General features: G+C 68.6%; 50 protein-coding genes and 3 pseudogenes (1 of these 53 running past the window's edge). 16 read left to right on the top strand and 37 right to left on the bottom strand.

The genetic code is table 11. The features are described 5' to 3' along the window. Together OC490_RS24380 and OC490_RS49585 are read right to left on the bottom strand one after the other, a co-directional pair. On the bottom strand, positions 1-1,002 hold the 5' portion of the coding sequence (locus tag OC490_RS24380; protein ID WP_262060294.1) for a glycoside hydrolase family 19 protein. 75 nt of this gene lie to the left of the window's left edge; 1,002 of the gene's 1,077 nt are visible here — the first part of the coding sequence; it begins with the start codon at positions 1,000-1,002; its stop codon lies beyond the left edge, outside the window. A 154-nt stretch (positions 1,003-1,156) separates the two neighbouring features. After that, positions 1,157-1,975 carry a lectin gene (locus OC490_RS49585; RefSeq protein WP_410098917.1) on the bottom strand — a complete coding sequence of 273 codons (819 nt, stop codon included), beginning with the start codon at positions 1,973-1,975 and terminating at the stop codon, positions 1,157-1,159. Positions 1,976-2,498: 523 nt separating this feature from the next. On the opposite strand from OC490_RS49585, the gene OC490_RS24365 reads away from it, so the two are divergent. After that, positions 2,499-4,538 carry a hypothetical protein gene (locus OC490_RS24365; RefSeq protein WP_262060114.1) on the top strand — a complete coding sequence of 680 codons (2,040 nt, stop codon included), beginning with the start codon at positions 2,499-2,501 and terminating at the stop codon, positions 4,536-4,538. 220 nt (positions 4,539-4,758) lie between these two features. Beyond that, complete coding sequence (locus OC490_RS24360) at positions 4,759-6,222, top strand: DUF6351 family protein (RefSeq protein WP_262060113.1); 1,464 nt, start codon at positions 4,759-4,761, stop codon at positions 6,220-6,222. Between the two features lie 119 nt (positions 6,223-6,341). Here OC490_RS24360 and OC490_RS24355 read toward each other — a convergent pair whose 3' ends face one another. The 6 genes from OC490_RS24355 to OC490_RS24330 all read right to left on the bottom strand — a co-directional run bounded on the left by OC490_RS24355 (position 6,342) and on the right by OC490_RS24330 (position 11,376). Next, a complete protein-coding gene (locus OC490_RS24355; protein ID WP_262060112.1) occupies positions 6,342-6,659 on the bottom strand; it encodes an SDR family NAD(P)-dependent oxidoreductase in 318 nt (105 codons plus the stop codon). A 104-nt stretch (positions 6,660-6,763) separates the two neighbouring features. After that, on the bottom strand, positions 6,764-7,291 hold the full coding sequence (locus tag OC490_RS24350) for an STM3941 family protein (RefSeq protein WP_262060111.1): 528 nt from the start codon (positions 7,289-7,291) through the stop codon (positions 6,764-6,766). 643 nt (positions 7,292-7,934) lie between these two features. Further along, positions 7,935-8,630 (bottom strand): IMP cyclohydrolase, encoded by a 696-nt coding sequence (locus OC490_RS24345; RefSeq protein ID WP_262060110.1) that lies wholly within the window; start codon positions 8,628-8,630, stop codon positions 7,935-7,937. A gap of 23 nt (positions 8,631-8,653) precedes the next feature. After that, the gene (locus OC490_RS24340; RefSeq protein ID WP_262060109.1) at positions 8,654-9,958 is read right to left on the bottom strand and encodes a DUF6348 family protein; all 1,305 of its coding nucleotides are present in this window, start codon (positions 9,956-9,958) and stop codon (positions 8,654-8,656) included. 123 nt (positions 9,959-10,081) lie between these two features. Further along, complete coding sequence (locus OC490_RS24335) at positions 10,082-10,528, bottom strand: RICIN domain-containing protein (RefSeq protein WP_262060108.1); 447 nt, start codon at positions 10,526-10,528, stop codon at positions 10,082-10,084. 83 nt (positions 10,529-10,611) lie between these two features. Next, positions 10,612-11,376: a M23 family metallopeptidase gene (locus OC490_RS24330; RefSeq protein WP_262060107.1), complete on the bottom strand. Its 765-nt coding sequence runs from the start codon at positions 11,374-11,376 to the stop codon at positions 10,612-10,614. A 163-nt stretch (positions 11,377-11,539) separates the two neighbouring features. Between OC490_RS24330 and OC490_RS24325 the strand changes: the two genes are divergently transcribed. Beyond that, on the top strand, positions 11,540-12,817 hold the full coding sequence (locus tag OC490_RS24325) for an SH3 domain-containing protein (RefSeq protein ID WP_262060106.1): 1,278 nt from the start codon (positions 11,540-11,542) through the stop codon (positions 12,815-12,817). A gap of 105 nt (positions 12,818-12,922) precedes the next feature. Continuing rightward, positions 12,923-13,822: a M23 family metallopeptidase gene (locus OC490_RS24320; RefSeq protein WP_262060105.1), complete on the top strand. Its 900-nt coding sequence runs from the start codon at positions 12,923-12,925 to the stop codon at positions 13,820-13,822. A 26-nt stretch (positions 13,823-13,848) separates the two neighbouring features. Here OC490_RS24320 and OC490_RS24315 read toward each other — a convergent pair whose 3' ends face one another. Continuing rightward, a complete protein-coding gene (locus OC490_RS24315) occupies positions 13,849-15,279 on the bottom strand; it encodes a serine/threonine-protein kinase (RefSeq protein WP_262060104.1) in 1,431 nt (476 codons plus the stop codon). Next, positions 15,276-16,055, bottom strand: coding sequence for a serine/threonine protein kinase (locus OC490_RS24310; RefSeq protein ID WP_262060103.1), 780 nt, complete (start codon positions 16,053-16,055; stop codon positions 15,276-15,278). The genes OC490_RS24315 and OC490_RS24310 overlap by 4 nt, the downstream gene beginning before the upstream one ends. Positions 16,056-16,375: 320 nt before the next feature. On the opposite strand from OC490_RS24310, the gene OC490_RS24305 reads away from it, so the two are divergent. Together OC490_RS24305 and OC490_RS24300 are read left to right on the top strand one after the other, a co-directional pair. Next, entirely contained in the window at positions 16,376-16,510 is a 135-nt protein-coding gene (locus OC490_RS24305) for a hypothetical protein (RefSeq protein WP_262060102.1), read from the top strand. A 214-nt stretch (positions 16,511-16,724) separates the two neighbouring features. Continuing rightward, on the top strand, positions 16,725-17,483 hold the full coding sequence (locus OC490_RS24300; protein ID WP_262060101.1) for a hypothetical protein: 759 nt from the start codon (positions 16,725-16,727) through the stop codon (positions 17,481-17,483). 944 nt (positions 17,484-18,427) lie between these two features. Here the strand turns inward: OC490_RS24300 and OC490_RS24295 are convergent. From OC490_RS24295 to OC490_RS24260, 8 genes and pseudogenes are all read right to left on the bottom strand, one after another. Continuing rightward, positions 18,428-19,291, bottom strand: coding sequence for an acyl-CoA thioester hydrolase/BAAT C-terminal domain-containing protein (locus OC490_RS24295; protein ID WP_262060100.1), 864 nt, complete (start codon positions 19,289-19,291; stop codon positions 18,428-18,430). 314 nt (positions 19,292-19,605) lie between these two features. After that, a complete protein-coding gene (locus tag OC490_RS24290) occupies positions 19,606-21,045 on the bottom strand; it encodes a transposase (RefSeq protein WP_262060099.1) in 1,440 nt (479 codons plus the stop codon). An 83-nt stretch (positions 21,046-21,128) separates the two neighbouring features. Continuing rightward, on the bottom strand, positions 21,129-21,842 hold the full coding sequence (locus OC490_RS24285) for an SDR family oxidoreductase (RefSeq protein WP_262060098.1): 714 nt from the start codon (positions 21,840-21,842) through the stop codon (positions 21,129-21,131). A gap of 43 nt (positions 21,843-21,885) precedes the next feature. Beyond that, positions 21,886-22,788, bottom strand: a complete 903-nt coding sequence (locus tag OC490_RS24280) for a LysR family transcriptional regulator (RefSeq protein ID WP_262060097.1) — start codon at positions 22,786-22,788, stop codon at positions 21,886-21,888. Positions 22,789-22,946: 158 nt separating this feature from the next. Beyond that, positions 22,947-23,087: pseudogene (locus OC490_RS24275) on the bottom strand (IS5/IS1182 family transposase); the annotation flags it as partial. Positions 23,088-23,112: 25 nt separating this feature from the next. After that, positions 23,113-23,868 (bottom strand): transposase, encoded by a 756-nt coding sequence (locus tag OC490_RS24270; RefSeq protein ID WP_410098912.1) that lies wholly within the window; start codon positions 23,866-23,868, stop codon positions 23,113-23,115. 51 nt (positions 23,869-23,919) lie between these two features. Continuing rightward, positions 23,920-24,354 (bottom strand): DUF6262 family protein, encoded by a 435-nt coding sequence (locus OC490_RS24265; RefSeq protein ID WP_262060096.1) that lies wholly within the window; start codon positions 24,352-24,354, stop codon positions 23,920-23,922. Further along, positions 24,351-25,025, bottom strand: coding sequence for a tyrosine-type recombinase/integrase (locus OC490_RS24260; protein ID WP_262060095.1), 675 nt, complete (start codon positions 25,023-25,025; stop codon positions 24,351-24,353). Before OC490_RS24260 ends, OC490_RS24265 begins: the two co-directional genes overlap by 4 nt. Between OC490_RS24260 and OC490_RS24255 the strand changes: the two are divergent. Further along, positions 25,021-25,368: pseudogene (locus OC490_RS24255) on the top strand (transposase); the annotation flags it as partial. The gene OC490_RS24260 and the pseudogene OC490_RS24255 sit on opposite strands and share 5 nt — an antisense overlap. Positions 25,369-25,397: 29 nt before the next feature. Further along, complete coding sequence (locus OC490_RS24250; RefSeq protein WP_262060094.1) at positions 25,398-25,913, top strand: hypothetical protein; 516 nt, start codon at positions 25,398-25,400, stop codon at positions 25,911-25,913. Between the two features lie 174 nt (positions 25,914-26,087). On the opposite strand, the gene OC490_RS24245 is transcribed toward OC490_RS24250, so the two are convergent. The 3 genes from OC490_RS24245 to OC490_RS24235 form a co-directional block, all read right to left on the bottom strand. Beyond that, on the bottom strand, positions 26,088-26,858 hold the full coding sequence (locus tag OC490_RS24245; RefSeq protein WP_262060093.1) for a class I SAM-dependent methyltransferase: 771 nt from the start codon (positions 26,856-26,858) through the stop codon (positions 26,088-26,090). Between the two features lie 50 nt (positions 26,859-26,908). Further along, positions 26,909-27,112 (bottom strand): hypothetical protein, encoded by a 204-nt coding sequence (locus OC490_RS24240; protein WP_262060092.1) that lies wholly within the window; start codon positions 27,110-27,112, stop codon positions 26,909-26,911. Positions 27,113-27,227: 115 nt separating this feature from the next. Next, complete coding sequence (locus OC490_RS24235; protein WP_262060091.1) at positions 27,228-27,749, bottom strand: cytochrome c biogenesis CcdA family protein; 522 nt, start codon at positions 27,747-27,749, stop codon at positions 27,228-27,230. 1,259 nt (positions 27,750-29,008) lie between these two features. On the opposite strand from OC490_RS24235, the gene OC490_RS24225 reads away from it, so the two are divergent. Both OC490_RS24225 and OC490_RS24220 read left to right on the top strand, forming a co-directional pair. Next, positions 29,009-29,419 carry a metal-sensitive transcriptional regulator gene (locus OC490_RS24225; protein ID WP_262060090.1) on the top strand — a complete coding sequence of 137 codons (411 nt, stop codon included), beginning with the start codon at positions 29,009-29,011 and terminating at the stop codon, positions 29,417-29,419. 1,145 nt (positions 29,420-30,564) lie between these two features. Continuing rightward, positions 30,565-31,443: a class I SAM-dependent methyltransferase gene (locus OC490_RS24220; protein WP_262060089.1), complete on the top strand. Its 879-nt coding sequence runs from the start codon at positions 30,565-30,567 to the stop codon at positions 31,441-31,443. 450 nt (positions 31,444-31,893) lie between these two features. Here OC490_RS24220 and OC490_RS24215 read toward each other — a convergent pair whose 3' ends face one another. The 4 genes from OC490_RS24215 to OC490_RS24200 all read right to left on the bottom strand — a co-directional run bounded on the left by OC490_RS24215 (position 31,894) and on the right by OC490_RS24200 (position 36,885). Beyond that, the gene (locus OC490_RS24215; RefSeq protein ID WP_262060088.1) at positions 31,894-34,170 is read right to left on the bottom strand and encodes a heavy metal translocating P-type ATPase; all 2,277 of its coding nucleotides are present in this window, start codon (positions 34,168-34,170) and stop codon (positions 31,894-31,896) included. 108 nt (positions 34,171-34,278) lie between these two features. Next, positions 34,279-34,572 (bottom strand): heavy-metal-associated domain-containing protein, encoded by a 294-nt coding sequence (locus tag OC490_RS24210; RefSeq protein WP_262060087.1) that lies wholly within the window; start codon positions 34,570-34,572, stop codon positions 34,279-34,281. Between the two features lie 843 nt (positions 34,573-35,415). Further along, a complete protein-coding gene (locus OC490_RS24205) occupies positions 35,416-35,538 on the bottom strand; it encodes a hypothetical protein (RefSeq protein WP_262060086.1) in 123 nt (40 codons plus the stop codon). 129 nt (positions 35,539-35,667) lie between these two features. Next, entirely contained in the window at positions 35,668-36,885 is a 1,218-nt protein-coding gene (locus OC490_RS24200) for an Ig-like domain-containing protein (protein ID WP_262060085.1), read from the bottom strand. A 288-nt stretch (positions 36,886-37,173) separates the two neighbouring features. Between OC490_RS24200 and OC490_RS24195 the strand changes: the two genes are divergently transcribed. Both OC490_RS24195 and OC490_RS24190 read left to right on the top strand, forming a co-directional pair. Further along, positions 37,174-37,611: a DUF6153 family protein gene (locus OC490_RS24195; RefSeq protein WP_262060084.1), complete on the top strand. Its 438-nt coding sequence runs from the start codon at positions 37,174-37,176 to the stop codon at positions 37,609-37,611. A 75-nt stretch (positions 37,612-37,686) separates the two neighbouring features. Next, the gene (locus OC490_RS24190; RefSeq protein ID WP_262060083.1) at positions 37,687-39,318 is read left to right on the top strand and encodes a multicopper oxidase family protein; all 1,632 of its coding nucleotides are present in this window, start codon (positions 37,687-37,689) and stop codon (positions 39,316-39,318) included. A gap of 280 nt (positions 39,319-39,598) precedes the next feature. Here the strand turns inward: OC490_RS24190 and OC490_RS24185 are convergent, their stop codons facing one another. The 4 genes from OC490_RS24185 to OC490_RS49360 all read right to left on the bottom strand — a co-directional run bounded on the left by OC490_RS24185 (position 39,599) and on the right by OC490_RS49360 (position 42,531). Next, a complete protein-coding gene (locus tag OC490_RS24185; protein WP_315986696.1) occupies positions 39,599-40,408 on the bottom strand; it encodes a C40 family peptidase in 810 nt (269 codons plus the stop codon). 986 nt (positions 40,409-41,394) lie between these two features. Continuing rightward, the gene (locus tag OC490_RS49370) at positions 41,395-41,901 is read right to left on the bottom strand and encodes an IS30 family transposase (RefSeq protein ID WP_315986703.1); all 507 of its coding nucleotides are present in this window, start codon (positions 41,899-41,901) and stop codon (positions 41,395-41,397) included. Continuing rightward, positions 41,901-42,266: a hypothetical protein gene (locus OC490_RS49365; protein ID WP_315986704.1), complete on the bottom strand. Its 366-nt coding sequence runs from the start codon at positions 42,264-42,266 to the stop codon at positions 41,901-41,903. Before OC490_RS49365 ends, OC490_RS49370 begins: the two co-directional genes overlap by 1 nt. After that, the gene (locus OC490_RS49360) at positions 42,235-42,531 is read right to left on the bottom strand and encodes a hypothetical protein (protein ID WP_410098907.1); all 297 of its coding nucleotides are present in this window, start codon (positions 42,529-42,531) and stop codon (positions 42,235-42,237) included. The genes OC490_RS49365 and OC490_RS49360 overlap by 32 nt, the downstream gene beginning before the upstream one ends. A 220-nt stretch (positions 42,532-42,751) precedes the next feature. Here OC490_RS49360 and OC490_RS24175 point away from each other — a divergent pair, with 220 nt between their 5' ends. Together OC490_RS24175 and OC490_RS24170 are read left to right on the top strand one after the other, a co-directional pair. Continuing rightward, positions 42,752-43,369, top strand: coding sequence for a TOPRIM nucleotidyl transferase/hydrolase domain-containing protein (locus OC490_RS24175; RefSeq protein ID WP_262060081.1), 618 nt, complete (start codon positions 42,752-42,754; stop codon positions 43,367-43,369). A gap of 53 nt (positions 43,370-43,422) precedes the next feature. Continuing rightward, a pseudogene (locus tag OC490_RS24170) lies at positions 43,423-43,971 on the top strand (VOC family protein); the annotation flags it as partial. Between the two features lie 111 nt (positions 43,972-44,082). On the opposite strand, the gene OC490_RS24165 reads toward OC490_RS24170, so the two are convergent. The 5 genes from OC490_RS24165 to OC490_RS24145 all read right to left on the bottom strand — a co-directional run bounded on the left by OC490_RS24165 (position 44,083) and on the right by OC490_RS24145 (position 50,404). Then, entirely contained in the window at positions 44,083-45,273 is a 1,191-nt protein-coding gene (locus OC490_RS24165; protein WP_262060080.1) for an XdhC family protein, read from the bottom strand. Between the two features lie 121 nt (positions 45,274-45,394). Then, positions 45,395-47,578, bottom strand: coding sequence for a xanthine dehydrogenase family protein molybdopterin-binding subunit (locus OC490_RS24160; protein WP_262060079.1), 2,184 nt, complete (start codon positions 47,576-47,578; stop codon positions 45,395-45,397). Between the two features lie 115 nt (positions 47,579-47,693). Continuing rightward, on the bottom strand, positions 47,694-48,689 hold the full coding sequence (locus tag OC490_RS24155) for an FAD binding domain-containing protein (protein ID WP_262060078.1): 996 nt from the start codon (positions 48,687-48,689) through the stop codon (positions 47,694-47,696). Beyond that, positions 48,686-49,180: a (2Fe-2S)-binding protein gene (locus tag OC490_RS24150; RefSeq protein WP_262060077.1), complete on the bottom strand. Its 495-nt coding sequence runs from the start codon at positions 49,178-49,180 to the stop codon at positions 48,686-48,688. The genes OC490_RS24155 and OC490_RS24150 overlap by 4 nt, the downstream gene beginning before the upstream one ends. A gap of 135 nt (positions 49,181-49,315) precedes the next feature. After that, positions 49,316-50,404: an alkene reductase gene (locus OC490_RS24145; protein WP_262060076.1), complete on the bottom strand. Its 1,089-nt coding sequence runs from the start codon at positions 50,402-50,404 to the stop codon at positions 49,316-49,318. A 160-nt stretch (positions 50,405-50,564) separates the two neighbouring features. Here OC490_RS24145 and OC490_RS24140 point away from each other — a divergent pair, with 160 nt between their 5' ends. After that, a complete protein-coding gene (locus tag OC490_RS24140; RefSeq protein ID WP_262060075.1) occupies positions 50,565-51,188 on the top strand; it encodes a TetR/AcrR family transcriptional regulator in 624 nt (207 codons plus the stop codon). Between the two features lie 689 nt (positions 51,189-51,877). Here the strand turns inward: OC490_RS24140 and OC490_RS24135 are convergent. Beyond that, positions 51,878-54,187, bottom strand: coding sequence for an MMPL family transporter (locus tag OC490_RS24135; RefSeq protein ID WP_262060074.1), 2,310 nt, complete (start codon positions 54,185-54,187; stop codon positions 51,878-51,880). A 397-nt stretch (positions 54,188-54,584) separates the two neighbouring features. Here OC490_RS24135 and OC490_RS24130 point away from each other — a divergent pair, with 397 nt between their 5' ends. Continuing rightward, positions 54,585-56,231 (top strand): MFS transporter, encoded by a 1,647-nt coding sequence (locus OC490_RS24130; protein WP_262060073.1) that lies wholly within the window; start codon positions 54,585-54,587, stop codon positions 56,229-56,231. 92 nt (positions 56,232-56,323) lie between these two features. On the opposite strand, the gene OC490_RS24125 is transcribed toward OC490_RS24130, so the two are convergent. After that, positions 56,324-56,944, bottom strand: a complete 621-nt coding sequence (locus OC490_RS24125) for a hypothetical protein (RefSeq protein ID WP_262060072.1) — start codon at positions 56,942-56,944, stop codon at positions 56,324-56,326. A 143-nt stretch (positions 56,945-57,087) separates the two neighbouring features. Then, positions 57,088-57,291, bottom strand: a complete 204-nt coding sequence (locus OC490_RS24120; RefSeq protein ID WP_410098903.1) for a CBS domain-containing protein — start codon at positions 57,289-57,291, stop codon at positions 57,088-57,090. Positions 57,292-57,671: the final 380 nt, after the last annotated feature.

The raw sequence follows: 57,671 nt of genomic DNA, 5'->3' as shown, positions 1-57,671 counted from the left end.
GACCTGCGCGGGGTTGCGTCCGTCGCATTCCAGGGAGCCGTTGATGGAGCGGATGGTCTGGCCGAAGCCGGCGCCGTTGACCATGGCGTTGTGCGGGGTCATCGTGCCCGGGCCGGACTGGGTGTTCCAGTACCACAGGCCGGTCTTCCAGGCGACGGCCGAGTCGTTCTGGACCAGCCAGGGGTTGTTGAGGAGGTCGATGCCCAACGCGTCGCCCGCGGCCTTGTAGTTGAAGTTCCAGGACAGCTGGATGGGGCCGCGCCCGTAGTAGGCGGCCTGTCCGGCCGGGCAGCCGTAGGGCTGGCTCGCGTCGCAGTAGTGGGGGTAGTTGGCGGTGTTCTGCTCAACGACGTAGACCAGTCCGCCGGTCTCGTGGCTGACGTTGGCGAGGAAGGCGGCGGCCTCCTGCTTCTTGACCGTGTCGGAGCCGGTGTTGGCGAAACCGGGGTACGCGGACAGGGCGGCGGTCAGGCCCTGGTACGTGTAGAAGCCGTTCCGGCTCGGGAACATCTGGTTGAACTGGGCCTCACTGACGACGAAGCCGGACGGGGTGGTGCCGCCGCCGCTCGCGGGGGCGTTCCACTTCTGGTTGGCGCCGCCCGAGCAGGTCCAGATCTGGAGGCGGGTGCCGTTGGCCGAGTTGTTGCCGGTGACGTCCAGACACTTGTTGGCCTGCGGGTTGACGATGTCGTTGGCGGAGCTGACCGCCCACTTCTGGGCGGCGCTGCCGTTGCAGTCGTAGAGCTGGACCGTCGTGCCGTCCGCCGTGCCGCCGGAGGTCACGTCCAGACACTTGCCGAGCGCGCGCAGTGTTCCGTCACCGGGGTTGGACCAGGTCTGGGCGCTGGTGCCGTTGCAGTCGTAGAGCTGTACGGCGGTGCCGTTGGCGGAGTTCGCCCCGGCGACGTCGACGCACTTGCCGGCCAGACCGGTGATCCGGCCGTCCGCCGCGCGGGCGGGGGAGACGGTGAACAGAGCGGACAGAGCCGCGGCGAGCAGCATGACGAGGGTCAGTCTGCTCAGAGCCGTAAGTCTGCGGAGACTTGGTGCGGAGTGGGGGGTGACCATGGGTCTTTGCTCCTGTGGTTGAGAGGCGGACGAGAGCGGTCGGTCGGCCTGCGTCGGCCGGTACGGCGAGCCGGGCGTGCCGCAGTCGTCAGCCCAGAACCGTCTGGGTGACGACGATGTGACCGGCGTCCGGGTCGAGGACGCCTCCGAGTCGGCTGAAGGCGCCGTCGGTCAGATCGAGGCACTTCGGTTCCTGCGGGGTCTGGGCGAACGTCCCGCGGTCATTGATCCGTACGGTCAGGGAGCGGCCGTTGGCCACATTGGTGACCTGGACCCGTGTACCGAACGGCAGTTGGGGCTGGCGCGAGAGCGAAGTGGCCGCCGTGTCCGCGTTGTTGTCGAAGACCTCGCCGCTGGCCGTGAGGGCACCGGCGGGCTGGGGACCGTAGTGCGTGGCCCAGCACTGCTCTCCCGACTGCTGCGCGGGGGCGTTCCACTTCTGGTTGGCTCCTCCGGTGCAGCTCCAGATCTGGATGCGTGCCCCGTTGGCGGAGGAGTTGTCGGAGACGTCCAGGCACTTGTTCGAGGCCGGGTTGACGATGCCGTTGGCGGCGGTGACGGTCCAGTGCTGGTTCGCGCCGCCGGTGCAGGTCCACAGTTGGACCTTGGCGCCGTCGGCGGTCGAATTGCCGGTGACGTCAAGGCACTTGCCCAGCGCGCGGACGGTGTTGTCCGTACCGACCGTCCACTGCTGGGCGCCGGTGCCGTTGCAGTCGTAGAGCTGGACCGGTGTGCCGTCGGCGGTGCCGGCTCCGGCGACGTCGAGGCACTTGCCGGCGAGGCCGGTGATCGCCCCGGTCGCCGCGGCTGCCGGTGCTGCGGCGAGGAGGCCGAGCAGCAGTGTCAGCAGGGCGACGACGGGGGTGCCGCGTAACGCGCTGCGGGGGAGAGGGGAACGAGTGGTCATGGGGGTGTCGGGGCCCTTTCGAGCGGTTCGGCGCACGCGGAAGAGAGCGCACGTCTCAACTGGGCGCGAGCCGAAGGGAGTTGACCACTCGAAGGTAAAAGTCTAGACCAATTTGGTCAAGATGTGTGCATGACAGCATTCGGACATCAGGAGCGCCAAGAAGGAAAGTCGGCGCCTCAATACAGCTGGACACGGCGGAAGTTGATGGTCCTGGGCGGGGACCTGGCAGCAGTCGGAACCGTGGCACGCCGATCGGCACCTGCACCCTGCGGCTGGTCTTCAGGAACGGGGCCTTCGGGATGGAGGTCGTCAGGAGGGAGAGGGGCGCGAGGAGCATGTAGGCGGTGGTTGCCTCAGTGGGTCGTGGCCTTCGGCGCGCCACTGTCGACCAAGCCCGATCCGGTTAACTGGAAGTGAATTATCCATAGCCATCAGGCGTACAACCCTTCACTCCTTCCTCGCGTCGAACTGGCGTGCAACGGCGCCGCCGTCGCGGGAAGTCCTGTGGGGGGATCCCTTGTCCATGATGGTCCGTTGGTTGTGTGCTGCCCTGCGCGTGCGGGCGAAGGCCGACCTTCTGCTGGTGTTCCTGTTCGCTGCCGGCTTCGCCGCGCTGCCCGTCTTCGCGCTGCTGCCGTCCCTGTGGGGCTTCGCCGTCGCGTCCGCCGTGAGCTACATCGTGGACGAGGCCTTGCATGTCCGCGCACCCCAGTTCGTCCGCCGGCTCGCGGCACTGCAACTCGACCGCACCCTGCGGTTCGCCTTCAGAACGCTGATGCTGCTCGCCCTGGCCGACCGGACGGGGGCCCCGGACCGGGTGCTGGTCGCCGGACTCGCCGTCTTCGGCGCCCACTTCGCGCTGGTGATGCTGTACTCGGCGGTGCATCACGCGATCAGTCGTCGACGAACGCTGCCGGTGGCCGTGCGCAACCTCGACATGAGCGGGTCCGGCATCGAGAAGCCCCCGCCCACGTATCTCTACCGGCGTTTCCTGCGCAAGCTGCTGCACCTGGACCTGCCCGCACACGCGGGGCTGCTCGTGGCGCTCGCGGCCGGGACCTGGTACCCCGCCGTCATCGGCTACGCGCTGACGGCCGGGTCCGCGGTGACGGCCGTAGTGGCACTGCTGATGGCGTTCCGCCGGGCCCGCCGGATGCCCGCGAAGGACGAGGTGATCGCCGAGGTCAACCGGCAACTGGCCGGCTACCGACCCGAGGTGGCCCTGTACTTCAGCTTCGCGGCGGTCTCCCGGGACTTCATGTACCAGGTCAACATGTGGATCGAGACGCTGGAGCAGCTCGATCGGCGCCCACTGATCATCCTGCGTGAGCAGGCCTCGTTCCGATACCTCAGCCGCACCTGGATCCCGGTCCTGTGCGTGCCCAAGGCCGACGACCTGGCCGAGCTGGAACTGCCCGACGTCCGAGTCGTCCTGTACCCGGGCAACGCCGGCAAGAACGTCCACATGCTGCGCGTCGCCGAGGCCAAGCACGTCTTCATCGGCCACGGAGACAGCGACAAGCTCGCCAGCAGCAACCGTGTCAGCAAGGTGTACGACGAGATCTGGGTGGCCGGACGGGCCGGGCGCGACCGTTACCAGCGGGTGCGGCACGCCATCAGCGACGAGGCGATCGTCGAGGTCGGGCGCCCGCAACTGTCGTCGATACGGCTCCACGCCGACCACACGCCGGGCCCACTGCCGGTCGTGCTGTACGCCCCCACCTGGGAGGGCTGGAGCGACGACGACTGCCACACCTCCCTCATTCCGATGGGCGTGCCCCTGATCGAGAAGCTCCTCGCTCAGAACGTACGGATCATCTACAAGCCGCACCCGCTCACAGGCCGCCGCTCTCCCGAAGCGGCTGCCTCCGACCAGGCCGTCCGTGAACTGCTGAGCAACGACAACGAGCGACGCGAATCCATGCAGGCGCAGGCGCAGGCGCAGGCCGCGCTCAGCGTCGGACCGAGGCTGCGGCAAATCCGGGCCCGGATCGACGAATTGGCCGGACGGCACAGCGGCGACTACACCCAACAGACCCGTGACTCAAGGGTCCCCGACCGCGGCGACACGGCCGAGTGGCACGCCCTGCACAGCGAGTGGCACCGGCTCTTCTGGGAGAGCCACGAGCCGGTCCGGCACCATGTCATCCTCGGACAACTGCCCACGCTCTACGAGTGCTTCAACCAGGCGGACATACTCATCAGCGACGTCTCCTCGGTGGTCGCCGACTTCGTCGCCAGCCTCAAACCCTATGTCCTGACCAACGCACACGACCTGCCCGACGACGACTTCCGCGCCGCCTACACCACCGCCGGCGGCGCCTACCTCCTCGACCGCGACTGCACCCGGCTGCCGGACATCCTTCGCTCGGTCCGCGAGCCGCGCCACGATCCGATGGCACCGCTCCGTCACGACTTCAAGGAATACGTCCTGGGCGCGGACCGCCCCAGCTCCATGGAGCGCTTCAACACCGCCGTCAACACCCTGGCCGACACGTCCGCCGCGGAACGGGGTGAATACCAGGCGGACGGAGATCAGCACACCGTCAGGGAGTTGGCGTAGTCGTATGACGTCCGGTTCGTGATGCCGGGGAGCCCGTCAAGGAGGGGCCGGCTCCCCGCCATCACCGGCCTGTGGGACATCAACAGCGTCGGAGAGGTCGCGGGCGGGGCGGGCGAACACTATGAACGCAATGATCAACGGCTGGTCCCTGCATGCGGCGCTTCCTAACATCACGGATCGCAGGGCAACTTCGCACAGCGAATTCATAGGAGCCGCTCCCGTGACGACATTTGACGCGCCCGTGCCGGTACGCCGACGGCTCTCGGCCTCTCGTCACCGGCGGGCGGTGCTGGCCGTCGGCGTGGCCGCGACGCTCTTCGGCACACTCGGCAACGCACCCGCACCCACGGCAGGGAGCGCGCGGCCGACGGTGGCCACCTGCCCGTCCGACCTGGTCGGGAAGGCGACGTGTTACACCGGCCAGGACAGCAACGGGGCGTACTACGCGATGGCCGTTCCGACGCACTGGAACGGATCCCTCGTGGTACACGCGCACGGCGGACCCGATCTCGGCGACTCCTCGGACCCGGCACGCAGCACCGACGACCTGGGGCGTTGGGCGGTGATGGTCAAGGAGGGGTACGCCTGGGCCGGCTCGTCCTACCGGCGCGGTGGGTACGGAACCCGGATGGCCGCCGCCGACACCGAGAACGTGCGCAAGCTGTTCGTCTCGGAGTTCGGCAAGCCGAGGCGGACCTACGTGCACGGCCAGTCCTGGGGCGGCGACGTCGCCGCCAAGGTCGCGGAGACCTACGGCAGACGCCCCGGCGCCTACGACGGCGCGCTGCTGACGAGCGGCGTCCTCGGCGGCGGTTCGCGCGGCTACGACTACCGGGTCGACCTACGGGTGGTCTACCAGTACTACTGCCACAACCACCCCCGCCCGACGGAGCCGCAGTACCCGCTGTGGCAGGGGCTGCGCGCGGACTCCACCATGACGAGCAGCGGACTCCGCGCCCGCCTGCAGGAGTGCACCGGCTTCTCCTCCGCCCCCGCGGACCGGACCGCGCTGCAGCAGCGCAACCTCGACGACATCCTCGCCGTCACCCGCATCCCGGAGCGCGCGCTGGAGTCACATCTGCGGTTCGCGACCTTCACGTTCCGGGACATCGTGTCGAACCGACTCGGCGGCCGCAATCCCTTCAGCAACCAGGGCGTGCGGTACGCGGGTTCACACGACGACAAGGCGCTCAACGCGGGTGTCGAACGGTTCTCCGCCGACCCCACCGCGCGCCGCGACCTCTCCTACGACAGCGACCTGACGGGCAAGGTCTCCATCCCCGTCCTCACCCTGCACGCCATCGACGACCCGACCGCCTTCGTCGAGCACGAGGCGGCCTACCGCGCCACTCTCCAGGGCGCGGGCCGGGGCGGCAACCTCGTCCAGACCTTCACGAAGGAGACCGAGCACACTGCGTTGAGCGACTCGGAGTACGCCGACTCGCTCGCGGCGCTCGACGTCTGGGTGCGCCATGGACACAAGCCGACCGCGCGCTCGATCGCGGCTTCCTGCGAGGCCTTCGACCAGAGGTATGGCACCGGGTGCTTCTACGACCCGGCCTTCCGCCCCGCGCCGTACGCCTCACGGATCAGGCCCCGGCCGGGCGGACTCGCTTGGCCCGCCATGACCGCGAAGCAGGAGCGGGCGTGGAGCCGGATCGACGGCGTGGGGATCGCTCCCTGACCACGACTGCACGAGGCCCGTCACGCCGGACTCCGAGGCGCGAACGCCCTGGACTCCTTCCGGGACAGTGATGGGCGACTCCACGGCTGCCGGGATCCGCGCGGCTGGGGTCCGTCCCATCAGCCCCGCCGGTGGCGCACGCGCCGGGGCTGGGGCCACTGACTGCTGTGCCCACAGCGGGAGTTGGACCGGTCCGACCAGGCCGTAGCGCCGTCGACGGTTCGCTGTACGGCGGCTTCGGCCTGGGCGGGGTCGGTGATGTCGGCCCCCACTGCCAGTGCACTGCCGCCCGCCTTCTCGATCTCGGCGGCGAGGTCGTCCAGCCGGTCCTTGCGGCGTGTCACGAGCGTCACGGAGGCGCCGTGCTCGGCCGGCCGATGGGTGGTGGAGGCGCCGATACCGCTGCTCGGGCGAGTGACGAGCAGGACCGGCCCCACCGCGAGCGTAACTTCGCCCGCTACGACTTCAGGACGATCACGCCCTCGGCCGATCCAGAGGAGGCCTGACCAGCGGCCGAAGCCGAAGGTGCCGACGGACGTGCTCAGTGCTGTACTGCGAGTCCGGGGCAGTGACGCCGCATCGCGTCCAGGACCGTCTCAGGCGGTACCGGCAAGGTGTTGGTGGCCATGATGGCCGGACCGAAACCGAGTCGGGCGTTCATGGATGCGGTGCTGCGGACGAGCTTGGGTGCTCGGGCCAGATAGGCATCCGGATCGTGGAGTACGAGCTCGATGAACCGCTGCGAGGCGTTGCGTACTCGCTGTTCGCGTATCCGTACGGCGGCTATCTCGTCCCAGCCGAACCGGCCCAGCCTCTCGTGGTCCACTCCTGTGTCGTCCAGCATCAACTCCGGCCGGTCTCGGCGTAGACGCTGAATGATGATCACCGAGCACAACCCGAAGAAGGGCACGGCCAGCGCCCCTGCCACAGTCATCTTCACGGTGCTGTGGGCGACCAGGAAACCAATGCCCAGAGCGACGAAGACCAGAGCGCCGGCCAACATGGCCCACACCCGTCCCTTGGCGAGCGGGTAGACCGTCGGGGGCAATGGAACGCCGTTGCTGATCACGAGGTCAGACGATAGGACGAGAGCCCTCGTCGGCGAAAGCCTTTTCCTGGGCTGTCCGGCCCGGAGCAATTGTCAAGAACTGTAGATCGGTGGTGCCGTTCGGTCTTCCTCGGGCTTGTGATCCTCGGCTTCGAGGAGGCGGCGGAGACGTCGGATCTCGGCGTGCGGCCTGACGTGTCTGCCGGTCGGGTCTGAACTGGCCTGCTGGGCGGGGGAGATGACTGATGCCACTGAGCTTAGGGAGGGAGTCGCTGGGACCCGGGCTTCGATGCCGATGAGCGGGTCCGTCCACTGTGTGCCCCTGTGGTTGTCGGGGTCGCCGCGTACGCCTGGTACGTGCACGAGCAGCCCTCCGACTGGGCTGCCGCGAGGCAGGCTCCGGAGCAGTGATCGCCGAGGTGTCCTGTTCCATCGTTGGGGGACCCCGTCATTTGGTCCGTGGCTACGGGATGTGCACCGCAGCGGACCGCACGACAGGTATCCGTAGCCCCGAAGACGTTCCGAGGCATACCCACAGTGTGACTCGCGCTCGACCGGGTGACCGTATTCGCAACGGGCTCCGGCGCGGACGAACGCAACGACGTGGGGTACGGCACCGACCGAGAAACCCGGATCGCGGATCGCGCACCCGATGGACGGGTAGTCACACCCGCGCGGTTGCCTCGTGGCGGATCGCGGCATCGGACAGCCGCCCGGGTTCGAAGACCGCCATCGCCACGCGGAATTCCGGGGTGAGCGCACCCCACACCTCCTCCAGGAGCTCGGCCGGGTCGGCTGCCCCGGTCCGGGCTTCGAGGAACGGCTCACCGGTGGCGACCTGGTGTCCGTCCGATCGGTACGTCGTCATCAGAACGGCGTCACCGGGACCCAGGTCGCGGACGGCGAGCGTCAGTACGTTGGCCGACGTCCTGCCGCCGGTACTGCGACGGGCAGCACCGAACCAGGCGTCCTGCCCCACGCCCAGATCAGCCACCACCGTGATGCGGGGCGTGAAGATCGGCGGGTCGGGTTCGTACTCCAGGCCTGCCATCGCCTCGGTCGGCGTTCGTCCCTCCTGGAGCAGGTCCGACACCACGGCGACCTGCTCTCCGTTGCCGAAGACCAACCAGCCACCCAGCTCGCGCGCTGCGACATAGTGCCGCAGCGGATCGTGAGCCGACTCGCCGGTCGGCGCGACGATCACCTCCCCGTCCCCTCCGCGCAGGACACGGGCCTTGGAGGCGGCACTCCGTCCGGTGAGGAAGTAGGCGCCGCACAACGCGCCGCCCAGAGTCCTCGCCCACAGCACACCGCGCCCGGGATAGCGATTGCCTGTCAATGCCTCGTGCACCAGGTCCACAGGGACACTCCTCTGCCGGTACTTCAGCTCGACGGCGAGCGGGGAAAGCGGTCGCCGACGACGAAGGCAGCGGGCCAGGTCTCCGTCAGCACCTTGCTGAGCAGGGGATCGCTGGACTCCAGCACCTCACTGAGGCGGACCGAGCCGTCCTCGTTGATCCGTTGGCCGCCGAGAACGACGGGGGCGCGCAGGACGTCCTCGCCCCATGGGTCGATGGCGTTGCACAGCAGGCCCTCGAAGCGGTGGCCGGCCAGGTCGTCGTCGTGGACCCGCTGCACGAAGTCGTCGAACACGGTTGGCCGGAGGTAGATCCAGGCGAGGTAGACCACCGTCCTTCCGTCGTCCAGACGGATCGGGAGACGGACCTTGAGGAAGTTGCCGACGCCCTCCGCGGTGATGATCGCGCCCGTGTCGGACTTCACGCGGCGCCTGCGCTCCTCCTCGGAGAGCTCGGCGACCAGGTGGGGCAGAGCCAGGTCGAAGCCGGGGTGCTCAGGGTCGAGGTGGCCGCCGCAGTCGCAGGTGTCGCCGTGGGCGTGGGTATTGGACTGCGCTGGGGCAGGAACGAGATCGGGCCGGGGCGTCGGGTGGCTCAGTTCGCCGTCTGCCGGTAGCGGAAGCAGCAGCGCGTAGAACCGCACTGCCGTGAATGTTGTCGGCTCGGGCAGTCCGAGCGCCGTCATCGCTGCCGAAGCGGCCTCGTGGCGCTCACCGTTGACGCGGATCTCGGCCTGCATCGCGCCGGGGCGACCGCCGTAGAAGACCTTGACGCCGTTGAAGAAGGGCGATTCCAGGTCCGCGGTGAACGAGTCCGCGATCCGGTGCAGCACGTTCGCTTCCAGCAGCGCGCCCTGCAGTCGCCGGCTCTCGTCGACGTCGCTTCCGAGACCGACCGCACCCGACGTGATCATGTGCCAGCCGGGCACGCCGCGCTTGTCGTCGGGGCCCGCGTGGTCCGCGAACTGCTCGCGGTAGTCGAGGAGTTCGAGCAGGCAGGCGCCCGCCGTCTGCACCCATGTGTTCGCCGCGTCCTGCGGATCGGCGGACATCGACACGACACAGTCCATGAAGCACGGTACGTCCGGCTGGAGACTGACGTCCGGCAGCGCGACCAGGTCGTAGTGGTGGCCGCCCCCGTGGTGCGGCGGGGCCACGGCCACCGCCCAACCCTGCGGGCTGATCAAGGAGTTGCCCTTGAGCTGGGCGCCCTGAGTCGCTCCTGGCGCGAACTCTTCGAGCCCGGCCCTGACCAGGGCGAGGAACTCCAGGTCGGGCAACCGCTTCGACGGCGGCTCCTCCTTGCGCTTACGACGTTGTATCCAGGACACCCGTGGATGGTACTGAGCCCGGCCGACGACTGACGGACCGCATCACCTCAACAGCGCGCTCCGGCACCACCGTTGGGCAACGGCGGCACCGGAGCGCGCGGGACGGGGATGGGTGGGCAGGTGTCAGAACCAGCTCTGGTTCTGACCGGAGTTGCACGCCCAGGTGCGGAATCCGGCGCTGCTGTCGTCGATGCAGCGGTTGGTCTGCTGGTTCCTGAGCTCGATGGTGTTGTCACCCCACTTGTGCACGAGCCAGCTCTGGTTGGTGCTGGAGTCACAGTTCGCGGTCTTGAACCCCTGATCGCTGTCGTACATGCAGCGGTTGGTGAGGGCGTTCTTCAACTGCACAGTCCCGTCACCCCACTTGTGGACGATCCAGTTCTGCGGGGTGGAGCCGTTGCAGTCCCAGGTGCGGAACCCGGCATCGGTGTCGTCGATGCAGCGGTTGGTCGCCTGGTTCTTGAACGTGTTCACGGCGTCGGCCGCCGAGGCCGTCGCGGCGGGCAGCAGCGCGATGGCGGCGGCGGAGACGCCGAGCGCCGCGACGCGGGTCAGGACGGAGACGGACATGGGTGTTCCCTTCGGTGGGGTGGTGGTGCCCCGCAGCCGAGTGCGGCGGGGAGTCGGGTGCGGGCGCTCGGACCGGGGAGCGGTCAGCCGCACTGGCGGCTGACGTTGCCCTTGTCGTCGCCCTTGAGGTAGATCGCGCTGACGTAGCCAACGCCCCCGGAATTCAGGGCGAGTTGGACCCACTTGTCGTTGCTGTAACCCTCGGCCGTGACGAGCTGACCCGTCTTCCAGCAGTTCGCCGGGTAGCTCTCGTTGGGGTACACCTTGCTCACGGCGTCGCAGCTGGTGGCCGCGCAGGAGCGGACGTTGGCCTCCGCCCAGGCGGTCACGGTGGTGCCCTGCCCGCCACCGCCGGGCGTGCAGGGCAGGTTCACCCCGCGGTCGCGCAGATACGGCACCGGGTCGATACCGCGCACTGTGGTCGAGGTGCCGATCCTGACCCGCAGGTGCAGGTGCGGCCCTGTCGCCTCGCCCTCGCTGCCCATCAGGGCGATGCGCTGACCGGCCTGGACATGCTGGCCGACGACGACATCCCGCTGGTACATGTGCCCGTACTCGGTCACCGTGCCGTCGTCGTGCAGGATGCGGATCCACTGCCCGTAGCCGCTGGCGGGACCCGAGTTGATGACTTCGCCGGCGCCCACGGCGTAGATGGGCGTCCCTTGGGCGTTGGCGATGTCGACGCCGTCGTGGCTGTCGCTGTACCCCTGGGTGATGACCCCGGCGGTCGGGCACGAGGCGGCGAACGCGGCCGGGGCGGACGGTGCCGCGGCGGCGGGCAGGGCCGCCGTCAGCGGCAGCAGGACGGCAGCGGCTGTGACGAGTCCGGCGTACGGGAACAGACGCACGAGGCTTCCTCTCCGGTGACTTCTGGTGGACGGCACGGAAGCTATCCGCGCCCCCTCGGCCGGCGGCATCCGGAACGTTCCGGAATGACGTGACGGCGCGCGGGCGGATAGGGCTGTGGAGCGTCAACCGCACCGTTTTCCCGACCAGTTGGAGAGATGCGTCATGAGATCCACCACCAGGAGACTGATACGGGGCCTGTGCGCCCTGCTGGTTCTGGGCGGGCTGCCGCCGGTCGCCGCCGCTGCCGCCGACGGCCCCGGCCACGAACGTCCCGCCGCCCGGCCGGCGACCGACTGGCGCATCGATCTCGCCGCCGCGTCGGCCGACCAGCACAACATCGACCATCGCGGGCACGGAGCGCTGACCATCGGCGATCGCCGCGCCCGCACCGCGTCCGCTCCCGGCAGGGCGTTCGCCGTGTACACCGGGCCGGCCCGCAGCCTCGGGCGGCAGGCCGACGCGTTCACGATCCACCCACGGGCCCACGTACCGGCGGGAACGCAGGTGGTGACCGAGGTGCGGGGAAGCGATCACCCCGGACGGTGGACGCAGTGGACCACCCCCGACCGCGCCGGTCGGCTACGGCTGGCGCAGGCCGTCTCAGTCGTCCAGGTGCGGCTGACCCTGCTCGGCAGCCGTACCGCCGCCCCCGTGGTCTCGGCCGTCTCCGTGCACGCCGACCTCGCGCAGCCGGCTCCCCGGGCACCCCGCGCACTGACCGCGGCCTCCCCGACGTACCGGATCTTCGCCACTCGGGAGGGCCTGGCCGGGCAGACCACGGCCAACGGCCATGTCATCCAGCAGCGCGACCACTTCGTCGCGCTGCCGTCCCGGCGGATGCTCGCCTCCAACGGCGGCCACGAGTACCAGGTGCGGCTGTGCTACCAGCGCACGGGACGCTGCGAGACGGCACCGGTGTGGGACGTCGGCCCCTGGAACACCCAGGACGACTACTGGAACCCGTCCGCGCAGCGGCAGATGTGGCGTGATCTGCCGCAGGGCACGCCCGAGGCACAGGCGGCCAACCAGTCCGGCTACAACGGCGGCCTCGACGAGTTCGGGCGCAGGGTCGCCAACCCGGCCGGCATCGACGTGGCCGACGGCACCTTCTGGGACGGCCTGGGCATGACGGACAACGACTGGGTGGACGTGACCTTCCAGCCGTCCGGCGACACCGGCGGGCAGACGAACGTCACGGCGTGGATGGAGGCCAACGTCCGCTCCTGCGCCTCCACTTCCTGCGACGTGGTCAGCAAGGTGTACCCGAACCAGAGCTACCCGGCGAACTGCTGGAAGACCGGCCAGGTAGTCACCGATGAGGGCTACACCAGCGACAAGTGGATCGAACTGCCCCTGAACGCGGGCGGTGTCGGCTACGTCAGCGGCATCTACCTCAAGGGCGACGCGACCGGCGGCGTGACCCGCCAGTGCGGGACCTGAGCCACCCCGAGCCGGCGGCCACTCCGTAACGTGCCGGAGTCCCTTCCGAGCCGCGGTACGGCACCGTCGTCGCCGGCACACCGAGGCGAAGAGAGGACGAGGACGATGACGATGAGGCCGAGGCCGACGGGAAGAGCGGGTTGGGCGGCGACACTGACGGCGCTGCTGATGACGGCGGGACTGTGCGCGAGCGCACCGGCCGCGTCGGCGGCGCCCACCGCCCGCCCCGACTTCCGGCTGCCGTTCCCCTGCGGACAGACCTGGCAGCTGCAGACGTATCTGGGCCACGATCCCGACGACAAGAAACTCGACATGTACCACGTCGACGGCCCGACCCTGGGTGCCACCGTCACCGCGTCCGCCGCCGGCACGGTCACCGAGTTCTTCGAGCCCGGCGGCATCGAGATCAACCACGGTGGCGGCTGGTTCAGCGTCTACCTGCACATGGACCGCATCGACGTCCACCTCGGCCAGCAGGTCGCGTCGGGGGAACCGGTAGGGCGGCTGGGACTCGTCGGCACGGAGGAGGCGCATCTCCACTACGAGCAGCTCTACGACACCAACGGCGACAACGACGGCGAGACGGACGAGATGGTCCCCCCGGTGCTCCAGGGCACCGAGTACCGGCTCACGCCCGACGGCCCGTTCCCCCGCGTCACCAGCACCAATGCCTGCGACGGCGGGGGAGGGCAGCCGGCCCGGTACTGGGTGGACACCATGGCCGACGCCACCGGCTATCCGGACGCCGACTGCGTGAACGACGGCACACCGCGGTGCGCCGCTCAGGGCACGCTGCGCAAGGGCACCAACTACGTCCTGTGCAGGAAGTGGGGCGACGAGGTCCGGCACGGCACGGCGTACAACCACTGGTGGCTGCTGACCGACCTCGACGAGGTGACACCGGGCGGCCGGGGACGGGCGTACGTCTCCGCCTACTACCTCGACCGATGGGGCAACGACGAGGCGAAGGACAACGACGGCCGGGACATCCCCGCATGCACCTGATCCGGCCGGATCAGGTGCATGCGGCCTCATCGGCAGGTGGGCAGGGCGGGCCGGTCCTTCGTGCGCACGGCGGGGAACCACGCGGTGGAGTCGGCCGCGCCGCCCGGCAACCGGACGCGGTACCACTCGGTGGAACGGGTACCGAACTCGTCGGTCACCGGCAGCCCTTGAGGCAACCGGCACTGCGCCGTGAGGACGTCTCCGTGCCACACACGGGTGGTTACCACGTTGGCGACGGTGTAGGGCGCCAGCGGGTCGATCGCCAGACCGAGGCTGCACTGCTGATCACGGTCGGCCGCATGGGCCCGGCAGGTCGGCTCCACGTTGTACACCGTGATGGGGGCGGGACCGGCGGTGTCGGAGACGTTCTCGGCATGAACCGGGCCGTCCCGCTTCGTGCCGTTGTCGTCCGCGACGTACGCCCATCCGGCGACCGCCGCCGCACACAAGGCCGTGGCCGCCGCGGCGCCGAGAACGACCCGCCGACGGCGCCGATGCCGGCGGGCACGCGCCGCACCCGTGCCGTCGGCCGCGGCCTCGTCGCCATGGGCGGACGTACCGATGCGGGCCAGCAGGGCTCCCGCGGTGCAGGCGGCGCGTGCCTCATGGGTGGGGGCGAGGCAGTCGGTGGCCAGATCGCGCCAGAACGGCGGTACGGCGGGATCCAGCCGCAGAGGCGACCGTCCGCCCGCGTACTCCTGCGCCGCGGCTCCCCGCGCGGCCGGGGTCGCGCCGGGGAAGGGCGAGATGCCGCCGGTGAACATCTGGTGGACCATGACGCCGAGCGCCCAGATGTCGGCGCTCGGACGCGCCTGCACACCGCGTTCGCCCAGCGGGGCCTTCCAGCGCTCGGGCGGCAGATAGTCGGGCGTGCCCAGGGGCGGGATCCACGCGTGCGTGCCGTGGGTGCCGTCGAGTTCCGAGGCCAGCCCGAAATCCGACAGGCGAACCGATCCGTCCGCCATGAGGAGAACGTTGTCGGGCTTGAGATCGCCGTGCACCCAGCCCAGATCGTGCAGATGGGCGAGCCCCTCGCAGATCTCCGTCAGGACCCGCTCGGCCTGCCCGTCCGCCAACCCCGCCTCACCCGCGAGGAGTTGACGCAGACTGCGTTCGGCACGCTCCATCACCAGCACGATCGCGCCGTCGAGTTCGGGGTTGTCCGGTTCGTCCAGTACGAGTGAGTCGAGCACCCGGATCAGCCTGGGATGCCGCGTCCGGCGCCCGAACTCGCGCTCCCGGTGGGCACATTCCAGCAGCCCGCGCGCCTGCCGAGGGGCGAGTCCGGACGTGGGCAGGAATTTCAACGCGACGACAGCCGGGTGGTCATCCGTCCCGCGCACGCTCCGGCCCTCGTAGACCCATCCCCAGCCCCCGTCCGCGATCGGTTCCCCCACCTCCCAGTCTCCGACCCGGTAACCGGCCGGAACGCGCTCGGCCTCGGTCGCACGGCTCACCGGCCCACCGCCTGGGCGCTGTTGCAGGTGGCCGCCGAACGTGACGGAAGCAACCCCAGATGGGACTCGCCGACCACCCCGAACCGCAGGGCGATTCCCACCAGCGCCTCACGCTTGCCGTTGCGGCGGGCACCCCGGCCCGCATCACGCGACTCCGGCAGGACGATGCGCAGCTTCTCCTCGGCGAGGTAGTCGATGTGAGCACTCACCCCGCGGGCGGTGAGGCGCGCGCACTGCGGCAGTTGCCGCAGACGTTCGACGATCTCGGGCGTGGTCGGAACAGCCAGTGCGGACTCGTCGCGCAGCCGCGGCTCGCACAGGGCGACCAGAACCAGAAAGTACGTCGCGGTCTCGTCGAGCGAGTACGCGGTCAGGGTCTGCGTGCCCGGACGGCCGCCGACCGCCCCCTGAGGGTCCAGGTACACATGGTCGGGGGCGAACACCTGGAAACTCACCACCCGGTCCCGGGTGGGCAGGACAACACGCGCGAACTCGAAGGGAATGGGCGCCCCGAGGCGGCGCGGCGGCACTCGCAGATACTCGCCCGCGCCCTCCGGGTTCTCGACCAGATAGCTCTGTGTGGCGCTGAGGTTGCTCAGCAGCCAGTGATCCTCGCTCACCCGGATCTCCCCGGCCAGCCGTGACACCGCCGGATCGTCGAGCCGCAACTCCACGGCGACCGTGTCCGAGCCGCGCCCGAAGCGGGCGACCTCACCCGCGCCGAGCCGTAGCGTCAGCGGCGGGTCCTGTGGCACATGGATCAGTACGCCGCTCATCGTCCCCCGATTCCGGCCGTGGGTGCCTTTCCGGTGCAGGCCGACGGCTGCACATCGAGCGGCCCGACGCACATCTGTTGCTCGTTACCGATCCCGAATTCCCGGCCCCCGGTCCGAGCTGTTTCTCTTCCGGACAAGGCAGGCATACGAGCGCTGGTCATCGCGCACACCCCGTTTACCCCTATTCCTTCCACTGTTCCGCACGCAGGTCGAAGGAGCACACGAGCCCCATTCGTTAACACCGCTGAAGGAGTGCGGCGGTTGCATGCGCGAGGACTCTCGCACAAAGCTCTTCGAGCCGAGTGCCGGAGACTGCGGCTTTGGCCGATATCCGCTGCTGCCTCGCCCAGTTCCGCCACTGGCCGCGCGAGTACGGTGCCCCGCTCGCCGCCTGCAGCCGGCACGATGTCGACATCTGGCCGGCCGAGGACACCGTGACGCGGTTCAAGGTCTGAGGCTTCGTCCGGTGGGAGGTCCGTGACAACCACACCACCTACGAAGGCGCTCACCCCGCCCTCGCAGCCTGCGCCGACTGTGCACGCTGATGGGCGATCTCAAGCGTCGGGGGAGACGGGATGCGCTATGTCGGTGGCGGCCCGAGAACCACCCGGGTAAGTTGGCGATCTTCGGATGGCGGAAGCTCCCGGAGTCCTGAATGCGAACGCCTTGATGAATCCCGACCAGCCCTCCGCACGACGTCGCCTCGCTGCCGCGCTCGACGGCCTGGCCACTGCCTTCGGCGGGATGACGGCCCACCCCGACGAGCACAACTGCGAGTGCCACTGGGGCAGCGCCGAAGAACTCGCGCAGCTCAAGGTTCCCGACACCGAGCTGGATCTTGACCTCCTGCACCGCACGTGGCAGGCCACCGACTGGAATGACCACGCATCCGTACTGCGCCGGATCCTGCCCCAGTTGGCCACGGCCCTCCTCGAAGGCTCCGTCGAGCCGCACGACGGGTTCGAGGAAGTCGGCCGCTCGTTCGCTCGCGGTCATTGGCAGCAGTGGCCCACCGCGCAGGCCGAAGCAATCAGGGACTTCCTGCACGTCTGGTGGGCCGACACGCTCACCGATCCCGATCCCGCAGTACCCGCGTACGAGGTTCTGGCATTGGTCACCGAGGCGTCTGCCTCGGTGACCCCGTGGCTCACCACATGGGAAACGCTGACTGACCACCCGGCCGACGACCACCTCGCCGAGGCGGCAGCAAAGTGGGAGTACGACCTGCTCGGAGATCAACTCCCCTGGGATTCTTGGGAGAACGAGGACGAGAAACGCATCGAGCTGACCGCCTGGCTGGTCCGCAATGCCCCTGCCCGGCTCCGGGCCCATGGCGTATCAGAGGAACTGCTCCACCGAATACGACTGCTCGGCCTCTCCGGCGACGATCGTTGGGAGGCCCCTCACTGGCCCGGCTACCGTTACTGATCCGCCGACCGCGCTGTGCTGCCTGCCCTCGTCTTGGTGAGTGTCTGCGGAGTTGGATGCGGCGTCGCCCCGTGCCTCGGTGATCTGTCCGGCGCCTGTTGGGTGTTGGCCGAACTGCTGCTGGCCAGTCTTCGAGTGCCTCGGCGTCCCGCTGCGGCGCCGGGTGCGCGGGGGCGAGGGCAGTCGGTCCGGACCGACCGGGATGGTGATCTATGCGCAGAGCATCAAGACCTCTACCAACGTTCCGCCGTCGGCCAGGGCGCGTGATCAAGGAACTCTTCGACAACGGGAAGATTGCCTGGGGCCGGCAGACGTACGCGTGGTCCGGCGGGAACTGGGACAGCCGCGCGTAGTTGCGGCAGGTCCAGAACGGCATCACGACTGCCGGGTACGACGCGGACCTCGGCCAGGTGATGGCCGCCGACTTCGAGCAGGTGAGACGGCACGGGCGGCGGCGGAGGAGGCGGTTGCGGTGTCATCCTGCCGTCCTGGCCGAACATCACCGACGGCATGGCGGGGCCAGGTCCAGCGGTCGGCGGCGGCGGAGTTGCGTACGCGGGGCCGGGTCCTGCCGGGAGTCTGATGTGCTCAATGTCGAAGCGCCGTAGGAAAGCCTGCCGGCCGCGGTCGACATCGACCGGGGTGGCGTCGGTGCGGGACCACCGCAGCCGGGCCGGCTTGTTGATCCTGCAGGACGGCGGGTGTTCGACGGTCGGACGGATGACGGTGTCTTCGATGATCGGCAGGGGCCGTCGTGGCCGAGTGCGGCAGCGTGGCGGGTCGGCCGGGGGTGCGCCGGTCGCAGGCGCGCGGTGGCCTTGCCGTAGAGGCGGGTGTCGGTGACGGCCGGTTCGTCGTCCCATGGGGCCGGGTCGCCGAAGACGGACTCCCCACCGTGCTGGGCCGGCTCGCCGCCCTTTCCTGGTTGGTGGTGCCCGGGGTGTTCAGATGCCGTGGATGGCTGCCATGACGTGTGGCCAGGCGGCCGCTCCCAGTGCCGCGCCGGCTTCGGGGGTGCCACCGTGGTCGAAGCGAGTGGAGGGGGGTGGTGGTACCTCGTTGGGGAAGGTGATGCGGTGGCCTGCGTCGATGTGGGTGGTCACAATCGTTTCGCGTCCGGCCGTGGTACGCCGGTCGGCGAGTTCGTGGGCGAACCGCAAGGACGGCCACATCTTGTCGGCGCCGCCGGCGATCAGGACCAGATCGGCGTCGGTCTTCTCGATCGGGATGGCCGCAAGGCCGAGGCGGTCCTGATATGCCATGAGGCTGGATTCATACCAGTCGAGCAGGGCGACCGGCGTGTCTGAAGGCTCCGGCGGGAGCCAGGATTCGTCATAGGGGACGAAGGGCAGGGACTGTCCCTGCCAGGTCCAACTGGATCGGTACGGGTGATCCCGGCTGTCGTGTCCAGGGCCGACGTTGGCCCACACGACCGACGAGGGGGCAAGCGCGATCACGGCATCAGCGCAGTTTGAGAGTGTGGACACCAGCAACGCCGCCTCGGCGCTCTTCGAGAGCCCCAGGATGCTGACACGTTCGGCACCGCGCTCGCGCAGCAGAACAGTCGCCTCTACGAGGGTTTCCAGAGGAAGTTCACAGATGCCGGGAGGCTGCCCGGGCCCGCCGAACCACCGGACCGTCGCTGCGGTCACGCCGGCACGAGCGAAGAGCCGGCAGCGTTCGCGCTCGATCCGGCCGCTCGATCCGGACAGCACAAGTACACCCGCACTGCCGCTACCCGCTGGAGGCTCGGCGATGAAGCCCGTCCAGGGGTCGGTCAGTTCGTACTCGGCGATTTCCGCGGCCATGCCGTCAACGTAGCTGAGGCCGCCACAAGCGGGTCGGATGCCCCGGGCGCGTTCCAGAATCTTGTGATCCAGGCGCCGACCTTGTTCCTTGTCGTCTTAGCTTGCGATAAAACGTGCGGTGTTCAAGAGGCTGACCGTTCGGGGTGTCGCTCGTCTGTTCGTTGATCGTTCTCGAGCAGGGCGTTTCCCACGTTGTAGACGGGGCTTTCCGGTAGTTGGGGCGGCCGGGTGGGCGTCCGGGGCCGGGGCGGGAGGGTTTCGCGGGGTTCGTGAGAACGGGCAGAGGCTGCCGCGTAACTACTGTCCGGCAGGGGTCAAGAGCTTGTTCTGGTCTTGTGGTCGAAGAGTTTGCTGAGATTGTGGACCGCCCCGAGGAGTTTGATCTCGGTGTCCACGCCGTCGTGTCCGCGGTAGTTGAGCCGACGTCCGAAACGTTGGAAGAGCTGGGCGAATCCGGGCTTGACCAGGGCACTTCGCTGTCGGTACTGCTGCCGGCCCAGAGGTGTGGCGAGGCGGGCTGACATCTCGTGCTGGCCGCCGCGAGGGCCTTCGCGTTTCGCTTCGAAACCTGCCTGGTGGGCCTCGCTGGTCACCGAGACCAGCAGCGGGACATTAGCGAGGGCCTCGAATGTCGAGGTAGAGGCGTATCCACTGTCGGCGAGCCAGAGCAGGATGGGTTGCTCTATCCCGGCGGCAAGGCGGTTGACCTGTGTCTTGTTCACCATGGGGACGAGGGCTGTCATGTCGGACGGGTTGTCCTGAATCTCGATCGCCAGGAGGAACTGGCGGCGGGCGCACGCTATGTGGATGTTGTAGCCCTGGACGAACCCGCCGTGCTTGCTGAGCATCATCCGTGAATCAGGGTCGCTGAACGAGGCCCGGGCGGTCGGGGAAGGAACAGGTCTTGGGCTGCGGGCCCGCTCAAGCCATGCCTGGGCTCTGACCAGTCGTTCCTGCTGCCGCACGATTACGGTTTTGTGCTCCATCGGCACTGGCGGCCGGCCGTTGGCCCCGCGGCGGCCCGCCGCCAGATCCGCACTGGTTCGCGCGGCGTACTCCTCCAGCTTCTTCTGATGAGCCTCAGATTCTGCGGTCAGTCGCTTCTCCGCCCGGGCCACCATGCGCTCGGCGGCCTCGACCTTGAGCCGGATCTCCCCAGCCGAAGGAAGAGCCCGCTCGAACAGCCTCTCTCTGGCCACGACTGCCCGGTTTCGCCGGTCGAGTAATCGCGAAAGCTGGGGCCACTCATTCGGCGCCACCTCGGTATCCGCGTCTGTTCCGCCTACCGCCTCACAAAATCCGGTGAGTTCCAGTGAGTCGTCGAGCATCGAGTCGATCTCGGCTTCGCATTCCGAGATGACGCTCTCAAGCCGCTGCAGGCGCTGGTTGGAACCGCGTGAGGCGTTTGCCAACATGGGAGAGCCGTCTACCGCAACAGCCGCCAGATTCACCAGACCCTGTTGGCGACCGCACACCGCCAGGGCCTGCACAAACAGTAGCTTCAAAGCCGCCCGATGACGTCTGATGAACCGAGCGAGCGTAGAATGGTCGACTCTTCGGTTCGCGGTAATGATCCGGCAGCCCACATCATCGAAGCACGCCTGCTCAATCTTGCGAGAAAGCCGGATTCCCTTGCTGTAGCAGTGAGCTCTTTCCAACCTCGGTTTGAGGTGGTTGAGGCGGATGGCGAGGAAGGCCCGGGGATGAAGGGCCGCAGTCCTCACCGGATGCGACACACTCGCCACTTCAGACACGAAGGGCGTACAGCCCTTTCGCGTTGGAGAGGCGATATCTCATGTCCCGTCCTCAATGATCGGGACATCGTCCCGCCGACTGATTACACAAGGCGGTGGCCACCGTCGGCGTGCAGGACGGTGCCTGTGATGAAGCCGTTGCGCATCAGCGCCACGGTGGCGTGGGCGATGTCCTCAGGGCGGCCCACGCGGCCGACGGGGAGGGCTTCGGCCTTGGCGGCCAAGGTTGCGGCCTTGCCGCTGCCTGAGATGAGATCCCACACCGGGGTGTCGACCCAGCCCGGGGAGATCACGTTCACCCGGATCGGGGCCAGCTCCAAGGCAGCCGCGCGGGCGAACGAGGCGAGCGCTCCGTTCACGGCCGCGACCATCGAGCCGCGCGGGCTGGGACGGTATGCGGCGATGCCCGAAGTAAGGGTGATCGATCCGCCGGGCCGGAGGGCAGGGGCGGCGTGCTTGGCGAGGAGGACAGCACCGATGAGCTTGGAGTCGAGCACCCCGCGGGCCGTGGCCACGTCGAACTCGGCGATGGGCTGATAGGCGCCGGCCCCGTCGACCGCGGTTGTCACAACGTGGTCTGCGGGCTCGTTGAAGAGGCGCGCGACGTCGTTCTCATGGGTGATGTCGGCCTGAACGGTCCGTACGCGATCCGACGCAAGAGAGCGCCTTGCCTCTTCCAGGCGTTCGGGGGAGCGGGAGGCGATGGTGACCTCGGAACCCTCGGAGAGCAGGGTCTCGGCCAGCGCGAGTCCCATGCCGGAGCTACCACCGACGATGATGACGTGTTCTGTGGTCATGGCCCTACCGGATCATCGAGCCTGATCGTGCGTCCACGTCGTGTTATCGAATGGTCGTTCGGCGCAGACTAACGTTCCTGGTCAGAATGGGCAGGAGGGCGCGGAGTGCCGGATTGTGGCTGTCCGTGCGCCATGCGGCGGCGTACGTGATCGACAGTGGGGCGTTCCGGAGCGGCCGCCAGACAAGGTCTGGCGGCGAGACGGCGCGAGCCGAGCTCAGGCTGAACGCAGCGGGCCGCAGCGGTAGCACGGCGCGCAACTGCGCATGAGGCATCGCGCTCTCGCTGAGAGCGACATCGGCGCCGAGGGCGTGCAGGCGGTTCACCATCGCGTCGTGCACGTCGGGCGCGAACTCTCTCGCGAAGAGGATCAGTTCATGGCCGGCGAGATCGGTCGGATCAACGACCTCTCGTGCGGCAAGTGGATTGGCCGCCGACATCAGCACGCCGAGCTCCTCCTCGGCGACCTCCACCCGTTGTACGCCCTCGGGCGACGCGGACGGGACGCGCAGCAGTGCGAGGTCGACCTCGCCGCCCTCCAGCATCGCGAGCTGCTGCGCGGTCGTGCCGCCCAGCAGTGTCATCCGGCAGCCTGGCACGTGGTCGGCCAGTAGCTCCTCGATCTGTCCCGGGAGCCACGGCGGCACCCCGTTCAGTAGCCCGAAGCGCAGTACCGGGTCGTCGACACCCGCTGCGCGGCGCGTCTCCCGAAGTGCGTGGTCGGTCGCTCGCAGCGCCTCCTTGGCCGTATGAAGCAGGACCTCTCCCGCGGGCATCAGCCGTACGCCGCGACTGTGCCGGATCAGCAGCGGCGCGCCGATCTCGCGCTCGACCGCCTTGATCTGCTGGCTGAGCGTGGGCGTGGAGATGTGTAGTCGCTCGGCCGCGCGCCCAAAGTGCAGGGCCTCCGCGACGGCAACGAAGTAGCGAAGCTGCCGAAGTTCCACTGGCACATCGTACGAAGATCAACGCAGGCACCACATCGGTGGATGCTTGTCCCGGACATCAAGTCGGGGAGTACAACCATTTTGCCCCGCAGTGCCCAATCCATATTGCAGTTGCCGGGAGTTGAGGACCGGAATCGAGGCATGGACGTAGTGAGCTACTTGAGGGTGGCGACGGCTTGCTCGACGAGGGCACGAATCCTCGCGTGGGACCGGTTGACTGCCTGCTGACCTGTGGAGAGCGTCTCCCACCGGCCTCGGTAGGGAACACGGACCGTGCCTCCGGCACCCTGATAGCCCTTGATGCTCCTATAGAAGTCAAGTCGCTTAGGTAGTGCTGCCGGGGTGTGTGCGAGTGAGGGCGTGGTAAACCTCGCGGGCGATGAAGCGCTTGAGGCAACGGATGATGTCCTTCTTGGTCAGTCCCTGTTGGGTGCGGCGTGCAACGTAGGCGCGCGTGCGGGGGCAATAACGCATCCGGACCACCGCGATCATGTGGAGGGCACGGTTGGCCTGACGGTCCCCGCCTCGGCTGAGTCGGTGCCCGTCCGTGCGTCCGGAGGAAGCCGGAACTGGAGCGGCGCCGCACAGAGCGGCGAACGCGGCCTCTGTGCGCAGGCGTTCGGGGTTGTCGCCGGCCGTGACCAAGAGCTGACCGGCGGTCTCGGTGCCCACGCCAAACAGTGCGACGAGCTCAGGCCCGGCGGACGTGGTGAGCCTTGCCAGGCGTTCGGTGACCTCGTCGATCTCCTCGGTGAACATGCGGATGCGGCGTGCCAGTTGCCGCAGTGCATAGCGGGCGGCGTCGATGGGAGAGGTGAGATCAGCTGCCGGCCGCAGCCGGAGACAGCAGTTGAACAGGGCAGTACGGGTGAGCCCCGTGAGCGATGCACGCAGAGGTTCGGGAGCGGTTACCCGTAGGCCGATGAGCTGGTTGATCGCCTGGGTTCTGGCCTTGATCGCAGAACCTCGTGCATGAAGGGCGGCGAGCCGAGCGGCAACGGAAAGGCCGTCGGGGTCGCGTTCCGACGCGCGGCTTCGAGCCCGCCGCGGGATTGTTTGGTCCAAGACGTGCGAACCCACTGCACCACTGTCTCCACGAGGTTGATCCTGCGGCACGGTGCTGACCGGCCGCTACTTCGTTTCGGCGATGGCCGCCTGTGGCAGGCCGCGGCGGGCGAGTTCACGTCGTAGGTCGAGGTTCTCGCCATGGGCCTGCTCCAGCGCGTCCCGCAGGGCCTGTACTTCTTCTCTGTGCTGCTGCTTCAGGCGCGTGATCTGGCTGGGCAGAGCGAGAACGAGGGTGCTTTCCGCGTCGGCGGGGGCGGCCGGTGCAGGAACAGTGCGGGCTTGGGACCGCAGGCGTTCAATGCGTCCTCGCAGGTCGGGGTGGTTATAGAGGAAGGCATGCGAGACGCCTGCCTCGCGCTGAACACCTTGGAAGGTGATCGGTTCGCCGCGCTTGATGAGCGCGCGGATCGCCTGCTCGGCGGCCTTCGTCTTGGCTTGCGACTTCGCCTTCGCGGCGGCGGTGAGGGTCTGGGTGCGTTTGGTGCGGGCGTCGGTCATGGCCGAGTCCTTCGGTGACGGTCGAGATCGAGACTGATCGGGACGGGGCCGGCGGGGGCGGTGCCGCAGCCGGCGCCCTGGACCGCCCGGCCAGGCTGTGAGCCGATGGTGTCCAGCAGCTTCTCGAGAGCGGCGTGCTCGGCTCGCCGCTGCAGGAGCCAGACGTTGTCTTCGGTCATCGGGCGGCCGTGTCGTTCCTGAAAGGCGGTGGTGGAGCGGTCGATCAGTGCGGTGGTCTCGGTCAACTGCCGTTCCAGCGCCGCCTCGTGGGAGGAGTCGGTCACGAAGACTGAGCAGGTCAGGCAGACGTTTCCTTTCTCACAGGACTGCATCGGCGGCAGCATGCACCAGCCGTGGGGCAGGAACCGGTCGGCACGGTTGAACAGGTGGAGGCTGTCGTGGTCGTTGCGGGAGAAGACGACGTGGGTGCCGTCGGCCCTGAGTTTGGCGGTGGCCAGGAACGCCTGCTCGGCGTGTTCCTGGCGGGCCGCGACGTAGTGCATCGACATCGACGGGGTGGCGTGCCCGGCGTAGCGCATGAACACGTGGACGGGCAGGCCGAGTTCGGCGAGCCGGGTCAGCTTGGTGTGACGGAAGCGGTGGGTATGACTACTCAGGCCGACGGCCTTGCCCTTGCCCTTGCCACATCGGAGAGTACGTGGACAGATCAAAGCGTTCGCTAGGGCCTATGGCGCCAAGTGGCCCAAAGCCGTCTCGAAGATCACCGACGACCAGGACGAACTGCTGGCCTTCTACGACTTCCCAGCCGAGCACTGGATCCACCTGCGGACAACGAACCTGATCGAGTCGACCTTCTCCACCGTCAAACTCCGCACCAAGGTCACCCGCGGCGCCGGCAGACCGGCCGCAGCCCTCGCGATGGTGTTCAACGTCGAGTTCGCCCAGGCCCGCTGGCGCGCGGTCACCGGAGCCCACCTCGTCGCCCTGGTCCGTGCAGGCGCCAGGTTCGAGAATGGGATCCTCGTCGAACGTACCGAAACACGGGCTGCGTGAGGTCGTGGGGCTGGGGAGGCAGAAGAACCGTGGCGATCTGTTTCGAACTCGTGGTGAACTTCGGCGACGACGCCGAGGCGGCACAGGTTGCCGCTCGCATCGACCCCAAGCCACGGGTGCTTCGCGCGGGCACCCACCGCATCCCTCTCCATCGGCCGATGCTGGCAAAGGCGGGCTCATACATCGAGCTCTCGATCCTGCCCACGGCCGTCAGCTGGCACTGTGGCCTGGACGGCAGCCTCCCCAGATTCCAGCTCACCGCAGCAGAGCTGACCGAACTGGGAAACCAACTCTACGAGCTGCTCGCGCAGTTCCACGGATATGTCGCCGCCAAGGTCGGCTGGGATCCGGAATCACTCCTGGACCCTGCTGAGCTCAGTGACGAGTGGTCAGATGAACTGAACGACGGCAGCATCCACGGGCTCGTGCTCAGCGAAAAGCTGCATGCGGAACTTGGCCTGAGCGCCGACTACGAAGTGTTCCGGCCCGGATACCGATGGATACCGTATCGCGGGGAGGAATCGAGCAACCTCACGGCTGACTAACGAGTCAAGCCCTGCCCGAGCTTGCTCATCCATACATCTTGACAATTACTCACCCGGGTCGGAGGGTCTGGCGTGCAGTGAGCAGGGGTCGGCTGTCGTAGAGCACTGCGGCGAAGAGCACGGTGCCTAGCACCGCCGTCGCGGCCATCGGGCTGTCGGTCTCCGGCTCAAGAGTCAGGCCTCCTTTGTGAAGACAAGCACCTCCGTAGTCGCGACGCCCATGGGTGCCAGGAAGCTGGCCTCCAGGCTGCAGCCGAGGGTCGCGAAGAGGTCCACGCATGTCCGGCGAGGGAGGGCGGCTGGGTAGGAGCCGTGACCCGCGCCGCCCTGCGTCGCCCAGGCGCTTACCGCGGCCGGGGTCAGGCAGGTCTCCGTCATCACGTCGAAGACGATCCGGCCGCCGGGTCGCGTGACGCGTGCCATCTCGAAGAAGTAGCGGGAGGCACAGAGGAAGGTCACGGTGTTGAAGACCTTGTGGGCCTGAACGAGGTCGATGCTGCCGTCGGGTGTCGGGGACAGACTGCATCCTGCGGTCGGTTGGGCGACCACGCTGAATGTGTCCACCAGGTAGTCGGCCCAGGGCTCTGCCGTCTCGTAGATCTCGTAGCGGTCCGGTGAACACTCCTTCAGAGTCTTCTCCAGGTACCGTCCGGAGCCGGGGCCGATCTCCAGTACCGTGTTCGGGTTGGCAGCGAAGACGCCGAGAGCGCGTAGCTCATCGATGGTGGACTGGGTGGCGCCTGGCGTCCCATTCATGACCTCGTCGATGTGGTCACCGACCGACAGGCCGGCCGCCCGCGCAGCCCGCATCGTTGCCTCGAACGGGATGAAGTCGTCGACGCCCCCCAGGTTGTTGGCGCTGCGCACGATGTCGAATCCAGCACGTCCCAAGAGCCGCTTGACCCCCGACTTCAACACTGACGTCCTCCTGTCTGCTGCCCTCATCGAGCAGGCCCCCGTCTCCAGGTGATCAAGTTCGGAAGGCGGAAGCCTTCTCAGTTCCGCAGCGGTTGGCCGGTGTCCTCGCGGGTGGCGCGCAGCTCGGCGAGCTTCTTGCGTAGTTCGTCCAGTTCCGCCCGGGTGGCGGACGATCCCGCCCGCCGCGAGGTGCGCGAGCCGCCGCGCAGCATCAGCCAGGTCATCAGGCCCACGCCGAGCGGGCAGGCCAGGAGCAGCAGCGGATACAGGAACTGAGGCATGTGGGACCTCCCGGTGGGCGGAGTGTCGCGCGTGGGCCCGCCAAACGACTCTTTTACTAAGCAACTTAGATCAACCTGTGGGTCGATGCCACCCCTGAGCAGGGCGGCCCGCGGTTCACAGCGGCAGTTGAAAGCCGGTGATCAGTGTCTGGAGCCGAGCGATCAGCTTTCCCCACCAGCCGGTCGCCTGCATGACGCCCACCGTCACCAGCAGCACTCCGCCGAAGCGCATCACAGCTCGTGCGTGGCGTCGTGCCCAGGTGAAGCGGTGCATCGCGCCGGGACGGAAGGAGGGTCGCCGGCTGAACCCGGCCCACGGCACCTTCTCGTCGAGCAGTCCGGCGAAGACCAGGCCGAGCACGATGGTGAGCGCGCCGTAGCTGGTGAAGACGGCGGCGAAGCCGACCACGAAGAGAAGACGGCGGGCCAGGACCCGCCATCGCGCCGTGCGCCTGTTGGCCTCGGCGGCACCCGCGCCGGACATTCCGGCGACGTACGAGAGGTAGCCCGGAACCAGGGGAAGGCGGCAGGGAGAGAAGAAGGACAGGGCTCCGGCCGCGAAGGCCAGAACGAGGGCGAGGGCGAGGGCGAGGGCGAGCGGGCCTGAAGTGACCGTTTCGCCGGCGGCGGCGAGCATCACTTGGCCGCACCTCCGTCGTTCCGCCTCGCCTTCTCCGCGGCGCGATCCTTCGTAGCTCGGCCGGCGTCGTGTCCGTCGTCGGGCCGATGATGCGGACGGCGATGCGTCCGTCGCGGTCGATGAACACGGTGCTGGGAACGGCAGACAGTGAAATGCGGCCGTTGAAGCCCAGGAGCAGCTTGCCGTCGGGATCGCGGAAGCTGGGGTACGTGATGCCGTAGGTCCGTTCGAAGGCCTTGGCCGCCCTGTCGTTGTCGCGCGTGTCGACGCCGACGAACCGTACGCCGAGGTCACGTGTGTCGTCGGATGCCTTCTTCGGGTCGGGGCCTCGGCCCGGCATGGCGCGCACCACGAGCCCCGCATATTCTGCACGATCACCTTGCCGCGCAGGTCGGCCAGTTCCAGCAGGTCGCCGTTGATCGTCTTTCCGCTGGGCGTCGGCGCCGCGGGTCGGCTGCATGCCGGGTGCTGGGTGAGGGACTGCTGCGTGCTGGAGCGGGCAACCCTCCTCGTGTCCGGCGAGCCCGAGGTCGTGCCCTCTCCGCACGCGGCCACCAGTAGGCTCGCTGGCGCGATCAGACCCGCTGCCCGCCGCAGGGTTCGGCGACGTGCCCGTGTGCGGTTGGCACCTAGGCCCGGCGGTGGCGCTGCAAGGGCGGATTGGGTGCGGGGGGCCGCGGGGGGCACTGCTGTCTTCTTCGCCGACAGATTGGCGGATTCTTCTAAGCAGATTAGGAAATCCGTGTCGGTGTATCGGATCCGGGGTCCCGCGGGAGGAGCGGATCGAACTCGCCGCCCTGAGTCGCGGGCGGGCGATGGTGGCGGGCGTTGCTCCATTACCCCTGGAGGGTATCTTTCACCATGTGGTGCCCGACAGCTGTCGTCGACTGGTTCGGGCTGTCCCTGTCGATCGGTGTGCGCGGCGGGGTTGCCGAATTCTCCTCCAGCAGGTGCTCGGCCTGTGTCTCAAGGCGAGGTTCGTCATGTCAGGTGCCTGCCCGGAGCCGACGCGGTCGACGTCGGGTGACGGGCGTACAAGGTTCCGGTGCGGGGCGTGGCCCCGAGTGCTCTTTGCTGTTGGGTACCCCGCTGTGCTCAGACCGCCTCGGTGACCGGTGTGCTCGATGATGTAGAGCCCGAAGTCTCGATCGGAGGCTGCCACGTACTCCCTGTCGTAGGAGTTGAAGGTCTGGACGCCCCGGAAGTTGTTGCCGCCCTCGTCGATGAAGCGGCCGACCTCCACCAGGTTGTCGGTCTTGACCTCCTACCTCCGCGATATGCGGGCTGCCCGCTGTGCAGAGGTCCGTTCGCCTTCTGTCCGACGTCGATATGTAATACCCGCGGGGGGTATTGGGCAACTTGAACATGTCGAGGTTGAGCAGGCGCCACCGGGCTACCGCGACGACACGGACGTCGTCCTCAAGCGCCTCCGCCGCATCGAGGGGCAGATACTTGGACTGCAGCGCCTGGTGGAGGAGGATCGGTACTGCATCGACGTGCTCACCCAGGTGGCAGCCACTACCAAGGGTTTGCAGGCAGTGGCGATGCAACTGCTCGAGAAGCACTTGGACCACTGCGTGCGCGAGGCCATGGTGGCCGGAGGAGATACGGCCGAGGAGAAGGTCGCCGAAGCTTCGCGGGCCATCGCGCGACTGCTGCGCACGTGATCCCGCCCTTGTGTTCGGTGCTGTATTCGGCGAGCCCTGACTCCTTCGGGTCGAGCGGCTCAGGCGGCCTGAACTTAACGGTGGAGCTGGCCTGGAGCCTGCCGGACGAGGAGCGCCGCAAGTCCGACAGTGCCTCTTGCCTCGTTGAGGATCGTGGAGCCCGCGGGCGAGGATGCCGACGGTATCGGCCGAAGGGCTGACGTCGTCCCGGCCGGCGGAACGACGTCAGCCGACTCCGCAGCGGGCGGGGACGGGAGCCGCGGATGTGTGCCCTGTCCCCGGTGCCTGACGAGCTCATGCAGTCGGCGGTGAACTGGATCAACTTCGGTCGCCGCTGTGTCTGATCCGGCAACTCCGCCTCCCGTCCTGCTCCGCTGTGTGTCGAACGGATCGGTGGGCCGAGGCTGGGAATTGGCGGCTTGGGGTGCGAGCATCAATTAAGCAAGTTAGTATTTCCGGGCGTAAGAGGGATGGGACGTGCCCCCATCGAACCGCACTGCTGTGTCATTCCTGGGCTCTGGAACTCCCCGGCGACGCAGCGGCGCGGTGTCTGCGGCGAAAGAGCACCACCGGCCGCGTGCACGGGCAGGGGGGCAGTGAGGTGGCCCCCACGGACCGCTGCCCGTGCGCGCACTCCTCGGCCCCTCGGCAAGGGGGACGACCCGTGCCCGTCCTCCCGCGTCCGCGTGCCGTTGCCTGCGCGGACAACTGCGCCAGGCCCGCCTCTTCGGCTGGCGGCACGTCAACCGGGCGTGAAGGGGAGGGACTTCTCCCTGCACGGCCGTCGTCTCCACTGCGTCGATCACGGCTCGGGCGCGGAGGCGTTCTGTGAGGTTTCGTCGAGCGTCGATCGAAGCGGCACTTCCCCTGGGAACTCCAGCAGCGAGCGGCCGTTGCGTTGATTGAACCCGGACGGCGCACTCCTCGTGGGGGATGTCCGCCCCCCGCGTGCCGCTTCCGTGTCGAAGCCAACTGCGGCGGGGAACTGCTCGACACGATCTCGGCCCCTGATCCCGGCTGCTTTCCGCTGTCGCGTAGAGAGTGAGCGCCTTCGCGGAACGGGGGACATGGCCGACCGACGTGGAGTGAACTACTGTTCTACTTAGTAGCTTCTGAGTTTTGATCACTCGGGCAGGAGGTCGACGGTGGGACGTCGCAAAGAGAACTGGGGCGTCGTGATGAGCGGTCCCGCTCAGATGTGTTCGAGGGGTGCGGATCCAGAAGCGTCCGGTCACGGCGGCCGTATTCAGTTCGATGATCCGTCTCTCGCTGCCGCCTATGCCGCCTCGTATCAGGGCTCGGGGCCCGCGAAGCGGTACTTCTCCTCCAGGCTCTATGCGGTATTCCAGATCCTGGATCGATGTCCTGGTGGCGATCTTCTCGATGTCGGCTGCGGGCCAGGGATGTTCGTGCGGCGTGTGCTCGACACTCGTCCCGGCGTTTTCCGGATCACTGCCGTCGACAGGGCGCCCGCGATGATCGCCGAGGCCGTGGGCCGCACGGCGGGTGCCGAGGTTGAACTGTCCGTCGGAAGGGCAGAGGCGCTGCCGTTCCCGGATGCGAGTTTCGACGTCGTGGTCGCGATGGGGGTGCTGGAGTACTGCAACCCTTCCGCGGTCTTGCGGGAACTTGGCCGCGTCGTGCGCCCGGATGGGCTCGTTCTCGTCAGTATGTTGAACCCGCTGAGCCCGTACCGCCTGTTCGAATGGGGGGTGTACTGGCCGCTGCTTCGTCTGCTCGGCCAGGCCGAGAGTGTGCTCGGCCTGCCCCCGGAGCGAAGGCACGGTGTGCCGAAGTCCGGTATCCGAGCGCTCCCGGCCGGGCGGTTGCGGCGGCGGATGCGGGAAGCCGGGCTTTGCCCCGTCGACCTCGTCCACTACGATCTGACCCCCTCGGTCCCGCCATTCGATCGGTTCGTCTCCCGATGGACGCGTCGGCACCAACGGCCGGCGGACACCATCGGTCGGGGTCTCTGCCGTTGGCCGGGGACGGCTTACCTGGTCGCCGCCACGCGTTCTCGATGAGGGCCGCGTCGTCGGCCGGGGTCCCTCGATGTGGGTTCGACTGAGGTCAAGGCGACTCGGCGCACGGCCCGACCAGCGGCGCGGCCTGTTCGGCGGGTGTTGCCGGAGGAGGACCGGCGGATCTTGCAGGTGGTGAGGGCCGCAGACGGGTCGGTGATGGCCAAGGACGTGTGCACCGCCGGCCTGGGACATCAGAAGAAGGGGTGTAACCAAGCTGCCCCTGGCGGTGGTTGGGATTGGGGTGAAGGAGACCAACAGCCCCGCCCGGTGGTATGCGGGAAGCTGTCCACCAGCTCCGTCTGAGCCTGTCCACAGCCACCTTGACGCTGTTGGGCGAGGTGCTGTGCGCCCGCCTGAAGAAGTTCCGCTCGGACGGGTCCTAGGTGGCCCGACGCCGAGGCGCCCGGCCGGAAAGGCCGGACGCCTTGGTCAACCGTGCGGCTCGCGCACCTACTTGAAGGACCGCAGCCGCAGGCTGTTGGTCACCACGAAGACCGACGAGAACGCCATCGCGGCTCCCGCGATCATCGGGTTGAGCATTCCGAAGGCGGCGAGGGGGAGTGCGGCGACGTTGTAGCCGAAGGCCCAGAAGAGATTGCCCTTGATGGTGGCCAGCGTGCGGCGGGAGAGGCGGATCGCGTCGGCGGCCACGCGCAGGTCGCCGCGTACGAGAGTCAGGTCGCCCGCCTCGATCGCCGCGTCGGTTCCGGTGCCCATGGCCAGGCCCAGGTCGGCGGTGGCGAGAGCGGCAGCGTCGTTGACGCCATCGCCGACCATCGCAACGGTACGGCCCTCGCTCTGCAGTCGCTTGACGACGTCGACCTTCTCCTGGGGGAGGACTTCGGCGATGACCTCGTCGATACCGACGGCCCTGGCAACGGACTCGGCGATGAGCTGGTTGTCGCCGGTCAGGAGGACGGGCTTCAGGCCCAGCCGGCGCAGTTCGGCCACCGCCTCGGCGCTGGTCTCCTTGACGGCGTCGGCGACGGTGAGCACGCCGCGCGCCTCGCCGTCCCAGGCGACGGCGACCGCCGTACGGCCCTTGGCCTCCGCCGCGGCCTTGGCCTCGGCCAGCTCCTGGTGCAGGTCGATGACCCACTCCTTGAGGAGCCTCTCGCGGCCGACGAGTACGGCGTGTCCGTCGACGACGCCCTGGACGCCGAGTCCGGCGACGTTCTCGAAGTTCTCCGGAACGGGCAGGCTTCCAACCAGTTCGGCGGCACCGGCCGCGATGGCCTGGGCGATCGGGTGCTCGGAGGAGCGCTCCAACGCGCCTGCCAGCCGCAGCAGTTCGTCCCTGTCCACGCCCTCGGCGACGTACACGTCCTGGAGCCGCATGCGGCCCGTGGTGACCGTGCCGGTCTTGTCGAGGACGACGGTGTCGACGCGGCGGGTGGACTCCAGGACCTCGGGGCCCTTGATGAGGATGCCGAGCTGAGCACCGCGGCCCGTGCCGACCATGAGGGCGGTCGGGGTGGCCAGGCCCAGGGCGCACGGGCAGGCGATGATCAGTACCGCGACGGCCGCGGTGAAAGCAGCGGTGGCGTCCCCGGTGACGACCAGCCAGGTCAGCAGGGTGCCGAGGGCGATGAGGATGACGACGGGGACGAAGACGCCGGAGATCCGGTCGGCGAGCCGCTGTACCTCGGCCTTGCCGTTCTGCGCGTCCTCGACCAGCCTCGCCATGCGCGCGAGCTGGGTATCGGCCCCGATCCGAGCAGCCTCGACAACCAGGCGGCCTCCGGCGTTGACGGTCGCCCCCGTCACGGCATCCCCGACCGTCACATCCACCGGCACGGACTCGCCGGTCAGCATGGAGGCGTCCACCGCCGACGCACCCTCGACGACGGTCCCGTCGGTGGCGACCTTCTCGCCGGGGCGTACGACGAAGTGGTCACCGACGCCCAACTGCGCGACGGGAATGCGTACTTCCTTGCCGCCCCGAACTACGGAGACGTCCTTCGCGCCCAGCTCCAACAGCGCCCGCAGCGCCGCACCCGCCTTGCGCTTGGACTTCGCCTCCAGGTAGCGCCCGGCCAGGATGAACGTGGTCACGCCGGCCGCGGCCTCCAGGTAGATGGAGGAGGAGCCGTCGGTTCGGGCGATGGTGAACTCGAAGGCGTGCCGCATGCCCGTCATGCCCGCGTGCCCGAAGAACAGCGCCCACAGCGACCAGCCGAACGCGGCGAGTGTGCCGATGGAAACCAGTGTGTCCATGGTCGCGGCGCCGTGCCGGGCGTTCGTCCAGGCGGCCCGGTGGAAGGGGAAGGCACCCCAGACGACAACGGGAGCGGCGAGGGTCAGCGACAGCCACTGCCAGTTGTCGAACTGCAGGGAAGGGACCATCGCCATCGCCACGACGGGCACGGTGAGCACCAGCGACACGAACAGTCGCTGCCGCAGGGACATCAGTTCACCGTCTGCCGCCTCAACGCCCTCGCTTTCGTGGGAGGGGGCGGAAGCGGGTGCGGGCGGTTCCTCGGCGGTGTAGCCCGTCCTCTCGACGGTGGCGATGAGCTCGGCGACCTCGACACCCGCCGGATAAGAGACCTTCGCCTTCTCGGTGGCGAAGTTGACGGTCGCGGTGACGCCGTCCATGCGGTTGAGCTTCTTCTCGATGCGGGCGGCGCAGGAGGCGCAGGTCATGCCGCCGATGGAGAGCTCGACCGCGTTGGCGGGCGCGGGTGCCGCCTTGGGGACTGCCTTCTCGGGAGTTGTGCTGGTCATGGGCGTATCTCCAGGGGAGGCCGGGACGCACGGCGTCCGTATCGGCGGAGCGGCACGTCCCGGCGCGGGGAGGGATTCGCATTGCCGGGGAGGGCCCCGACGGAGTCGTCAGACGTGGCCGACGAGCTCGTAGCCGGCCTCGTCGACGGCGGCACGGACGGCCTCCTCGTCGAGCTGGGCGGTGGAGGTGACGGTCACCTCGCCGGTCTTGGCGACGGCCGTGACCGCGGTGACGCCGTCCAGGGCGGAGATCTCCTGGGAGACGGCGCCCTCGCAGTGGCCGCAGGTCATGCCGGAGACCTTGTAGACGGTGGTGACGCCGATGCCGTGGACGTCGACGGTGGTGCCGGACCCACAGGAACCGGTACCGCAGCAGGAGTCGGAGTTCGTCTCGGTGGTCATGGCTCATTCCTCAGGTGTGGATGCGTGGGGTGGTTCGCCGGGAGGGATGTCGTTCCTCACCTCTCCGTTGGAGGCCAACGGTATACCCCCTAGGGGTATACCGCCACCTGTGGTGCTACACACACGGCCCCGTCCGGCCGACACGCATATATCTAATTTGCATAGCAGAACCTGTGGTCTGGGATGGCAACTTCACATCGAGGCGACAGCGAGTGGGAATCCGGTGAAAAACCAAGGCGGTCCTCCTTCGGCCTGCTCGGTGTCAGGGCGGCCCGAACTCGGACGGTGGCGCGTATGCCCCCGCGTTCGCTGACTCGAAGGTTTGACCTCCGTTGGCGCCCGCGCGAGGTGCCGGCGCCGACCACGGTCTTCGATGCCTCAACGGGCGTTCGGTGTGGCCTTCGTGTTCGTGTCGAGGGCGCAGTCGAAGGCGTAACGACCGGACTTCGGCAGCGCGGTGAGCGTTCCGGACTTCCCACCGGAGAGACTCCCGGTGCCGAAGACGCTGCCCTGGTCGCTGTGACGGTGTGCCTGGGAGTCCTTGTGGGCGGTGGTGATCTTGTCGCCCGGCTGGACTCCGATGATCTCCGGCTACGAAGATCGTGCCAGAGCAACGTCAGGGGTGTGTGGAGAGCGCTCGCCGGGCGGCCCGCGCAGGGGATCGCGGGGTTCGAGTCCGCCCAGGCACCTGGGTTGCGCGGATCCGTTCTCGCCGTCCTGGACGCCGAATACGAAGCACCTCCGCAGGTGTGGGTTCGTGGTGATGGCGACGCCCACTGCGTTGCTCTGCGCTCCGGGCGGATGCGCACTTGCGCCGTCGCGCCGATCAGTCGTCCCCGACTGTCACGCGACCATCATGAGCAGCATCGTGGACATGGTCCCGCCCATGCCGACGTGCGCCGCCAGCGCCGCGTCCGGCGCGGCTCCCGGCTTGCGGCGCCGACCGTGGCCGGACCTCTGCGCCATCCCGCTCCTGTCCCACACCGAGATCGGCCACGCCAGCGGATCCACGGGGCGCCACGGCCTGGGTGGACCTCCAGATGAAGGTGAGGGACCGACGAGTTGCCGGAGCTGGGGTAGAGGGAAACCGGCGCGTCAACTCAGGGCGCTGCCCTTCTTCCAGGTGGTCCAGTCGACGTTCCAGTCGCCGTAGCCGTTGTTGGTTGCCACCGTGTCGACGGAGTTGAAGACGGTGACCGGGTCGCCGAGATGGACCTGGTCGTAGAACCAGTTGGCGTCACTCGTGCTCATGCCGATGCAGCCGTGACTGCCGTTGACCACGCCGAACTTGCCTGCGTTCCACGGCGCCGCGTGGACGTACGTGCCGGACGGGGTGAGCTGGACGTCCCACTTCACCGTTCCGAGGTTGTACGCCTCGGGGCCGAAGATGCCGACGGTCGAGGAGTTCATGCGGATGGTCGGGACTTTGCTCAGCACGACCATCGTGCCGTTCCAGGTCTCGAAGCCCTTCTTGCCGGAGGAGATCTTCAGGGTTCGCAGCGTCCGGCCGTTTCTCGCGACCGTCATGGTCTTCTTGTCGACGTCGACGGTGCTGATCACGGCGTCGCCGATGGTGAAGTTCACGACGCGCTGCTGAGTGCCGTACACGCCGCCGCCAGCGTCAACGCCCGCGAGGTCCATGTGCAGGGTGACGTCCGTGCCGGTCTTCCAGTACTTCTCGGGGCGGTAGTCGACACGATCCTTGCCGTCGCGGTCCTTCATCCAGCTCCAGGAGCCCTGAACCGCGGGGGACGCGGTGACCTTGAGCCTCCGTTCCACCGCCGCCTTGTCGGTGATCGGCTTGTTGAAGGTGATCGAGACCGGCATCGCGACGCCGACCTTCGTGCCCTTGTCGGGGTAGTACTCGCCGACGAAGCTGTTCGTGGCCGCCTCGGTGGTGAAGGTGGCGGTCTTGTCGAGGACGGACCCGCCGGACGCCTTGCCATCGGCCGTCACCGTGTAGGTGGCGCCCGGGGCGAGCGGGGTCGTGGAGGTCCACACGGACTTGTCCTTCGACCAGGTGCCGGAGAGTGTGCCCGGGCCAGGGGATGTGACCTCGACAGTGGACAGGGAGCCGCCCCGGGCGCGCACGGTGACCTTCCGGTCGACCGGCACCTTCGTGTCGCCGTCGCCGGGTGCCACGGCTATCGTGGCCGGTCCGCCGTTCTTCCCGTCTCCGGCCGCCGTGTCCGAGCCGCTGTCCGCTGTGCCGCCACCGGAGCTGCATGCGGCGAGGACGACGGCGGCGGCCGAGGCGAGCGCGAGCGATCGCGCGGTGCGGCTGACCGGCCGCGCTGGCAGGCGCTGTCCCATGATGCTTCCCCTTATTCACCTAATGATCTAAGTAAGTTCGTAGACGATCGACGGACCCTTTCGGTTCCCACTCGTCGGCCTGCTGTCGGTGCCGATTGCAGCGTGTGTCAGACTTCTTCCGCGGCTACTAAAATTCTTCGTAGTCTCGCCGGTTCCTCTGTGCAAGGTGATATCGCTCGGAGAGATTCCGGGACTTCGGGCCAGGGAGCCGAAGGGTGAGCATCCCAGTACCCCCTGGGGGTAGGATGCCGACTTCGGTGATCGGTAATCACGACACAGGTGGAGATCATGGCGATCCGGACAGCGCGCGGCGGAGGCGGCACAGCCGTCCGCTGGACGTACGGGGTGTTCCTCACCCTCTGCGTCGCGCTGGCCGTGCTCGTCCACCACGAGACGTCCGCGATGGGCACGTCGTCGTCCATGTCGGGGTCGGTCCATGCCGGGCACGTGATGCCGGGTTTGGCCCAGGCTGCACACGTGATGGGTGGCGATGAGGCGACGGTCTCGGACGGCTCCTCGCACGACGTCGAAGACGACGGGTGCGCCATGCCCGGCATGCAACACTGCGCCTCGGCGAGCGTCGACACCGTGCAGCTCGCCGTACCGGACCAGAGCTCGTTCGACGCTCTGGTGACCCTGCGGCAGGCCGCGGCGGGACGCACACCCGCCGCCGCGGTCGGTCGTGCTCCGCCCGATCTCTCCGTCCTCTCTCAACTGCGTCTGTAGGCCGCGCCGGACGGCGCGCGATGTGCCGTCCCTCCGTGACCACATCGGCAGTTGCGAAACAGAGGACACAACGCAATGAACGGCATCAACCGACGCTCCGTCCTGCTCACCGGCCTGGGAGCCGCCGGAGCGGGCCTGCTTGCCGCCTGTAGCAGTGGCTCCGGCTCCGGCGGCGGCAACGCCCTGGTCAGCCCCACCGCCTCGGCCGTCACCGCCGCCGACATGAAGCGCAAAGCCACGGGACGGCGGAAGAAGGTCACCCTGACGGCGGCACCCGCGATGATCGACCTGGGCGGCGGGGTCATGCCCAGGACCTGGGCCTTCGACGGCCGCACCCCCGGCAGGGAGGTCCGGCTCTCCGCCGGAGACACTCTCGTCGCCGAGCTGTCCAACCAGCTCCCGAACAAGACCACCACGTCGATCCACTGGCACGGCATCGCGCTGCGCAACGACATGGACGGAGTGCCGCCCGCCGTCCAGACCGCCGTGCGGGCCGGTTCCACCTTCACCTACAGCTTCATCGCCCCCGACCCCGGCACGTACTTCTTCCACCCGCACGTCGGCGTACAGCTCGACCGCGGGCTGTACGCCCCGCTGATCGTCGAGGACCCCAGGGAGCCGCTGTCGTACGACGACGAGTGGGTGGTCCTCCTCGACGACTGGCTCGACGGCGTCACGGGCACCCCCGACGACGCCTTCGCCGAACTCCGGCGCGGCATGGCCGACATGGGGGACATGAGCGGCATGGACATGGGCGGCAGCCCGAGCCCCGGCAGTTCGGATGCCGGCATGGGCAACATGGGGGACATGGGCGGGATGGACATGGGCGGTTCCGCCTCCCCGTCCGCCCCGTCCGGCGACATGTCCAAGAAGTTCATGCTCACGGGCGCCGTCAGCAAGCTGCTCGGCGGAGACGCCGGCGACGTGAAGTACCCGCACCACCTGATCAACGGCCGGGTGGCCGCCGATCCCGACGTCTACACCGGCAAGCCCGGCAAGAAGGTGCGCCTGCGGATCATCAACGCGGGCTCGGACACCGCCTACCGGGTCGCCCTCGGCGGTCACAAGCTGACCATCACCCACACCGACGGCTTCCCGGTCCGGCACCAGGAGGTGGACGCCCTGCTGGTCGGCATGGGCGAGCGGTACGACGTCCTCGTCACCCTCGGAGACGGAGTCTTCCCACTGGTGGCTCTGGCCGAGGGCAAGAACGCGAGCGGGCTCGCCCTGGTGCGCACGGGGTCGGGGAGCAGGCCGTCCGCGACGGTCCGCCCGACCGAACTCGACGGCATGATCATGTCGGCCTCCCAGCTGCAGGCCGCCGACGGCGTGCGGCTCAAGTCCGCCAAGACCGACGTCACGCACCAGATCAAGCTGACCGGCAACATGATGAAGTACAACTGGTCCATCAACGGCAAGCAGTTCGACATGAACAATCCCGAGGCGCACCCGATCGTCATCGAGGAGGGCCAGCGCGTACGGCTCGACTTCGTCAACACGACCGAGATGTGGCACCCGATGCACCTGCACGGCCACACGTACCAGCTCGGTACCACCGGCCCGCGCAAGGACACCGCGATCGTGCTGCCCAAGAAGACGGTGTCCGTGTTCCTCGACGCCGACAACCCGGGCCAGTGGATGCTGCACTGCCACAACGCGTACCACGGTGAGGCCGGCATGATGGCGAACGTCGCCTACAAGGCCTGACGCTCTCCGCTCATCACCCGGGTGCGCTCATCGGTTGGCGGTGAGCGCACCCGCACCAGCGTGTATACGAAGGCTGGGCCCAGGAGGCGGGCGCGAAATCCCCCTGGCGGGACGCGAGTTCATGGCGACGACCCTAGCCGCTGGTTCATGGCCCACCGGTGGGCGCGGTAACACCTGACAACGCCGGACGCCATCGGCGCTGCCTCGGCATGCGCGAGGGCCACCTTCCCCGGACACGGTACTGTCCGGGGAAGGTGGCCCGTTGTGACATCGGCGTGCGTCAGAGCACGCGGACCGCGCCGGTCGGCGGGTCCCAGGAGAGGGGCCTTTCGACGATGCCCGTGGACGGGTTCTCAGCCCCTACGAAGTTGCCACCACCGACGTAGAGCGCCACGTGGTAGGCGCCGCTGCCGGCGGAGCCCCAGTAGAGGATGTCGCCCGGCTGGAGGTTGCTCAGCGAGACCGGGGTGCCCGCGGTCGACTGGTCCTGCGACACCCTCGGGAGGCTGATGCCCGCCTGCTTGAACGCGGCTTGGAGCAGGCTGGAGCAGTCCCAGGAGTTGGGGCCGGTGGCGCCGAGCACGTAGGCGTCGCCGATCTGCGCCTTGGCGAAGGCGATGACCGCGGCCGCCGAACCCGTGGCCGTCGACGAGCTCGTCGAGGCGCTGGAGGTCGTGGAAGTGGCCAGCGTGGTCCGCTCGGTGCTGCGGGAGGTGGCCTGCTCGGCGGCGGCCTTGCGGGCCGTCTCGGCCTTCTTCTTGGCCTCCGCCTTCTTCTTCGCGCTGGCGAGGTCCGCCTTGGCCTGCTTGGCGGCATTGGCCGCGGCCGTGTCGCGCTCCGCCTGCAGCTCGTAGTTCGCGGCGGCCTGCTGTGTGGCGTCCGCGGACTGGGCGACCTGAGTGGCCAAGTCCGCGGTGAGCGTGGGCAGTTCGAGGGTCTGCGTCACCGGCTCGGCGGCGTTCGCCGCGCCGGACGCTCCGGCCATTGCGAGGGTGCCGAGGACGCCACTGGCAACTCCGGCCCGCACTGCCATTCTCGACGTGTTGCGGCTGGGTTTCCTGTGGCTTGGTATCTGAGCGGTGTGGGGCATGGGGCAACTGGTACCAGGGTCTCCCTCGTATCTTCAAGGAACGTGTGGTGCGCCACATGTGTCCAGCGTGCACCCCGAATTCCGGCTACGTCGCTCCTTATTGACGCCATAACGGGCATTGCGGGCCCCGCGCGCAAGCCTTCAACTAAGCACCTTCGTTGTTAGGTCCGAATTGCGACTGCCTTATCACTGACCAGGGTTGGTGGCCAAGCTCGGTTCCTTCGGGCCCGAGGGGCATGTGACACAGGTCACGAATCGCATCTTGCTGTGGCCGCGATTTGTGGGGAGGTTCGATCGCCGGGTGAGCTCCGGTTGGCGGTGGGTACGCCCGAGGCGCGTCGCGCGGTTCTCCGGTTGGCGTGCGACCCCGATTATGCAGGGCGAGCTGGGTGGCGTGCGGCCCTTGACGACGAAGTCGAAGTGCCGCGCCCCGTCGATGGTGAAGCCGGCATGGCGTACGGACCCTGCATCGCGCGGATTCCGCGCTCTGTACGAGGCCCGCGGGGGTGGGACCAAGCCGTAGCCGCCGCTGATCGCGGGGGACTCGCAGTCGTCCGCGTGCCGAGGGTGCTGGCGCCCTCGTCAACCCTCTGTCGTCGTCAGTTCTGTGCCAGGGCCCGCAGGATTTCGTCGGCGAATTCGGGGGGCGGCGAATGAACCGCCCCGGGACAGTCCGGAGTCTCCATTCGAACCGGGGCGATTCAGTCCCTTCGCACAAGGTCTTCCGGCTGCGCTGCGACTGGGCCAAGTTCGACGAGCACCGCATGTACGTCCGGCGCGGGCGGGAAGGACGGATCGCGGTCACGGTTCCTGCTGGCTGGGACGCCGAAGCTTGACGGAGTGTGCCCACGTGGCCTCGAACGAGTCTGTTGGCCCCAGCAGAACGCTTGGGTTCTAAAGGTGGTTGCAACACCTGACCCTGCGGGGTGTTGCGATGGCCAAGCCGCGTCGAACGGCGGATTCCAGTCATCGTCGCAACACGGTGATCATTCCAGTGTTGCGACGAGCTTAGCGAAGAGGTTCGCTGGGGTGTTCCAGTTGAGGGTCTTGCGGGGGCGGCTGTTGAGTTCGGCGGCGACGAAGGCGAGGTCCTCGGCGCCGAAGACGGACAGGTCGGTGCTCTTGGGGAAGTACTGGCGCAGCAGGCCGTTCGTGTTCTCGTTCGAGCCGCGTTGCCAGGGGCTGGCGGGCTCGCAGAAGTAGACGGGGATGCCGGTGGCGCGGGTGAACTCGTCATGCCGACTCATCTCGCTGTCCTGATCCCAGGTCACCGAGCGGGCCAGCTCGGCGGGGAGGTCGCCGAGGGCGTGTACGAGCGCGTCGCGGACCTGCTTGGCGCCCCGGCCACCGGGCAGGTGGAGGAGTTTGACGTAGCGGGTGGACCGGTCGACCAGGGTGCCGATCGCGGACCGGTTACCCTTGCCGACGATCAGATCGCCTTCCCAACTGCCCGCTATTTGACGGTCGTTGAGCTCCTCTGGGCGGTGGCTGATCAGGGTGCCGGGGTCGATGAACCGGGTGGCGCGCTCGTCGGGCCGGCGGCGTCGACGGCGAGCGGGCCGGCCGCTGTGCAGGACGCCGGGGTGCGCTCCAGGCCGCCGCGGTGCGGCAGATAGACGGCCTGGTAGACGGTCTCGTGCGCGAGATGCCGCTCGGGCTCGTCCGGGAAAGCGGTGCGCAGGGCCTGGCAGGTCTGCTCCGGGCTCCATCGCCGGTCCAGACGCTGCTGGATGAACTCCTTCAGCTCCGGGTCACGCCGTATCTTGCCCTCCTTCGAGCGGGCGCGGCGTACGGCCGCCCGGCGCTGCGCCTGGAAAGGGTGGTACTTACCGGTGCGCGGGTCGCTGTTGCGCCGCACCTCCCGGCTGATCGTGGCCGGGCTCCCGGGCGATCGCGCACAGCGAGTTCCCGGACCGGAGCAAATCGGCGATGACGAGCCGCTCGTCCTCGGCAGGGAAGCGGTCTGAAGTCCCGTCGCGATGCCGCTCCTCGGTGATCGGCGCGTAGACGCGCTCACGCCCGGTCCGGTCGACTTCCTTGCGTCCGTACCGCCAGCGAGTCCCGGTCCTGCGGTTGATCCCGACCTCGCGGCACGCCGCCGAGTTGCTCATCCCTTGCGCCATGAGGCGAAGGTAATGATCACGCTTGTCCGCCAACGGAGCAGGTCCGCGCTTCTTCGATGTTCGACGCGGCTTGGCCATCGCAACACCCCGCAGGGTCAGGTGTTGCAACCACCTTTAGAAGCCAAGCCGGAAGAGCGGGGCCAGTTCAAACCGTTAACGCCACCTGAGGCCGTCGAATAATCCCGTGCCATGCCACCGGTGGACATTACAGACTCGCCCCATGGCGGACATGAGGGCGTTCCAGGATGCGGTCACCAGCTGGGCGACGGGCGGTCCCGACGGGCCGGCGCGCGATCTGGCGGAAAGCCTGGGGGCACGGACCGCGGTGCTCCTGGAAGGGCTGAGCGATCTCGCGGCCGTCGAGGCGCTGGCCGCCCGACGTGGCCGGGACCTGGCCGCCGAGGGAGTGTGTGTCGTGCCGATGGGCGGGGCGATGAGCGTCGGCCGCTATGCCGGGCTCCTCGGGCCGCCCGGTCTCGGTCTGCGCCTGACAGGACTGTGCGATGAGGGCGAAAAGGGCTTCTACGAGCGCGGCCTGACACGGGCGCAGGCACCGCTCCAGGACATCTACGTATGCACCGCAGATCTCGAGGACGAACTCATCCGAGCGCTCGGCACGGCAGAAGTCGAGGAGATCCTCCGTGCCGAGGGCGACTTCCGTGCCTGGCAGTCCTTTCAGCGTCAGCCCGCACAACAGGGCCGGCCCCGGCATCAGCAGGTGCGGCGCTTCCTCGGCACGAAGAAGGGCCGCAAGATCCGCTACGGCCGTCTCCTTGTCGAGGCTCTCGCACCGGACCGGACACTGCCCCCGCTCGACGGGCTCCTCGCGAACCTGTGAGGCCGTGAACGGACTGCCGTTTCGGCCGCCTGCTCCTACCGGGACACCTACGGATGACTTCTCGATTACACGCTCTCTGCTTCGATGCGCACGACCCGCTCCGTCTCGCGCGCTTCTGGGCGGACTTTCTCTGCTGGGAGACAGCAGAGGACTCCTCCGACGGCATCACACTGCTGCCCAGCGATGACACCGGGTTCCGGCTCCGTTTTCTCCTGGCCCAGGAGCGGAAGACAGGCCAGAACCACATGCACTTCGATCTGACAAGCACGTCCCTCGACGACCAGAAGCAGGTGGTGGAGAGGGCGCTCCAACTCGGCGCCCGCCACATCGACATCGGTCAACGCCCGGAGGAGGGGCATGTGGTGCTCGCCGACCCCGAGGGCAATGAGTTCTGTGTCATCGAGCCGGGCAACAGCTTCCTCGCCGAGTGCGGATTCATCGGAGCGCTGGCGGGCGATGGTTCGCAGGAGACCGGGTACTTCTGGTGCCGTGCACTGGGCTGGCCATTGGTCTGGGACCAGGACCAGGAGACCGCGATCCGCTCACCGCACGGACGTCCGAAGGTCACGTGGGGTGGTCCACCCCGTAGGGCTCAGCGAGGTGTTCGAGGGGGGCGCCGCCAGTGATGTGTGCTACCGGTAAGTGATCGACACCGCAAGCTTCTGAGATCGGCCGTGCGAATGAGAGCCTTGGCGGATGTTCTGACAGGGCCCTCAGACGGACAGCGCACCGGCGGGTGCGACACCTGCCGTCAGGGCGGGTGAGGTGTTTGCGTTGACGTGGAGGTCGGTTCGGTCGTGGTGGATCGGCAGGTGCGAGCCGCTCAGGGGCAGGCCTGTTCCGCTGTGGCGGGTGGCGATGATCTCGGCGGCGATGGACAGGGCGGTCTCCTCGGGTGTGCGGGCGCCGAGATCGAGGCCGATGGGGGAGTGAAGGCGGGTCAGTTCGGCTTCGGTCAGGCCGACTTCGCGGAGTCTGCGGTCTCGGTCCTGGTGGGTGCGGCGGGAGCCCATCGCGCCGATGTAGGCGGCCGGCAGCCGCAGGGCCGTCTCCAGGAGGGGTACGTCGAACTTGGCGTCGTGGGTGAGGACGCAGAGCACGGTGCGGTCGTCGGTCGGGGTGCGGTGGAGGTAGCGGTGCGGCCAGTCGACCACGATGTCGTCGGCCTCGGGGAAGCGTGACCGGGTGGCGAAGACGGGCCGGGCGTCGCACACCGTGACGTGGTAGCCCAGGAACTTGCCCACGCGTACCAGGGCCGCCGCGAAGTCGATGGCGCCGAAGACCAGCATGCGGGGCGGCGGGACGCTTGATTCGACGAACACGGTCAGGTCGGGATCGCAGCGGGTTCCGTCCTGCGCGATGTCGAAGGTGCCGGTGCGGCCGGCCTGCAACAGGGAGCGGGTTTCGTCGACGACGGCGCGGTCCAGGTCGGGACGTCCGCCGAGTCCGCCGTCGTAGGATCCGTCCTCACGGACCGTCAGCGGCCGTCCGAGGAGCTCTGCCGGGCCGCGGATCACGCGGGTCAGCGCCGCCGCCTCGCCCCGGGCGGCGGCCGAGAGCGCCGTCTGGAATGTTTTCCGGCCGGGCGCGTCGGCGGGTATGGGCGTGACCAGGATGTCGAGGACACCACCGCAGGTCAGGCCGACGGCGAAGGCGTCCTCGTCGCTGTAGCCGAACCGCTCGCGCACCGCCTGGCCGTCCTTGAGTGCCTGGGTGCACAGGTCGTAGACCGCGCCTTCGACACAGCCGCCGGAGACCGAGCCGATGGCCGTGCCGGCGGCGTCGACGGCGAGCGCGGCGCCCGGACCTCGCGGGGCGCTGCCGCTGACGGCCACGACAGTCGCCACCGCGAAGGCCCGGCCTTCCTCGAGCCACCGGGTCAGCTCGTCCGCGATGTCCAGCATGGCGTTTCTCTCTTGTGGTGGTCGGATGGCGCGGATCTGCCACAAGGCGGCTCGGTCCCTCGTCGGGCCGCAGACGCCCGGACGGGCACGGCGCGACGAGGACTTTTTGACCGCGGTCGCTTCAGAGCAGTTTGTCCAGCGTGATCGGCAGGTCCCGAACCCGCTTGCCGGTCGCGTGATACACGGCGTTCGCCACGGCCGCACCGACACCCGTGACACCCACCTCACCCGCGCCGAGGATGCCGAATGGCGTGTTCGGATCCGGTTCGTCGAGGAAGGACACGTCGATCGGTGGGATGTCGGCGTGCACGGGGACGTGGTACTCGGCCAGGCTGGGGTTCATGATCCGCCCGTTGCGCGGGTCGACGAGGGTCTCCTCGGCCATCGCCAGGCCCAGACCCATCACGATGCCGCCGCGCACCTGGCTGGCCGCCGTCTTCGCGTTGATCACCCTGCCGATGTCGAACACGCCGACCCACCGCGACACCCGCGTCTCACCGGTCTCCGCATCGACCTTCACCTCGCAGAACTGCACACCGGAGGCGGCCTTGATCAACCGCTGGGCCCCGAGCAGGAAGCCCGGGAGGAAACGTGCCCGCCCGGCGATGCGGCCGAGCCGCGTCTCGGATCCGATTTTGGCTTCGACGTGCGGCACCTTCGCGCGCCGGAGAATCTCCTCGTGGCTGTCGCCGCCGGTCTTGCGGGCCATGGACTTCAGCGTCTGCTTCAGCTCCTCGCACGCCTGCAGCACACTGGCGGCGGTGCTCGCGGTCTGGACGGAGGAAGCGGCGGCCGGCCCCATCGGCAGATCGGAATCGCCGTACTCCACGCGGACGGCGTCGAACGGCACACCCAGCGCGTCGGCCGTGATCTGGGCCTGGGCCGTGGCCGCGCCCATGCCCATCTCCTGGAAGGCGCAGCGCACCAGTACGCTGCCGTCGGCCGACAGACGGACCGTGACGTTGACCGGCATCGAGAGTGCTGGGTGGAACGCCGTGGCCACGCCCGTCCCGACCAGCCACCGCCCCTCGCGCGTCGAGCGCGGTTCGGGGTTGCGCTCGTGCCAGCCGAACTGCTCCGAACCCAGCGCGTACAACTCCGACAGTTTGCGGTGGGAGAACTTCTTCTTGCCGTCGATCGGGTCGACCGCGGTGTCATTGCGCAGGCGCAGCTCGATCGGGTCCATGCACAGCTCGTAGGCCAGTTCGTCGATCGCGGACTCCAGCGCGAAGGTGCCGATCGCCTCGCCCGGCGCCCGCGTGAAAGTGCTGGGCAGCAGGTCGAGTTGGACACGGTCATGCCGGGCGAGGATGTTCTCGGCCGCGTACAGATGCTGGGATGCGGAGGTGACCTGTTCGAAAGTGCCTCCGATCGCGCTGGCGCGGGTGATGCTGGTGTGCAGCAGCGAGGTCAGCTTCCCGTCACGGTCCGCTCCCAGCGCGAGCCGCTGGATGGACGGGGTGCGTCCGCCGACCGTGCGGTAGACCGCCTCCCGCGAGAGCACCAGCCGCACGGGCCTTTTGGTCGCCCGGGCCGCCAGCGCGGCGAGGATGGTGCCGGGCCAGATCTGGAACTTGCCGCCGAAGGCGCCGCCGACGAAGGGCGCCAGTACCCGTACGTTCGTCCTGGGTACGGAGAACCGCAGCGCGAGGTGGGTGCGGAACCAGTCGATGGACTGCGTCGCGTCGTGGACGGTGAGACGGTCGCCGTCCCAGACGGCGATGGTGGAGTGCAGCTCCAGTGCGTTGTGGCTGTGCTGCGGGGTGGTGTACCGCAGGTCCAGCGACACCTGCGCGTCAGCCAGCGCCGCCTCCGCATCGCCCCTGGTTGCTCCCTGGGGGAAGAACGAGTCGTTCGGTTGCGGCTGTGCGTCTTGTTCGGACCCCTCGAAGTCGACCAAGGACTTGGTGACGGTGTACTCGGCGCGCACCAGCGCGGCTGCCTCCCGGGCGGCGGCGGAGGTCTCCGCGACGACCACCGCGATCGGCTGTCCCTCCCAGTGCACCTCGTCGTTCTGCAGGTAGTTCACCGTGGTCCCGGAGAACAACGCGGTGAAGTTGAATGTTCCGGCCTTGGGCGCCGGTTTCATGGGGGGCGCGTTGAGGTGGGTGAGGACGGCGATCACGCCCGGCACCGCGCTCGCCTCGTCGCTGTGCAGGGCGGTGACCCGGCCGCGGCTGATGGTGGCGTGCACGAGTACGGCGTGCGTGAGGCCGGGATAGGAATGCTCGGCGGCGAACTTCGCCGCACCCGTCGTCTTGACGCCGCCGTCGACACGGTCGAGCGGTTGTCCGATCGTAGTCATGCCGCCGTGCCTTCCTCAGTACGGCCCGGGTGCACGTCACGCGGAAGCCGCGCGGGCCGGGCAGGGATGGTTGTCACGCTGACTGGGCGTGAACTGGTCGCCTTTGAGTTCGGCATCAGGCGGCGCTCCCCTCGGTCAGCAGCCGCCTCAGGGTCGCCACGATCGTGCGCCGTGCGAGTTCGATCTTGAAGGCGTTCTGCGGCCCGCCTTCTGCGGCGGCGAGTTCTGCTTCCGCCGCCCGTCGGAAGGCTTCCTCGGTTGCCGGCTCACCGAGCAGTACCCGTTCGGCTTCGGTGGCGCGCCACGGTTTCGTGCCGACACCGCCCAGCGCCAGCCGCACCTCGCTGACCACCCCGCCCTCGACGGCCAGCGCCGCGGCGACGGAGACGAGGGCGAAGGCGTAGGACGCGCGGTCGCGGACCTTGCGGTAGCGCGAGTGCGCCGCGGCCGGCACCGGCGGCAGCTCGACGGCGGTGATCAGCTCGTCGGCGGCGAGCACCGTCTCGAGGTGGGGCGTGTCGCCGGGCAGCCGGTGGAAGTCGGCGACCGGGATCCGCCGGACACCGTGCACGCTCTCCACTTCGACCACCGCGTCGAGCATGACCAGCGCCACCGCCATGTCCGAGGGATGCGTCGCGATGCAGTGCTCGCTCGCCCCCAGCACCGCACTGCCGCGGGAGAACCCGCCGATCGCGTCACAACCGCTGCCGGGCACACGCTTGTTGCACGCGGAGGCCTCGTCGTAGAAGTACATGCAGCGGGTGCGCTGCAGCAGGTTGCCTCCCACGGTCGCCATGTTCCGCAACTGGGCGGAGGCCCCCAGCAGGATCGCCTGCGCCAGCACCGGATAACGGGTCCTGATCAGAGGGTCCGCCGCGAGACGGCTGTTGGTCACCAGTGCGCCCACGCGGATGGCGCGGTCCGGGAGTTCCTCGATCCCGGTCAGCGGCAGGCGGGTGATGTCCACGACCGTCGCCGGGTGCTCGATGCCCTCCCGCATCAGGTCGACGAGGTTCGTTCCGCCCGCGAGGAACTTCACGTCGTCAGAGTCGGCGATCGTGCGCAGCGCCGTGGCCGTGTCCGGTGCGCTGAGGTAGGAGAACGGCTTCACTTCGCGACCTCCTTGATCGCCGAGACGATGCCGTTGTAGGCGCCGCAGCGGCACAGGTTGCCGCTCATCCGCTCCCGGATCTCCGTCTCGTCCAGCTGCCCGCCGGTGTCGGCGAGGTGCTCGGTCGCCGCGCTGGGCGCGCCTTCCTTGTGCTCGGCGAGCATCCCGATCGCCGAGCAGATCTGGCCCGGGGTGCAGTAGCCGCACTGGAATCCGTCCGCGCGGACGAACGCCCCCTGCAGCGGGTGGTCGACCCCTTCGATGGTGGTGATCTCACGGCCCTGGTACTGCACCGCCAGGGCGAGGCACGCGTTGATCCGCCGACCGTCGGCCAGCACCGTGCAGGCGCCGCACGCGCCCTGGTCGCAGCCCTTCTTGGTACCGGTCAGGCCCACATACTCGCGCAGCGCGTCGAGCAGACTCACCTGCGGCGCGACGTCCAGCTTCTGGGCGGATCCGTTGATCCGCAGCTCAATCTCCACCGTGGTCATTCCTCCGGTTGACCCGAGGGCTCGTTCTCTTGAGGGGGGCGCCATCAGGCACAGGGCTGGATCAGAAGGACTCTGGCCTGCGGCCTGGAACCCGTGCTGCCTTGTCACGCTCGCGAATGGTGATCTTTGTTCAGGTCACGCGCTGTCGGCGGGCAGCGTCGGGTAGTCGGTGTAGCCGCGGTGGTCGCCGCCGTAGAAGGTGGCCGCGTCGGGGGTGTTGTAGGGGCCGCCGGCTGCGAGGCGGGCGGGGAGGTCCGGGTTGGCCAGGAACAGCGCGCCGAAGGCGATGATGTCGGCGGTGCCGTCCTCGATGTGGGCGAGAGCGCTGGGGCCGGTGGTTTCGGGGTGGGTGAAGGGGTTGAGGATGAACGCCGTCGGCCAGTCCTTGCGCAGCCGGGTGGTCAGGTCGCGGTCCGGGCTCTCGACCAAGTGCAGGTAGGCGAGGTCCAGCCGGGCGAGAGCGGCGGTGAGGGTGGTGTAGGTCTCCAGCACGTCCGCCGGGTCCGTCTCGGCGATGTCGTTGTAGGGGTTGCCGGGGGCGATGCGGAAGCCGGTCCGGTGGCCGCCGATCGCCTCCGCGACCGCCGTGGCGACCTCGATACCGAAGCGGGCCCGGTCCGCGGGGCCGCCTCCCCAGCTGTCGGTGCGCAGGTTGGTGTTGGGAGCGAGGAACTGGTGGATCAGGTAGCCGTTCGCCCCGTGGATCTCCACGCCGTCGAAACCGGCGGCGATCGCGTTGCGTGCGGCGTCGGCGTAGTCGGCGATCGTCCGCGCGATGTCGTCGGGGTCCAGTTCCTTCGGCGTGACGTAGTCCTGGGGGCCCTGGTAGGTGAACACCTGGCCCGCCGCCGCGACGGCGGAGGGGGCGACCGGGATGAGCCCGTCGGGCAGCAGGCTGGGGTGGCCGATCCGGCCGGTGTGCATCAGCTGCGCGAAGATCGTGCCGCCCTGGGCGTGGACGGCGTCGGTCACCTTCCGCCAGGCGTCGACCTGCTCGGCGGAGTGCAGACCGGGGGTGTTGGTGTAGCCCTGGCCGACGACCGACGGCTGGATGCCCTCGGTGATGATCAGGCCGGCGCTCGCACGCTGGGCGTAATAGGCGGCCATCAGCTCTGTCGCCGTGGCAGCGGGAGCATCGGCGCGGCTGCGGGTCATCGGCGCCATCGCGATGCGGTTGGCCAGCGCCTTGCCGCTCAGGTCGATCGGGTCGAATGCGGTGGTCATAGCAGCTCCTTCGGGGAATGGGTCGGGTGACAGAGGCGGGCGACAGCCTGGCGGCGTGCAGGGTTCGCAGCACTGCGTTCGTAATGAAGCCTCCGGTCAGAGACTCTACACCTAATTGAGATTGAGTCTCAAGATGAGTCGTAGCTGTAAGATTGCTCGCATGACCGACTCCGCCAGCACCGCCGACCCCACCCCGCCGAAGCCACCCGGTCTGCGTGAACGCATGCGGGCAACAGTCCGGGCGGAAGTCACTGAAGTAGCGCTCCGGCTCTTCACTGAGCAGGGCTTTGGCCGGACGACCGCCGACCAGATCGCCGCCGAAGCCGGACTGTCGCGCGCCACCCTGTTCCGGTACTTCGGGACAAAGGAAGACATCGTGCTGGCCGGCCTGGAGGGCGATGCCCAGCAGGTCACGGAAGCGCTTGCCGCCCGCCCCGACGAGGAGCGGCCCTGGGTGGCGCTGCGCCGGGCCTTCGACGTCCTGGTACGGGTGAACGAGGAAGCACCCGAGCAGACGCTGAGCTTTCTGCGCCTGCTGCAGGAGACGCCATCACTGCGCGCCCGGCACTTCGAGAAGCAGCTGCAGTGGCAGGAACAGATGGTGCCGGAGATCGCCAGACGACTGGAAGCCAGTCCGGGCTGGCCGGAGGATCCCAGGCCGACCGCGCTGGTCGCAGCCGCCCTCGCCTGTCTGGACGCGGCCGCGAGAGGATGGGTGGCCTGCGAGGGCACTGTCTCCCTCGCTGTCCTGCTCGATCGGGCCATGGGCGCACTGACGGAGTAACCGGCCGCCCAAAGCCGGCGACCGGCGCTCGCCGACCGGGGCGGCGAGCCGCGGCTGTTCCGTGCGGAGTGCAGGACTTCGGAGAGGCCACCGCCGAGCTGTACCTGACACTCCGCCAGACCGACGTGCGGGCCGGACTGATTTCTTCGGCCGGAGCCCCACCGCTGCAATGTCACGGGTTCAATGGGCGGCGTGCGTCCATGGTCGAGAGGTGAAGCCGCGCGGCCGGCGGCGCAGGGTGGAGGCGGCACCGCGGGGGATCGGTGCCGCCTCCACCAGCAGCCTCTCCCACGAACGACCGTGGCCCCAGGTCCCGTTGGTCCCGGCGAGGGGCTGACCGGCCCTGCACCTGCCGGGCCGCGACCCCTTCCGCCGGCTGTCCGGTGCCGGGGAAAGTCGCCCACCGAGGGGCGCCCGCGGACGAGCAGGAGCAAGTGGAACGACCGGACATGGCCATGGCGACCACTTCGTGGAAGGTGCCGAGAGACGAGTCGAGCTACCCCTCGCGCGGTGAAGCACACCGTGTGGTCCGCTGAGCGGAACCGCCCACGACATTCGGATTTCTCCGGATCACCCTTCGACTGGCACCGCGTCGTCGGCGCGGAGGTCTTCCGATGGGTCGGAAAGGATCCGCGGACCTGTCACAACGAACATCCGAACCCGAATCGCGGTCCTGGTAGGGGCGGTGGTCATCGGCGGTGATCTCGTTCCCGGCGCCGATCGGTCGCAGCGCTGGGGGCCGATTCCGTACCGGCCACGGGGTGGACCGGTTCGTGGACTTCGTCCCGTTGTGGGTTCTCGGGCCCGGCCGGCGGTGGGGTGTCGGTGGGTGCCGGTTCGGCGTGCCGGGAAGGAAGGGGCAGCCAGCTGGGGAGGTACCAGGTGCGTTCGCCGAGCAGTGACAGTACGGACGGCAGCAGCACGCCTCGCACGATGGTCGCGTCGAGCAGGATGGCCACGCCGAGTCCGACGCCCATCTGCTTGAAGTCCTGCATCGACAGGGTGGCGAGTACTCCGAAGACGGCGACCATGATGATCGCCGCGCTGGTCACCACGCCCGCCGTGCTGCGGATCCCGCGTGCCACGGCTTCCTGGGTGGGCGCACCGGCGTCGTGCGCCTCGCGTATGCGGGAGACCACGAACACGTGGTAGTCCATCGACAGGCCGAAGAGGATGACGAACGAGAACAGCGGCAGCCACGACTCGATGGCACCGACGGCGTGCGTGCCGACCAGGGTGGCGCCCCAGCCGTGCTGGAAGACCGCGACCATGACGCCGAAGGCGGCGGCGACCGACAGCAGGTTCAGCAGGATCGAGACGGCGGCGATGGTCAGCGAGCGGAACGACAGCAGCATCACGAGGAAGGCGACGGCCATCACGAACACGAACACCGGCACGATGCTGCGGCGCAACTGGGCGTTGAAGTCCATGGAGAACGCGGTGTCTCCGGTGACGTACGTCCGCGCCCCGGAAACCTTTCCCAGGGTCTGCGGTATCACGTCGTCGCGCAGCACCTGTACCGCGCGGCGCGAGGTGCTGTCCGACCCGTTGCCCGCCAGCGGCACGCTGATCTCGACGACGTTCTGCTTCGGGTGTGTGGTGACCTGGACGGGCTGGTTGACCAGCTTGGTGTCCAGTGCGGTGGCGGTGAAGGCGGTCAGCGCCCGGCGCACCTGCGGCGCCTGGACGTCATCGGCCTTGACCACGACGTTGGCGGGGCTGGCACCGCCGGGGAACGCCGCGCTGATGTGACGGTACGTCTGGATGAGGGCCGTGTTCGACGGCAACTGCTTGTCCAGGCTCAGCTTTTCGGTGTGGATGCCGAGCACCGGGACAGCGAGCAGCAGCAGGATGCCCCCGGAGGCCGCGGCGGAGATGCCCGGGCGGGCCAGCACCGGGCGCAGGACCGCTCCCCAGACCCGGCTGCCGCTCTCAGGACGGCGCAGCCGCCCCAGACCCGGCACGCGGCCCCATTCCACCCGGTCCCCGAGCAGCGACAGCAGTGCGGGCAGCACGGTCACCGAACCCAGCATGGCGATGAGGACCACCAGGATGGTGCCCACCGCGAACCCGTCGAAGAGCTGCATCCCGGACAGGAACATGCCGGACATGGCCACCACGACGGTCAGGCCGGACACCAGTACCGAACGTCCGGAGGTCGCCGCGGCGATGCGCAGGGACGCCTGCGGGTCGCGCCCCTTCCCTCGCTCTTCGCGCTCCCGGCGCAGATAGAAGAGGCAGTAGTCGACGCCGACGGCCAGGCCCAGCAGCAGTACCACCGAGCTGGCCGAGCTGTCGACGTGCATGCTGTGGCTGATCAGCGCCAGCAGACCGTTGGCGGCAAGGAAGGCGGTGATCGCCAGCCCGACCGGCAGCACCGCGGCGAGCAGGGCGCCGAAGGCCGCGAGCAGGATGCCCAGCGCCAGCGGAACGGCTGTCAGCTCGGCCCGGTGGAAGTCCTTGAGGATGGTGTCGTTGAACCATTTGTTGGCGCTCGCCTCGCCGAACTGTTCCACGCGCATGCCCGGGTGGGCGGCCCGTACCTTGTCCACCGTGTCCAGCACCGGCTGGACCCGCTTGTACGCGGTGTTCGCCTTGCCGGTCATGGAGAACTGCACCAAGGCGCTGTGCCGGTCGCCGGAGATAAGGCCCGCCGTGGTGTACGGGTCGCGCAGACCGGTCACCGCTCCGGTGGCCCGGACTCCGGACACGAGTTCCCGCACGGTCGCCCGGAACCCGGCTGCGTCGGCGATGTCGGTGTCGCTGTGCACCAGCACCATCTCGTCCGCGGGCGGGATGAGCCCCTTCTGTTCCAGGACCTGCCACGCCTGGGCGGACTCGCCCGCCGCGTACTCCTGATCAGTCATGTGCTGTTGCCCCACGGCGCTGCCGATCAGCATCGCCGCCGCCACTACGGCCAGCCAGCCCACGATGGCGATGGCGCGGTGCCGGGCGCTCCAGCCACCCAGCCGTGCGGCGAGATTCTCCCTGCCTGTCATCGAAGTCCCCCTGTGAGATCTCCACCACGCAGCGCCCCCCGGGGCCTTGTGCGCGCAACGCGACATCCTTGCCCCCACCCTTCGGCGGCCGACGCGCACGTGCCATGGGCCGAAGGTCCCGCGGCGGCAGGCCGATCGGCGGTGAGGGGTCGTCCCGCGCGCACAGCCCGAATCGCGAGATGGTCGCCGTGATCCCGAGACGATCACTGTCACGGTCCAGCTGTATTCGTGGGGCGCCCGGAATCCCGACAGGCCCCTGTGCGCGCCGTGCCGTTCGGCCCGCTGCGTAGGGACCATCCGGCCCCAGCGCGCGCCCTCGAGGTAAAGGGACATTGATTGCGTAACTCAACGACCGGCTCGGCAGATCTCTCGCGTCGCCCCTGAAGGGACAAACATCGTGGCGATCCAAAGGCACCCGTCCCACCGCAAGGGATTCCACCTCCCGTGGCATGGCAACGGGCGTCCTACCACCGCATCCGGAGAATCCGACACGACCGGAGAAACCACGACCGGGGAGACCCACTCCGATGGCCCGGCCAGCGGGACCGGCAGCACATCGGCGGGCCACACCCCAAGCACGTCCGTAGTCGTCGGCGAGGGCAACCCCAACCAGGCTCGGCGCTGGTGGATCCTCGTGGTGCTCGGCGTCGCCCAGTTGATGGTGATCCTCGATTCCACGATCGTGAACATCGCACTACCCTCGGCCCAGCAGGACCTCGGCTTCTCCGACAACCAGCGGCAGTGGGTCGTCACCGCCTACGCTCTCGCGTTCGGCAGTCTGCTGCTGCTCGGCGGGCGGATCGCCGACCTGTTCGGCCGTAAGCTGACGCTGGTCGTCGGGCTGGCCGGTTTCGCCGTCGCCTCCGCGCTCGGCGGCGCCGCCACCAGCTTCGGGATGCTGGTCACGGCCCGGGCCTCCCAGGGGCTGTGCGCCGCGCTGCTCGCCCCCGCCGTCCTCTCCCTGCTCACCACCACCTTCACCGTGGCCGCGGAGCGTGACCGGGCGTTCGGCATCTACGGCGCCATCGCCGGCGCCGGCGGCGCATTCGGCCTGCTGCTCGGCGGAGTGCTCACCGAGTACCTCGACTGGCGCTGGTGTCTGTACGTCAACCTCGCCTTCGCCGCCGTCGCCCTCGCCGGCACCGCGGCCCTGCTGCCCCACACCCCCGTCGAAGGGCGACCCCGCCTCGACCTGCCGAGCACCGTCACCGCCAGTGCCGGTCTTTTCGCCCTCGTCTATGGCTTCGCCAACGCGCAGACCCATTCCTGGAGCGCCACGAACACCTGGGTCTTCCTGCTGGTGGGCGTCACACTCCTGACCGTGTTCGTGATCCGGCAGACCAAGGCCGCCCACCCCTTGCTGCCCCTGCGGATTCTCCTTGACCGCAACCGCGGTGGCGCCTATCTGGCCATGTTCGTCATGGGCGTCGGGATGTTCGGGATCTTCCTGTTCCTCACCTACTACCTGCAGCAGAACCTCGGATTCTCTCCCATCCGAACTGGCCTGGCCTTCCTGCCTCTGGTCGGCGCGACGGCCGTCGCCGCCACCTTCGCCACCAGCTTCCTGCTGTCCCGCACCGGCCCCCGCGTCCTCATCGGCGCCGGTATGCTCACGGCCGCCGGCGGCATGCTCTGGCTGACGGGAATCACCCTCCACAGCTCCTATGCGGCCGACATCCTGGCCGCCCTCGTCGTCACCGGCATCGGGCTCGGCACGGCCATGGCGCCGTCGGTGAACACCGCCACCAGGGGTGTCGCCTCCCACGACGCGGGCGTCGCCTCAGCCACTGTCAACGTCGCCCAGCAGATCGGGGGATCCCTCGGCATCGCCCTGCTCAGCACCGTCGCAGCCGATGCCGCCAGCAGCTACACCAAGGGCAGGGCCCCCACCCCCGACACCCTCGCCAATGCTGCGATCCACAGCTACACCACCGCTTTCGCCTGGGCCGGCGCCATCTTCGCCATCGGCGCCGTCCTGTGTGGCCTGCTCGTCCGCCCTGGAGCACCAGATACCGCCGACTCCACCGCGGCAATCTCCATGTAAGCCTTCTCAGGGGGTACACCGGACCGGATCGATCGGCTTGCGGGATGGTCCGGCTCCGGGCGGTGCCCGGAAGGGCCGCCGCAGCCGCTCGTTCAGCTCGTGGGTGGGAGGTTTTGCAGGGTGTGTGTGCGCCAGTGGTCAGGGCTTTTGCGGCTGGCTCGGGCTTCGGCGTCGTCGTGGCCGAAGCGTCGTTCGAACTCGGCGAGTAGGTGTGTGAGTTCCTCGATTCCGTGCGGGATGTCGCCGGCTGCTGCGGCCCAGTGGGCGGCGCGGCTGCGGCAGGCGAGGGTGGCGTAGGCGTGTTGTCCCAGGGCTGTTTCGCTCGCCTTGGCCAGGTCGTGGAGCCGGGTGGCGGCGTGTGGGTCGCCCGCCATGCCGGTCCAGGTGTAGAGCCGCCGGTGCAGGGACACACGGATGACGCTCGTCTCGTGGCTGGCGGTCTCTTGCAGGCGCACGACGTCGTCGAGGATGTGGACGGCTTCCGCGGGATCTCCCAGATGGCCGTTACAGGATGCGAGGTTGACCCGGGCGAAGAGTGCTGTGAGGTGCACGGTGCCGTGCCGGTCTTCCACTACGTGCTGGAGCTGACGGAACAGTTCCGCAGCCTCTTCATGGCGTTCGGCCTCTTGCAGTGCGTAGGTGAGTTGGGCGAGCGCGGATTGATGGTCTTTCGTGCGGACAAAGCGCGGATCGTCCAGTAGTCGGCGCAACACCGCGATCTGCTCGTCCCGTCGGCCAATGCGGCCCAGGCAGTAAGGGCTTGCAGATCATTAATACGTCGTCTTGATCTTGTTGTGGGGCTCGCCGGTTTGAGCGAGGACCCGAGCGTGGAGGGACGCGAGAACGACGGGTGGCGTCATCGCCGGCGGGATGACGATGCTGTCCGCCTCGCGGCTGTGCGTGCCTGATCGAGCATGAGGTCGGTGCCGGAGACGACCCCGAACACCCGCTCGTCGCCGTCCACGACGGGTAGGCCGCTGATCCTGTGGTGGGCAAGGAGACGGGCGACCTCCTTGAACGGAGTGCCGAACTCGACGCACACGACGTAGCCCGTCGTCACGGAGCCGATCTTGCTGTGTCGCAGGGCTGCAGGTCCCTCAGCTCAGCTAGCGGTTGTCGCGCACGATTGCCATGCTTTCTCAGCCATGGCCGTACGCATACCCGCAGGTACCCCGCCATCCCGCTGCCCAGCCTCAACACACAGTGCATCGACACCTGTAGCTGCCGTGTACTAACTAGTGCGTTTCTCCTTCCATACCCGTGGCCTTGCCGAACAGCAGGCCAAGTCGGTTGCGCAGTAGGGGCGCCGGGCGGCTGCGTGCGCGGAGTGTGGGATGCCGGACGCGGCGGGACTGTGCCCGCAGTGCACGTACCGGCGGAGCACGGACCTGCTGGTGGGGGAGGCCGTAGATCTGGTCGTCGCGGTCCGCGCGGACCTGA

Source organism: Streptomyces sp. STR69 (genome assembly GCF_024519455.1).
Taxonomy (GTDB): domain Bacteria; phylum Actinomycetota; class Actinomycetes; order Streptomycetales; family Streptomycetaceae; genus Streptomyces.
The sequence above is the reverse complement of the archived record's forward strand: the minus strand, read 5'-3'. Positions and strand labels throughout refer to the sequence as shown.

Bases quoted from the DNA above. Each gene is read 5' to 3' on its own strand.
- OC490_RS49585 (WP_410098917.1), bottom strand. From the start codon at position 1,975: ATGACCACTCGTTCCCCTCTCCCCCGCAGCGCGTTACGCGGCACCCCC.
- OC490_RS24365 (WP_262060114.1), top strand. From the start codon at position 2,499: ATGATGGTCCGTTGGTTGTGTGCTGCCCTGCGCGTGCGGGCGAAGGCC.
- OC490_RS24335 (WP_262060108.1), bottom strand. From the start codon at position 10,528: ATGTCCGTCTCCGTCCTGACCCGCGTCGCGGCGCTCGGCGTCTCCGCC.
- OC490_RS24325 (WP_262060106.1), top strand. From the start codon at position 11,540: ATGAGATCCACCACCAGGAGACTGATACGGGGCCTGTGCGCCCTGCTG.
- OC490_RS24320 (WP_262060105.1), top strand. From the start codon at position 12,923: ATGACGATGAGGCCGAGGCCGACGGGAAGAGCGGGTTGGGCGGCGACA.
- OC490_RS24310 (WP_262060103.1), bottom strand. From the start codon at position 16,055: ATGAGCGGCGTACTGATCCATGTGCCACAGGACCCGCCGCTGACGCTA.
- OC490_RS24300 (WP_262060101.1), top strand. From the start codon at position 16,725: ATGAATCCCGACCAGCCCTCCGCACGACGTCGCCTCGCTGCCGCGCTC.
- OC490_RS24295 (WP_262060100.1), bottom strand. From the start codon at position 19,291: ATGGCCGCGGAAATCGCCGAGTACGAACTGACCGACCCCTGGACGGGC.
- OC490_RS24285 (WP_262060098.1), bottom strand. From the start codon at position 21,842: ATGACCACAGAACACGTCATCATCGTCGGTGGTAGCTCCGGCATGGGA.
- OC490_RS24265 (WP_262060096.1), bottom strand. From the start codon at position 24,354: ATGACCGACGCCCGCACCAAACGCACCCAGACCCTCACCGCCGCCGCG.
- OC490_RS24245 (WP_262060093.1), bottom strand. From the start codon at position 26,858: ATGAGGGCAGCAGACAGGAGGACGTCAGTGTTGAAGTCGGGGGTCAAG.
- OC490_RS24240 (WP_262060092.1), bottom strand. From the start codon at position 27,112: ATGCCTCAGTTCCTGTATCCGCTGCTGCTCCTGGCCTGCCCGCTCGGC.
- OC490_RS24235 (WP_262060091.1), bottom strand. From the start codon at position 27,749: ATGCTCGCCGCCGCCGGCGAAACGGTCACTTCAGGCCCGCTCGCCCTC.
- OC490_RS24215 (WP_262060088.1), bottom strand. From the start codon at position 34,170: ATGACCAGCACAACTCCCGAGAAGGCAGTCCCCAAGGCGGCACCCGCG.
- OC490_RS24210 (WP_262060087.1), bottom strand. From the start codon at position 34,572: ATGACCACCGAGACGAACTCCGACTCCTGCTGCGGTACCGGTTCCTGT.
- OC490_RS24205 (WP_262060086.1), bottom strand. From the start codon at position 35,538: ATGGCGCAGAGGTCCGGCCACGGTCGGCGCCGCAAGCCGGGAGCCGCG.
- OC490_RS24200 (WP_262060085.1), bottom strand. From the start codon at position 36,885: ATGGGACAGCGCCTGCCAGCGCGGCCGGTCAGCCGCACCGCGCGATCG.
- OC490_RS24195 (WP_262060084.1), top strand. From the start codon at position 37,174: ATGGCGATCCGGACAGCGCGCGGCGGAGGCGGCACAGCCGTCCGCTGG.
- OC490_RS24190 (WP_262060083.1), top strand. From the start codon at position 37,687: ATGAACGGCATCAACCGACGCTCCGTCCTGCTCACCGGCCTGGGAGCC.
- OC490_RS24185 (WP_315986696.1), bottom strand. From the start codon at position 40,408: ATGCCCCACACCGCTCAGATACCAAGCCACAGGAAACCCAGCCGCAAC.
- OC490_RS49360 (WP_410098907.1), bottom strand. From the start codon at position 42,531: ATGGCGCAAGGGATGAGCAACTCGGCGGCGTGCCGCGAGGTCGGGATC.
- OC490_RS24175 (WP_262060081.1), top strand. From the start codon at position 42,752: ATGGCGGACATGAGGGCGTTCCAGGATGCGGTCACCAGCTGGGCGACG.
- OC490_RS24165 (WP_262060080.1), bottom strand. From the start codon at position 45,273: ATGCTGGACATCGCGGACGAGCTGACCCGGTGGCTCGAGGAAGGCCGG.
- OC490_RS24160 (WP_262060079.1), bottom strand. From the start codon at position 47,578: ATGACTACGATCGGACAACCGCTCGACCGTGTCGACGGCGGCGTCAAG.
- OC490_RS24150 (WP_262060077.1), bottom strand. From the start codon at position 49,180: ATGACCACGGTGGAGATTGAGCTGCGGATCAACGGATCCGCCCAGAAG.
- OC490_RS24145 (WP_262060076.1), bottom strand. From the start codon at position 50,404: ATGACCACCGCATTCGACCCGATCGACCTGAGCGGCAAGGCGCTGGCC.
- OC490_RS24140 (WP_262060075.1), top strand. From the start codon at position 50,565: ATGACCGACTCCGCCAGCACCGCCGACCCCACCCCGCCGAAGCCACCC.
- OC490_RS24135 (WP_262060074.1), bottom strand. From the start codon at position 54,187: ATGACAGGCAGGGAGAATCTCGCCGCACGGCTGGGTGGCTGGAGCGCC.